Source organism: Neoakkermansia glycaniphila, from assembly GCF_001683795.1.
Taxonomy (GTDB): Bacteria; Verrucomicrobiota; Verrucomicrobiia; order Verrucomicrobiales; family Akkermansiaceae; genus Akkermansia; species Akkermansia glycaniphila.
Genome location: NZ_LIGX01000002.1, coordinates 1 through 57,671, shown reverse-complemented (window position 1 = coordinate 57,671; position 57,671 = coordinate 1). Strand labels below are relative to the sequence as shown.

The window sequence follows — 57,671 nt, the reverse complement described above, 5'->3', positions numbered from 1 at the left end:
TGGCGTTGCCCGTGCGCAACGGGATGGCGTAGTCCACGGCAAGCGGGCCGAAGGGCAGGTTCAGGCGAAGGCCGATACCGTAGTCGCTGGCTACCTTGCCGCCATTGAATTCGAAGGCGTCCTTATGGACGAAACCGATGTCGTAGAAGAAGGCGAGGCGTACTTCTTCGATGACCGGCACGGTGTATTCGAATTGGGCATAGAAGGAGGAGCGGCCGCCCATGGTTTCATCGCCGGTGAGTGCTGGGTCGTTGATGCCGACGTCACGGTAGCGGAAGCCGCGGAGGTCGTTCGGGCCGCCGAGGTAGCAGCGTTCGAAGATCGGCACTTCCTTGCTGCTGTCCGTGGTGTCTACGGTGGCGGCTCCGAGCTTGATGCTGAAGATGGTATCCCACTTGAGGTTCCAGAAGGAAGAGGCTTCCAGTCCCAGGTTGTACGTTTGTACGGTGCTGCCCGGACCGGACCAGCCGCCCAGTACGCGGACGTTGCCGCCCTTGCGCGGGGTGATGACGGCGTCACGCGTGTCGTATTCGTAGGAGAGTTCGATGTGGCTCCGGTTGAAGTCGCCGCAGTTTTCGCGGAAGAAGGTCGGGGCATCCCAGTTGGCATCCAGCATGTAGCGTTCGATTCGGTATTCGAGGCGCAGGGCTGTGTTGTCGGTGAGCGCCTTGCGGAGGAAGAGCGCGGTACCGAAGTTCTGCTGGGTGTAGTAGTCGGAGAGGTAGTCGGAGTTGCTGTAGTAGAGTTCCGTGCCGAAGGAGAGTTTGCGGTCGAGGAACCAGGGATCCACCCATGTGACGGAGGCGGACTGGTATTCCGTACCGAGTTTGCCGCTGACTGTCATGCGCTGGCCGCCGCCGACGAAGGAGCTCCAGTCGTACAGGTCGAAGTTCGATTGCGTGACGGTGGCGTACAGGTAGGCGTTTTCCACGGTAGAGAAGGCGATACCGAACATGAGCGATCCCGTCATCTTTTCCTGCACGAGGATGTCGATGTCGCGGTAGCCGGGTGTGGCGGATGCGGTCTGGGATACGTCGACGATGTTGAAGTAATTGAGGTTTTCCAGCCTCTTGCGGGCCGTTTCGATGTCCACAGAGTTCAGGTTATCGCCGGAGTGGAGCGGAAGTTCGCGAAGGATGACGTAGTTTTTCGTCTTGGTGTTGCCCTTCACGTTGATGCGGCCCACACGGTAGGGTGTGCCTTCCGAGATGTTGTAGGTGATGTTGATGAGCCTGCGGCCCTGTGCATCGACGCCGACTTCGTCGATGTCCGCATTGGGCATGGCGTCGGCATAGCCGCGCGATCCGTAGTATTTGCGAATCATCGTGATGTCGTCCGAGACTTTCTGAAGGGAGTAGATGTCGCCGTCCAGCATGCTGAGGCCGGGAACGAGTTCGTCGGGCTGGAAGACCTTCATCGGACCGAAGGCTACCCGGTTGACCATGTAGCGGGGGCCTTCGTCGATGGTGACTTTCATGTGGAGTCTTTGTTCATTCCCCTTGCCGCTGTCTCCATAGGTGACGGTTTTGATTTTGGCACGGAGGTAGCCGAAGTTCTGATAATGCTTGATCAGGGCGTCGAGGTCGTCTTCGAGCTGTTCGCGGTCAATGCGTCCGGATTTTGTGATCCATGTCAACCAGCCTTTTTCCTTGGTCTTCATGATTTGGCGGAGCTGCGGGGCATCGAAGGCGGTGTTCCCTTCGAAGTCGATGTCGATCATGTTGACCTTTTTGCCTTCCTGAATGCGGAAGATGAGGTCGGCGTAGCCTTCCCGGGGAGTTTTCGCATAGAACCATTCGACTCGCGCGTCGGGGTAGCGGGCTTCCTGATAGGCTTTGAGAATTTTGGCACGGGCCTGCGCGATGTTTTTATCGTTCAAAGCCTGTCCGGCGACAAGATTCGTGTCGCCCGGTTTCTGCGGCGCCTTGCCGATTTCTTCCGAAAGGTCTTCATTGTCGAATTCGCGGTTGCCCTGATAGCCGACGCCGCCCAGCAGTTTGGCTGCCGAGACTTCAAAGATGACATGAAGGCCGTCGGACATCGGTTCGACGGCTACTCGCGAGTCGGAATCCACGAGGCCTCGCGTAACGAGGCGTTTCAAGTCGTCGTCGACGCGTTTGCTGGAGTATTTCATGCCCGGACGCAGGGCGACCACGTCGCGCAGGCGGTTGGCATCCACCGTTTCTTTCTGGTTGATGTAGTGAACGGATACCTTGGCAATTTTTTGACCTTCGTAGGCGCCTTCGCTGAAGGCGAGCTTGTTCAGTTCCTTGATGCCTTCCTGCTCGGTGAGGAGCTTGGTCGAGTCGCTGTCAATGCGCCGTGCGGGTACGTTCGTCGGCTGTGGGGCATTGGGAGTAGCGGCGGGAGTAGCGGTCGGCGAGGGGGAGAGCATGCCATCCAGCAAAGGGTCGTTTCCGGCGCTTTGGGCGAAGACCGGAGAGAGAGCCAGGACGGAACCGGCGGCGCCGGTGATCAAAAACTGTTTACCACGGATAGGCGAAGACATAATGGATTCGGTACTTTAGTGGGAAACCTGCCTGCGAGTCAAGGATGGAATCAGACAGCGAATGAGTTCCTTGAAAAAAGAATGGGGATGGGGATACGGCGGCCATGCATGGGGCTTGACGCGGCAGGTCTGTTGCCATAGGCTGGGAATGTGGCGGATAGGCAATCTCCGCCGGATTGACGATGATGCAGGATCAACAGATAAGCAAAAGCGGCGGTCCACCGGAGTGGCTGCAATGGGCCGTGGAGTTGCAGGCTTTGGCGCAGGCCGGGCTTGCGTATTCGAAGGATGAGTTCGACCGGGAACGGTTCCGGCGGGTGCGGGCGATTGCGGCGGAGATCATGAGTGCGCGGAGCGGGTTGTCTCTGGAGGTGGTCGAGGGCTTGTTCTGCAATGAGGCGGGATACCAGACTCCAAAGCTGGATTGCCGCGCAGCCGTGTTTGATGCCGGGAATCGGATTCTTCTGGTGCAGGAGAAGGCGGACGGTTTGTGGGCGTTGCCCGGAGGCTGGGTCGATGTGAACGAGTCGATACGCTCCAATCTGGTGAAGGAGGTGCAGGAAGAAGCGGGCATGGATGTGGAGCCTTTGCGGCTGATCGCCCTGCATGATCGCAACAGGCACAATCCGCCTCCGTTTGCGTACGGCGTGTGCAAGGTTTTTGCCCTGTGCCGGTTGCTGGGAGGAAAGTTTGCTCCGAATACCGAAAGTTCCGGATGCGGTTTTTTTACTGAAGATCGATTGCCTCCGCTTTCGCTGACCCGCAATACGCAAGAGCAGATAGCCCTGTGTTTCCGGGCGCATGCCGATGCGGGAATGCCCGTCGAGTTCGACTAGGCAGTTATTGTTCGGCGAGGTCGCGGATCCATTCTTCGACGGTTTGGTACCGGTCGATCGGGTTCGGCTTCAGCGCCTTGTCGATGGAGCCAAGCAGGTGGGGATGGTAAAGTCGCAGCAGTTTGTCGTCGCGGTGCAGTTGCTCGGCGGTGTCGTAGAGGGATCTTTGGGAGCAGTTGGGAGGCGGCGAGCCGGTCATGATGTGGTAGAAGCTGGCGCCTAGAGCGTAGATGTCCGTCCACGGACCGAGTTTGCCGTTGGAGACAGTCTGTTCGGTCGGAGAATATCCGTAGGTTTCTACGATGGAGATTTCCTGATCGTCTTCCTGATGGTAGGCGGCGCCGAAGTCGATGAGGATGGGGATGCCGTCCCGGTTGATGAGGATGTTGTCCGGCTTCAGGTCGCGGTGCAGGAGTTTGTGCTTGTGGACGTAGTCGAGAGCATCGAGCGTGCGGATGAGAAGGCTGTAGATTTCTTCCTGAGAGAAGGGGATTTTGTTCTGGTGGCGGAGGCTGGCCAGATGGTCGAGAGAGATGCCCTTGACGACTTCGGAGACGTAATAGGCGGTGTTCAGGCTTTCGAAGAAGGTGTAGACCCGTGCGATGTTGGGGTGATCGAGTGTAGCGAGAATACGGGCTTCGCGCAGGAAGTTGAGCTTGGCTTTTTCGTAGCTTTCCGTTTTTTCGGAGTCGAGGAAGTGGACGTGCATGTCGTCGCTCCGGCGGTGGCAGAAGGATGCCGGAAAGTTTTCCTTGATGACGACGTTGCGTTCGAGGAACGGTTCATTGGCCAGATAGGTGATGCCGAATCCGCCTTGTCCGAGAACTTCTTCGAGGACGTACTGGTTCAGTTTGAAACCGTCCGGAAGCGCACGTTCTGCAATATCGCATTGGATTTCACGTCCGCCGGCTTTGCCGACACACGTCAGCAGTACGTCTTCCAGACGCGTGTTGCTTGTGGTTCGCTCCCCTGACGAGGAAGGTGGATGACTGTCACTCATATGGAATTTGATATGATTGTAGGAAAACGTGTGAAAGAGTCAAGCAGGAACGGTGTTTGTGCAAGGAAATACCGCCTTCCGCACAGAGCGGAAGACGGTATGGTGATGAAATGGAGCCTGTTTTCTTAGCGGCAGTTGCCAAGGTTCATGAGAACCGGCATGATCTGCTGAAGAGCGGCTGCTGCTTCCGGCGTCATTCCGTTGCCGGAGACGCAGTTCGGACGGCCGACATTAGGGCCGAAGCAGGGCTTGTTGCCTTGCTGGGGAGCAACGTTCACATTGATGATGAATACGTTGATCGTGGGGGCCTGCTTGGCGGCGGGAGCTCCGCGGAAGGTCTTCTGCATGTTGCAGAAGGGAGCGGGTGCCATGGCTGCTGCCTGGAAGGGAGCCATTCCGGCTTTTCGGTTATGATGGAAGCCGCCCTTGCGCATGCCCATCATCGGTTTCTGGCCGGATTGCATGTGGTGATGGCGCATCATCTTGCCTTGGCGACAGGCGGCGGAGAGCCATGCGGCCTTGCGGCACTGGCCGTTCTGGTTGTGATGGAAGCCGCCCTTGCGCATGCCCATCATCGGCTTCTGGCCGGATTGCATGTGGTGATGGCGCATCATTTGACCCTGGCGGGAGGGTCCGCAGAGCCATGCGGCCTTGCGGCATTGGCCGTTCTGGTTGTGATGGAAGCCGCCCTTGCGCATGCCCATCATCGGCTTCTGGCCGGATTGCATGTGGTGATGGCGCATCATTTGACCCTGGCGGGAGGGTCCGCAGAGCCATGCGGCCTTGCGGCACTGTCCGTTCTGGTTATGATGGAAGCCGCCTTTGCGCATGCCCGTCATCGGCTTCTGGCCGGATTGCATGTGGTGATGGCGCATCATCTTGCCCTGGCGAGAGGCGGCAGAAAGCCATGCGGCCTTGCGGCACTGTCCGTTCTGGTTGTGATGGAAGCCAGCCTTGCGCATGCCCATCATCGGCTTTTGCTCGGTAGCGATCGTTACCTGAGCGGGACGCATGGAGCAGGATCCCTTCAATTGACCTTGCGGAGCACGCTGTCCACCCATGCGCTGTGCCGGCTGGCACTGCTGGGCAGGTACGACATGGCGCATCGGCATGGTGCGGGGGCCTGCCTGGCGAGGTGCCGGACGTCCCTGAGTGCGAGGCTGCGAGTCATTCAATGCCGCCGAGAGGCGTTGCATGGCTTGGATGGCTTCCGGGCCTTCAAGCTTGATAACGCAGGAACCGTCGGCACCCGGCTGGGCGGACGCCTGCGCCATGTTCAACAGAACCTGCACGGCCTGGTCGATGTTGGCCTGTTGCGGATTCTGCGGGACGCCTTGCTGAGAAAGCGCCGGCATGGCTGCGATTGCAGTGGTCAGGATTTCAGTAAACATGAGTCTGATTGGTTGGTTTTTCAAGGATCGTAGTGTGGGTGTATTCGAACCTTTTCTTGACAAACCCCCACAGCGGAAAATAGTTTCAAAATAATTAAATGTTTTGCGTTTTTCCTGTTTTTCAGGAAGGGAATATGTATTTTACATGAAAAAACACCCCCGGACTATCTATGAGCCCGAGGGTGTTTCCGTATGGATGCAGGGGGAGGAGATCAGTTCTGTTCGGCGGGGGCTTTGTCCCGCTTCTGCTGCCTTGCCGCCTTGGCGTCTTCGACCAGCACGGCGATTTCTTCTTCCGAGAGTTTTCCGTCGCCGTCCTTGTCATATTTGGCGACGACAAGGGATTCGATCAGGATTCCCGCTCCGGGGATCGGCTGTCCTGCTCCCTTGTGGGGAGATTCGCCGCGCGGGCCTCCTTCAGGACGTTCGGAACGCGGTCCTCTCGGGCCACGCTGGCCGTTGGCTCCTTGACCTTGACCCTTGGGGCGGTCTTTCTGCATGGATTCGCGCATGGCCTTGCGTTCGTCGTCGGAGAGTTTTCCGTCGCCGTCCGTGTCGAACTTCTTGATCATGTCTTCACGGTGCTGGCGAAGCTGCTGCTGGCGTTTTTCCTTCATCTTTTCGGTGACTTCGGGATGGTTCTTGCTCCAGTCTTCGCGCATGGCTTTGCGTTCGTCGTCGGAGAGTTTTCCATCGCCGTCCGTGTCGAATTTGGCGAGGATTTCGGCTTTTTTGGCTTCATGCATTTTTTTGGCGTCTTCCTGGACGGCCTTGCGTTCGTCGTCGGAGAGCTTGCCGTCGCCGTCCGTATCGTATTTTTCGAGAAGGAGGCGATGGCCGATGAGCATGGCGCCGGGAGGCAGGTTGCCTTTCGGAGCACGCTGGCCACGATGGCCTTTGGGGCCATGCTGCTTGGCATTGGAGGGAGCCGGCTGATCCTGCGGCTGGTCGGGGGCTTCCTGCGCCATCAGGGGAAGTGCGGCGCAGAGCGCCAGAAGGAACGTTTTTTTCATGTTGTATGATGTATGGGTTTGCGGTTTGGGTGAAGGAGCGTATCCGTTCATAGGAGGAAACCCCGCAGCGCACGAGCGGTTGCATTTTTGTGCGTGTTTTTCTTTCACCCGTCCGGCAGCCCCTGCAGCAAAGGGTATGAGGAGAAGCCGGATCAGGCTTCGGAGAAGTAGCGGCAGGCAAGCTGCCAGCATGCGATGAAGGAGTGGGCGAAGTCTTCCGGCCTGCGTTCGATCCAGTGGTCGATGAGTTCCGGAGCAAGCGGCAGGACAGCTTCGATTTCCGCCGCCGGGAAATGGATTTTTCCCGTGTAGCCGGCAAGGTAAACGGCGATATGCTCCCAGCCGGTTTGTGCGGTGGGGGGCAGGGTGCCGATGCGGATGAGGCGGGCATCTTCGATGCCGAGTTCTTCCTGCAGTTCGCGTTGTGCGGCGGTGTCGTAATCTTCTCCTGCATCGACGTGGCCCGCTGCCGATGAGTCCCAGACGCCGGGGTGGCGGTCTTTCCGGACGGAGCGTTTCTGGATGAGGCAATCCCTGTTTTTGTTGAAGACGATGATGTGGACGGCGCGGTGGATGAGGTTCTCTGCGTGGACTTCCTTGCGAGTGGCCTGTTTCAGGATGTGGTCCTGTTCATCGACGACGTCGAAGATTTCATCGTCTTTCTGGGCGATGGCCGCCAGCGGATTGGTGTCGTAGGCATTGGTGAGGTTGACCCACTGGGAGAGTCCGAGTTCTTCGGGGCGCGCCGTTTCTGCAGCTCCGATGGAGGCGGCTACGTTTTTCCACGGCGGGTTGTCCGGAAGCTGTTTGTGCATTTGCTTGCGCCTTTGGGAGAAGCAGCGGCGCATCAGTTCGTCCATGAGTTTCGCATCGAAGGGGGGCAGTTCTTTCCGGTCGCGCGGGGTGAGCAGCATGACGGTGGAGTCGATTTTGGGGCGGGGATGGAAGGCTTCGGGCGGGACGGTTTTGAGGGCGCGGGGCACCCAGTCTCGCTGGATGCGGAGGGAGAGCAGTCCGTAGGCATCGTCTCCGGGGAGGGCGAGGATGCGGTCGATGAATTCCTTCTGAAGCATGACGACGGCGCGGCTGACGGCGCTGGGCGAGGAGAGGAAGTTCTGAAGGATGGCTCCTCCGGCAGAGTAGGGGAGGTTGCCCATGAATTTGACGGGCTGTTCCGCAAAGAGGCGGCGAGGGTCCCATTCCGCGCCGTCGGCATGGTGGACTTCCACATGGGGATCGTTTTGCCAGCGCGTGCGCTGGTAGTCGGCCAGCCGGGCATCGAATTCGACGAGGACGAGTTTGCGGCAGAGAGGGGCGATGTGTTCCGTGAGTGCTCCGGTGCCGGGTCCGACTTCGACGACGCAGTCTTCGGGGCGGATGTCGAGCTGTTCGACGATCCATCGTGCGATGTTTTCATCGACGAGGAAGTTCTGGCCCAGTGATCTGCTGGGGCGTACGTCGAAGGTGTCGAGTACTTGTCGGATGTCTTTGGATTTCATGAGTCCGGAGATGGGATGCGGCTGGTGGATGAGGTCAGATGCCAAGCTTGGCGGCCCAATCGGTTTCACGGAAGCCGGGCAGGGCGTAGTTTTCGCCGACGAGAAGGGGGCGTTTGACGAGCATGCCGTTGGTGGCGAGAAGGGCGTATTGTTCGTCTTCACTCATGGTCGGCAGTTTGTCTTTCAATTCCATGGATTTGTAGAGGAGACCGCTCGTGTTGAAGAAGCGTTTGAGAGGGAGGCCGCTCATGCTGTGCCAGTGGCGCAGTTCCTGCTCCGTGGGGTTCTGTTCGACGATGTGCCGGGCCTGATAGGCGATGCCGTGGTTGTCGAGCCATGCTTTGGCTTTTTGGCAGGTGGTGCATTTCGGATATTCGACGAACAGGGGGATCATGCCCGGGATTGTATGCGGAAGCATGTGCCGGAGCAAGAGGAGAGTGCGTATGCGGAAGTTTCGTCCGGAGCGGCGTGCGTACAAAAAATCCCGGTCCGTTGTGCCGGGCCGGGAGGTGGTGTGCGAAGCCTGTTGCAGGGGTTATTCTCCGTAGAGGATTTCCCGGAGGGTGTATCCGGCTACGCAGTGGCGCAGGACCATTTGCGGGTGGCGCTGCATTTGGAATCGAGCCGGTTGTGGTTCCGGCGCCTTGGCTTCCGGTGCATCCGTTTTGTTGCCTGCATTCTTGTGCAGGATGTCGTCCGGTTCCTGTGTGGCGGTATTCTGTGCCGGGGTTGTTTTGTTGGCGAGCATGCTTTTTTCGAAGCCTTCGGGAAGCGGTGTGACGGGCGTGGGGCGAGGCGGCGTGTACAGAGTGGTGGTGGAGGAGACCATGCCGACTACTTCGCCGTTGTCGTTGTAGATGCCGCCGCCGCTGGAGCCGAGAGCGTAGTCGCAGGAGGCGACAAGCCAGGCGATGGGTTCGCTGCGCCTGGACTTGTTTTTATCGACGGTGTATTGGTTGTTGGGCGTTGTGCGGAGCGTGTAGCGCTGGACGAAGCCGCCCGTGTACATGTAGTAGTTGCCTTCCGGGTGGCTGATGAGGTGGAGGTTGCTGCCGACGGGAGCATCGGGGCCGACGGCAAGGGGCTTGAGTCCCTTGGCATCAATGCGGAAGATGGCGACATCGCGCAGTTTGTCGCTGGCGAGTACTTCCCTGATGGGATGGACCTGCCCGTTTTTGAGGTGGACGCATGCCCGGCCGTATTCGGGGAGGTTGTTCAGGACATGGTAGTTGGTGACGAGGATGCCGTCTTCGGAGGCGATCCATGCCGTGCCGGACGAGCGCATGTGCCAGTGGGGGCATTTGTTGCATTTGTAGCCGATGCCGACGACGGCTACGGATTCGCCCACTTCGTCATGGTTGGCCGGGCTTTGGCCGGTCGGGCGGGCGAGGTTCAGTTTTTTGCCTTCCACTTGGCGGAGCTGCCGGACGAGTGCGCCTGACGCCGGAACGGTCGAATCGTTGGCGATGGTTTCAATGCCTTTCAGCATTCTGTTGTTGACGGCCTGGTCGTCAACGGCTCCCTGGGGGATGGGCGCGGCATGGACGGCGGCGGCACACGAGATCAGTATGCCCACTATACAATGTTTCATACATGCTATGCTACAGGGCAAAGCATGATGCCGCAAGTCAAAAATGCCGGCGGTATTGTTTTACGGCAAGTCGTTCCCGCTGTTTGTTGGGGTATTCAACAGGGCGCGATTTCGCCGTAGAGGGTGAAGCCGGTGCTTTCGGTGATGCGCACGGGGACGATTTTCCCGATGAGTTCGCTGCCGCCTTCGATGATGACGGGTTTGTTCTGCGGGGTGCGGCCGGAGAGGCGGTCGGCGTTGGTTTTGCTGGGGCCTTCGACGAGGATGAGCTGTTCCGTGCCGACGAGGGCTGCATTTTTTTCGATGGCGATGGCGTTGACTGTGGCGAGGAGGTCCTGATTGCGGGCTTCCTTGACGCTCTGGGGCAGTTGTCCGTCCATGGCCGCCGCCGGGGTGTCCTTTCGCGGGGAGTATTGGAAGATGAAGGCGTTGTCGAAACCGATGCGTTCGACGGCGCGTTTGGTTTCGAGGTAGTCTTCTTCGGTTTCACCGGGGAAGCCGACGATGATATCGGTGGTGATGGCGAGGTCCGGCCGGGCTTCGCGCATGCTTTCGCAGAGAGAGATGTATTTTTCGTTTTTGTACGGGCGGCGCATGAGTTTGAGGATGCGGTCGCTGCCGCTCTGCATGGGGAAGTGGATGTGGCTGCAGAGTTTCGAGAGGTAACGATAGGCGTTGACGAGGTCTTCCCGGAAGCCGATGGGATGGGGGGAGGTGAATCGGATGCGTTCCAGCCCGTCGATGCCGTTGAGTTGTTCCAGCAGGCGGACGAAGGCGGATTTGCCGTCGACTGCGGGTTCGTCCTTGCCGTAGCGGTTGACGATCTGGCCGAGGAGGGTGACTTCCTTGATGCCCTGCCGGACGAGTGATTCCACTTCGTCGATGATGTCCTGCATGGGCCGGCTGCGTTCTGCGCCGCGTGTGGAGGGGACGATGCAGTAGGAGCAACGCATTTCGCACCCCTGCATGATGGAGACGAAGGCGGAGGAATGCCCGGTCTGGGCAAGGTGGTCGCGGATGGCGTTCTGGGAGCCGGTTTCCTCGTCGGTGTCGCAGACGCTGCTGCCCGCGAGGGAGAGGGAAAGGTCGTCCATTCTTCGCTCAAGTCTTTTGCGAAGGATGTCGTCCACATAGCGGAAGATGTGGTGGTATTTCTGCGTGCCGATGACGAGGTCGAGGCGGGGCAGGGCGCGGAAGAGTTCGTCGCCTTTGCTTTGGGCCATGCAGCCCATGAATCCGTAAACGACGTGCGGTTTTGCTTCGGGGCGGCGGGTAAGCAGTCCCATTTTGCCGAGTGCCTTGAGTTCCGCCTTTTCGCGGACGGAGCATGTGTTGATGAGGATGACGTCGGCCTCGTGTTCGCGGTCGGTCATGGTGTAGCCTCCATCGATGAACATGGTGGCGACTTGTTCGGAGTCGCGTTCGTTCATTTGGCATCCGTAGGTTTTAATGAAGACTTTAGGCATGGCGGGACGCGCGTGAGGGTAGCCGAATTCGGCCGGTAAAGCAAGGAATTTCGCGAAATGTACTGGACAAGCGTTTTTTTTGTGGTTCACTGGGTACAGCTTTGTTTCGATCCCGCCATGGATATTGCCGCTTTACAGAATCTGCTCCGTTATGTGTACCGTGATCCCGAATACCTGCGCCAGGCGCTGACTCATCCGAGTGCGGATAATCGGAAGGCGACGAATCTTGCCTATGAGCGTCTGGAGTATCTCGGAGACGCCGTGTTGGAGCTGGTCGTGAGCCGGGAGTTGTTTCAGGCGTTTCCCAAGGCCGATGAGGGGTTGCTGACGCAGCTGAGGGCTCGCGTGGTGAGCCGAGCCCATTTGGGCGAGCTGGCGAAGAATCTCGGTCTGGGGGGGCATCTGATTCTTTCCGAACATGAGGATCGGACGGGGGGGCGGGATAAGAATTCGATTCTTGCCAATACATTCGAGACTGTGATCGGGGCCGTGATGCTCGACGGAGGGTATGATGCCGCCCGCAAGGTTTCCCTGCGCCTGTTGCGCGACAGTATCAAATCTCTGTCGGAGTGCCCGAAGGATGCGAATCCGAAAGGGGAATTGCAGATTATTCTTCAGGCTTTGAACAGCCAGGGTCCCGAGTATATGACCCGCCCCGTGTCGCCGGACGTGGAGTTTCCTTTTTATTCCGAGGTTAGCTGGAACGGTCGCGTACTGGCGTCGGGAGAAGGACCCACCAAGCGCAAGGCCGAGGTGGAAGCGGCGGCGCAGGCGATAGCGTCGAAAGCATGGGAAGGCTGAAGGCTCCGGAAGGTATGGATATGGTTGGGAAGGAGTGTGTTCTTTTTCACCGTATTTGGTTGACAGTAGTTTCTTGTTCGGCTAGCATTCTTACGTTCTCAACGATTATTATGAAAACATTTCTCTCTGCATGCGCGGTTGCATCCGCTGTTTGTGTTCCGGCATTTGCTGCCGCTTCGCCTGATTTCGAGCGTGAGTATGCCATTTTTTCATCCCATTCCTATACGCCTGCCCAAGGCGCTCCCACAGGTCTGATTACCCAGATCGGCGGAGATACGGATACGCGTTCCCAGACGGTCGGCCTCTGGCTGGATCTGAATGCAACTTTTGCCAATAATACCTACAATCTGTTCAGCGCAACGACCGGCGCGGTAGGTAATCTGAGCGGGTTTGCGTTTTCTCTGGTGAAAGCCGATTCCGGTTTTTCCCTGCAGTACCAGTACGGTGTGGGTGCGAATCGCCTTCTGACGGCGAATATCGGCGCCGATTTGCTGACGGGAGGCTCCACCAAGATCGTGCTGGTGACGGAGAAGAGCGCTTCGGCTCGTACGGCTGCGCTTTCCCTGTATGTCAACGATACGCTCGTTTCATGGAGCGGTACGGGATGTGCCGCCGGTAATCAGAATACGGCTCAGGCATACACGAACAGTACGGCTCCGTATATCAATACCAATTTCAACGGATACGGATTATCGTCCATGACCATCGGCGCCAATGGCCTGCCGCTTTCCTTCGCGAAGGTTTATACCAGCGCACTGAGCGAAGCGGATGTGACGGCCATGATTCCCGAACCTGCTACGGCAACTCTGAGCATGTTCGGCCTGGCGGCTCTGGCATTGCGCCGCCGCCGCAAGGACTGATCGTCGCAGGATGAAGTTTCACCACAAAAAAGACGCTTTCGGAAGAAAGCGTCTTTTTTATTGGGGATGAGAGGTTGAGTGGATGTCTATGCCAGCGGGGAGAAGCGCGGATCTCCTTGCGCCGAGATGCCGATGGCTTCGATTTCGACGAGCCAGCCGGGGCGGCATACGGGCGCCTTCAACATGATATGCGGAATGTTTGCAAATTGCGTAGCCGCCAGTTCTGCGGCGACGATTGGAGCATCGGCCGTATCGCGCAAGTAGACGACGGCCTGTTTGAGGTCGTCGAGGGTAGCGCCCTGCCGTTCCATCAGGGCGCGGATGTTGGCGACGGTGCGGACGGTTTGCAGGGCGACGTTTCCCGGATGGACGATGCGGCCCTCGGGGTCGATACTGGCCGTGCCGGAGATGTAGAACGCGGAGCGGTCTCCATAGGTGATCCGGGTGCCTCGTTCGAAGGCGACGCCGTAATGGTGGGTGGCGGAGAGGTTGTCCGGAGCCTGCATGTATGCGATTTGTTCGCGTTGCAGGCCAAGGATGGAGAGCGCATCCATGCCGACGAGGGCGGAAGGTGTTTCCTGTTGCCCCTCAATGCCCGTGCTGGCGATGAAATGCGTGTCCGGCGTCATGCCGTGGCGCGCGAACCATGCGTTGCGGGCTTCAACGAGTCCGGCGTAGTTGTTGTCGATGTCGCGGCAGTAGAGCCATGTACGCACGGTGTCCCGTTCGACGCAGCCGCCCAGATGATCCAAATTCTTTTGTAGGCAGTCGAAGGCGTCAAGCGTCTGACCGTGGCTGCCTTGCCGGTTCGGTTCGGAGGCTGCCGTAGGGAGGATGGTGTAAGGAGAGAAGGCAAAGGCAAGGCCATGTGTTCCTTCGGTGCGCCGGCCTCCGTCGAGATGCCATGCTTCGAGAGCGAGCCGTGCGCCGCTGGCGGGAGGCTGGCCGATGAGGGAGATGCAGGCATCCATGTGCCGAAGCATGGGTCTGATGATGGCCGCCTGGTTGGCGATATCGCTGAGGTGGAGACGCAGAGTCAGGGTGTTTCCGCATCCTTGAGAGATGTCCGCATACCGTGTGAGCAGGGTTTCCGCTTCGGCGGCAAAGGTGCGGTCCGGCTGGGAGGTGAGTGAGAAGTAGTGCTCATCCGCTCCGGCGGATGAATGGTAGGTAGCGTGATTCATCGCGCAGGTTTTCCGTTACAGGGATTTGACGTATTGCAGCAGGAGGTCGAGCTGGTCTTCCGTCAGTTCGGCGTCCTGTCCGTTTTTCGATGTGCGGCTCCGCTGCCGGATGGCTTCGCGCAAGATACCCGTGCTGCCATCGTGGAAGTAGGGCGCCGTGCGCCATACTTCGGAGAGGGAGGGGATGACGACGGGTTTGCCTTTGTCGAGTCCGCTGGTGGTGCCTATGTCCACGGTTTTGCAGGTGGTGAAGTAGGGGTGCGGATGGCATGAGCTGCATCCGGCTTCGCGGAAGATTTTTCTTCCTTCGTCGGTGGGTTTGCGCCGCTGGAGCGCTGCGCTGTGGCATTGGAGGCAAGCATCCTGGCCGCGGGCGATGGCTCGTTCGATGATGGGGGTGTCGTCAGCCGGTTCGCCCATGCAGAAGGGGTTCGGTGTGACGGGCATGTGTTTGAGGTAGGCGTTGACGGCTTTCAGTTCGTCATCGCTGGCAGAGTAGCATTGGAAGCCGATGAAGCCGGATTTGACAGCTGTTTCCGCATCTTTGCGAATGCCGAGGGACATGACCGGAGCCCTGCGGTGGGAGAGGTACATGGAACGGGTGTTTTTGGGGTTGCCGAATCCGTCGTTGGGAAGATCCCAGTTGAGGGCGTCCACGCGTGCATCGGGATGGCAGCTGGCGCAACTCATCCATTTCTGGTAGCAGAGGGAGGCATCGTTGAAGTGCTCTTCGCCTTTTCTTCGCAATGCTTTCGGTGCGATTTGTTCAAGGAAGGCTTCTTCATTGGTGAGTTCGCGGGGAGCCGGAGCGGGGAGGGCATGGGAGGATGTTTCCGGGAATTCGGCGAGCGTGGCGCCGGCGAGGTTATCCGAGAAGTAGCCGGCTGCATAGGCCGTGTCGTTGTCCGCCAGAACGCAACGGGGGCCGTTCAACGGAAGGGGAACGCGCTGGCGGATGTTGTTGAGGAAGCCGAGCTGGTCCACGGCGGCATCCTTGGCCTTGTGTTCCGAGATTTTTTTGACGAGTGCGGGGAAGTCGATGATGCTCAGTTCATGCGTGCCGGCGTGGGTGACGATGAGTTTGCTGCCGTCCGGCGTGAAGGTGACTCCCCACGGGTTGGCGGCTCCTTCGTTGGTATCGTCCAGCAGGATGGTGTGCATGTCCGGCTGGTTTTTGTCGAGATTGGCGATGATGGTGACGGCGTTGGTGTTGACCCATCCGCGGTCGAGCTGGGTCGGCGGCGTGTGGAAGCGGCTGACGATATGGGTGACGGCCATGTATTTGCCGTCCGGGCTGGCGACGATGCCTCGCACTCCCTGCGAGCCGTTGGCCAGGCTGTATTCTCGGTTGAGTCCGTTCGGGACGAAGACAGTGAGGGTGGCGGCGGATTGTGCGCCGTTTGCCGAGCCCGTGGGGAGGTGGTTGGCGATCCAGATGTTTTTGTTGAAGTCTACCGCCATTCCTACGGGCTGGCTGCACCGGGCGATCCGTGTGGGTGTGAAGACGTTGCCCGCGAGCGGGAGCTGGATGACCTGATCCGCAAAGCGCGAAGCGATGTAGAGGGAGTCTCCCACGACGGCGACGGCGACGGGAGTATGGCCCGCCGGGTATTCCAAGAGGGTGTTGCCGCTGTTGAGGTCGATGGCATAGACTGCACCCGCGAGTGCGCCCATGGCGACGTAGGCCGTGTCGCCTTGAACGCACAGGGCATTCGGCTGGCGCGGGAGCAGGATGCTTTGGGTGACCTTGTCCTGTGCCGGATCGAAGATGTCGAGCCTGTTGGCGCCCGTTTCCGCGATCAGGATTTTGTTCTTCCACCAGGCGAGGGCCGAGGGAGAGAGGTAATCCTGAGCGTGGAGCATGGTGGCCATGCAAGCCAGCATCAGTATCAGGATGCGTTTCATTGTGCTGATCGTGGAGATGGATTCGGTTGTTGCCCGGCCAGGCCGGGCGGAGATGTTCAGTCTTCGATGACGACGCGGAAGCCGACGTTGTACACGCTGCGCCACGCCGGGTATCCCCAACGCCACGAGGAGGTGGCGCGTTCGGGGCGGTCCCTCCATGAGCCGCCTCGTACCGTGCGCACGGTGTCGGCATTGCCGGGAGCATTGCGGCCGTCGTCATCCTTGTAGGGGTAGGGTTTGTATTCGGAGCGGGTCCATTCGGCGACGTTTCCGATCATGTCGTAAAGTCCGTAGGCATTCGGTTTGAAGGAGCCGGCGGGAGCGAGCATGATGTGGTTATCATTGTATTTTTCGCTGCGCGGGACGAAGTCGAAGAAGCGGTCCGGGTTGTTGATGGGCTGCGGATCCACGCCGCGAACGGCGAGTTTCTTCAGCGAGACGTCGCCAAGGTTGGCGTAGGGCGAGAAGTCGTCCACGATGCTGCCGAAGTAGAAATCCTGCCCTGCCGTGTTGCCTCGGGCGGCATATTCCCATTGGGCTTCCGTCGGGAGGCTGACTTTTTTACCCGTTTTTTTCGAAAGCCAGCGGCAGAATTCCATGGCTTTTTCATGGGAGATGCGGATGACGGGGTTGCGGCCGTCGGTGTCCATGTCGTAGCCCGGTTTGACCTGATCCTTGTTGTGCATGTCGTACACGCCGTTTTTGTAGGATGGGTCGAACTGGCGGTATTGGTCGAGTGTGATTTCCGTTTCACCCATCCAGTAAGGTTTCGAGATAGTGCACTTCGTGCGGGGGAGTTCCTGCGGGGTTTCGTACCGGGTGGAGCCCATGGTGAATGTTCCGGCAGGGATGCGGCGCAGGTTCATGGCGACTCCGTTGCCGAGGTCGAGTTTCATCTGTTCGGGTTCTCCTGCGAGCTGGGCGGGTTTGTCGGTGACGGGGGCGAGCCTGGGCGTGTTCGGCGCGGCAGTGGAGGCGATGGGCGTTCCGGGTTTGTAGTCCGTGTCGGTGAGGGTGACGTAGTCGCGCTTCGTGGTGGTGAAGAGTTTCATGTAGTCGTACCTCTTTTTCATGAATTCGGCGTTGTGCGGGCGTTCGCCTTCCCATGCGCTGCGGTAGGGGACGTTCAGGTCGATCCATGTGACGAGGCGATCCATGTCTTCCTTGCCGAGTTTGACGCCTTGGTGTCCTTTGCTCAGGAGCTGGATGAGTTCGGAGGTGTCTGCCGTGAATTCGGCGGCGGTCATGTTGCGCCAGTCGCCTTCGGGGCCGTTGCGCCGGACGTAGGGATGCAAGGCCCAGTAGGATTTGCTGAAGGTGCCGATTTCGCTGCCCGTGCCGATTTTGGAGGTGTCTGCGAAGTTCGGGATGGTTCCGGTGCGCGGTGCGGGATAGGTGGTTTGGCCGTTGTGGCAGGAGATGCAGTTGCGGTCCAGCACGGGCTGGACTTCGGTCATGAAGCCGAAGGTGCGTGCCGGGCCGTACCATTGGTCGATCTGCCGGGGGGCCTGCCGGGAGGCTTCCGTGAGGCGTGCGGGAGGAGCTTCGTTCTGGCTTTCGTGGCAGCCGATGCAGCTGAGTTTTTCACCGGGCATGGCGGAGAACCAGCTGCGCATCTGGACGAGTTCCTTGCCTTCGTCGTCGAGCACCTGCAGGGTAAGGGGAAGGTTGGCCGGTACTTCGAAGACGGCGGAACCGTCCTTGTTGATAGGGGTGGTGCCGTACAGGACTTTGACGTCCCAGTTGCTTTCCATGCCCATGACGTAGTGGCCGCCGGTGTTGCGCGGGCTGTATTCGGACATGAAGACGCGGAGAGTCTTGGCCTTGCCTTCCGGTACGCCCTTGATGGCCCGACCCTGGTAGATGTCCGAGATGTAAACTGTGGCCTTGTCCGTGTCGAGCTTGACCTTGTCCGGGATGACGGCAGGTTTTTTCGTGGGCTGCAGCAGGCGCGGTTCCGCATAGATGCAGTACGAGGAGGCGGTGAGGGGGACGATGTTGTCGAATTTGTCGCACAGGACGATGTTCATGGACGGTTCGCCGGGGCGCAGGTTGCACGAGGCGAGGAAGTAGGCGTCGCTGAGCGGGCTCGGTTCGGCGAACATGGGGGTGCTGAGTCCGTTGACGAGCTGGTCCTTGATGATGTTGGGCACTTCTTTGCCGTAGCCGGGTATTTTCTGGACGGCTCCGTCCGTTTCGGTGCGGCCTTTGTTGATGTCGAAGATGACGAGTTCGCCGACGCGTTTTTCACCGTGGTGGCCGGAGACGATGCCGGCGAACATGCCGGGCTTGCCGGGAATGGCCTGGGCATCGAAGAGGCTGTTGGGCCAGTAGGAGTTGGAGCCGTAGTATTCCTTCTGGTCGGTGCCGTCGGGGTTCATGCTCATGAGGATGCGGCTGAAGTAGTGGGCGCTTTCCGTGTATTCCCAGCGGAGGAAGAGGACGCGGCCGTCCGGCAGCATGGTGGGGCACCAGTTGTTGTCCTGGTCGAAGGTGATGCGGCGCGCGTTGTTGTCCTTGCGGTCGAGGATGTGTGCGTTGCCGACCCAGTCCGATCCGGTGACGCAGGGAACGCCCTGGTAGCCGGAGGTGTTCATGAAGATGATGCGTCCGTCGGGCAGGTAGCAGGCGTCGGAGCTGTCGGTGTCTTCCGGCATGAAGGAGGTGACGTTCTGCGTGTTGCCTGTGGCGAGGTCGAGTTCGAAGAGGTCCCATGCGCGGCGTTTTTTGTCCGGGTCCGTCCATGAGGTGAAGAGGATTTTGCCACCGCCGAAATCGAGGTCGGTGTATCCGCACCATGTGTTGCGGGCGTGGAGGATATCGAGTTGGTTCGGCAGGGAATCCGTTCCGGAATTTTTGGTGTGGAGGCGGATGATTTCGCTCCGGTAGTTTTTGCCGTTGCCGGGCATGCTGGTGATGCCCTGCCAGTTGGCCGGACGATCCTGCGTGCGGTTCGTTCGGTCTCCGGAGAGGGCGTAGCGGCGGACGGCCATGATGTTTCCTTCGGACATTTCGGGGTTGTCGTGGACGAGCGCCTGAAGTCGGAAGGTGACGAGTCCGTTCAGCTTGTCCATGTCCTTGGCCTTGGCGGACCGGATGAAGGATGCCGGATCCGGGATTTCCTTGCGGTACCGGGCGAGCGTGGAGAGGTGTTCCTTGCCGCGTGCGTAAGTTTTGGAGTATTTGCGGGAGAGGTAGTCGATGGAGCGTTCCATCGCGTCGTAGTCGTAGTTGGAGGCCGCAAGTTTGAGTTTTTGAAAGCGTACTGCGTTTTGGATGTCGTTGGCGAAAGGAAGAAGGTCGTTCAGGGAGGAGATGTTGCCTGTTTTGTCGCGGGGAAGGCCAAGGATGTCCGCCAGTTTGGCTCCAGCCTGTTCCGGCTTGTCCATGGAGCCTGCCACGGGTGCAAGGAGGACGGCGGCATCTGTCATGCACAGAGCGTCGCCGAACAGGGCTGATTTGCTGTTTTGCGGCTGGGCGGCCAGTGCCTTGGAGGCGGCCTGGTAAAGCGCGGCCTGGGGTTTGCCTCCGTTTTTCTGCATTTCCTGCAGGGCGAGGCCGATCAATCCGACGACGGGATCGGCTTCGCGTATCCGCATGGAGGCAGCGGGGGCGCCGGCTGCTTCTTGGGCATGAAGGCTGGCAAGAGAGATGGCGAGCAAGGACGATATGGCGAGCAGAGATGCCGTGTTCATATGTTAAAGGAATACGAGGTAGGCAGGGAAATTCTATCGGATATTCGGATTTTCGACGGTTTTTTGTGAAGAATGGTGTATTTTTTCCAACAAAATATGGGCGCGCCCTGTGGGAAAGGCGCGCCGGAATGAATATGTGCGTTCTTATTCGGGTGAAGATGCCTGTTCCTGAAGATAGTGTTCCAGATTATCGATGTAGGATTGGATTTTTTTGGCGTCTTTCGATTTCGGATCGACGGCGAGAGCATCCTTGAGGCATTGGAGAGACTTAGGTATGTTTGCTACCATGGCATAGTTGGTGTGCTGGTGGAGCAGCGCTTTTTGCCTGACGGCCGGAAGCAGGTCGGTTCTGTTCAGGAATTGGTCGGTCAGGTCGATGCAGGTTTGCATTTTCTTTTCACGATAGGCCGTTCTGCATTCGTCCAGCAATTTTTCGTATTCGCTCCTTTGTTGTTTGCCGATCCGGGCACGGTCTGCTGTGCCTTTGTAACCGAGGGTGTTTTGGGGATCAAGCCGTTCGATTTCCTGCAGGACGTCCGGATAGAAGGGGTGGAAGGTCGGATCGACGGTTTGCAGGGCTCTGTGGAGCGCCTGAAGTTTTTCCGCATTGCCGGAGGCGTGGGCGGCTTCGTCGAATGCCTTGTTGCGGGCCGTTTTGATGGCCTGCGCCTGGTCGAGGCGTTGGAGGTAGGCTTCGACGTTTTGGGCGCTTCCCGGTATGGCGGCATAGGGGCGGCCTTGTTCATCGAGCAGAAGGACGGTCGGGAAGCTCGTGATGTCGTAGAGGGATCTGATGTCTTCGTTGTAAGCTGCCTGCTGTTCGGGAAGTTTGATTTTACGCGGGAAATCGATCAGTACGCAGATGTAGTTTGTGCGTGCGCGGTCTCGGAAAGCCATGGTCGCCTGAACGGTGTTTTTCAGATGAATGCATCCCGGGCACCAGTCCGTTCCCGTGAATTCGAGGTAGATGTCCTTATGATCCTTTTGAGCCCGGGCGATGGCTTTTTCCAGATTGGTGTGCCATGTCAACGATTCGGCCGTGCTCAACGGAGGGTCGATGCGGACGGCTTTTTGCTGTTCTGGTTCCGCCATGCAGGGCAGAACGGCGAGCAGGAGAGCGGTAGGGAGAAAAGATGCGGCATTCATGCTGAATCCCATTAAAGTATGCCGGATGCGGGAAGTCAATGTGAAAGTGAATGCACGGATGTTCCGGATGGTCTGTCATACGGCCGCCATTTGCCTCTCGACATGAATCGGCGAAGGGGGTACCATGGCGAATAGAGGCCTGCGCCGTTTGATCCAGCTTGTAGGCCTGAACATAAAATAAATACCATCGCACCATGAAACAATCGCATGTATACGGATTGATCGTCTCGGGGTTGATGCTGCCTTCCTTTGCAGCCGCCGGAGATGTGGAAATGACGCCCAGCAAGGTAGCCCTGTTCAAGAACGGCTACGGTTACCTGACGCTGGAAGGGAAGACGGGAGCCGACGCTTCCATGAATCTGGTGAATTTGCCCGTGCCTTCGTTCGGGACGTTCTGGCTGGATGTCGAAGCTCCCGCCCAACTCAAGCGGCTGGTGAGCCGGAAGGCGACGCGGAAGGTGCCGATTGAACAATACACGATGGAAGAGCTGGTCAGGGCAAATACGGGTGCAGCCGTGTGGGTGGTGTGGGCCGGAGGTTCCGAGGACGGTGTGATTGTTGCCTCCGCACCGAAGCAGGGCAAGGAGAATCCCCGCCTGATCGGCAATGTGAATGATGCTTCGGTTCCGGGGATGATGAATGAAGGTATGCTTGTTTATCCTCCCGGTCGCCCGGGCAGTTCTGCATCGAACGTGATTCTGCTGAAGACGCAGGATGGCAGGACGGTTTCCGTACCCTTGGAGAAGGTGCAGCAGATCGAGTTTCTGAGTCCTCCGACGCTTCCGACACGGGACGAAGATGTGCCGACGGTTTCTCTGGAGTTGGCTGCTCCACAAAGCGGCAGGACGATCAGGGCGAACTGTATTGCAGGCGGCGTGTCGTGGGTGCCGGAATACCGGGTCGATCTGGGCGATGCGGGCAAAGCGGTGTTGACGGCACGTGCGACGGTCATCAATGAGTTGATGGATTTCAACGGTGTGGATCTGGATTTGATTACCGGATTCCCCAATCTGAAGTATGCGGGGGTGCCTTCGCCGATTGCCATGAGGCAGAATCTGAATGCGTTTTTCCAATCTCTTTACAATGTTGAGAACGGCTATATGGGCGACCGGGTACCGATGGCCGCCATGCAGCTGGGGAACGGTTTAATGACGGGTGGCCTTCGATCCGGTACCGGAGCCACCAGCTCGGATTCTATCGACCGGTTGCTCGCTTCCGGTACACCAGCCTCCGTGACGCAGGCGGAAGATCTGTTCTTTTATCCTGTCAAGAATTTCACCTGCAAGTATAACGAGACGGTGACGACGACGCTTTTTTCGGGCGAAGTATCGTATTCCCATGTGTACACGTGGGATATTCCGGACCAGAACGTTGCTCGCTCCTACAATCGCAGTAATGCGGGCGATGACGGCGAGCAGGACGTCTGGCATTGCATCCGCCTGAAGAATGGTTTCAAGCTGCCGCTGACGACGGGTATCGTCGAGTTTACGTCGAACGGCTACATTTCCGGTCAGGGAATGATCCAGTTCACGGCTCCGGGGCAGGATGCCACCGTGAAGATCAACAAGAGCCTGGAGATGCTTGTCAAGCAATCGGAGAATGTGCTTGAAACCACTCCCCTGCCGAAATCGAACGACAAGAAGCTGCTGGTGGAGGGTACGCTCCAGATGAAGAACCTGTCGGACAAACCGATGGAAATGGAGATTACAAAGCAGATTATCGGAGAACCCAAGGAAGCATCGGATGGCGGCGAGTTCCGCCAGCGGCCCGACCGTTTCCTCGGAGGTCAGAATACGGCGGGAACCTTTGTCTGGAAGATTCAGGTGCCTCCCGGTGCAACGAAGTCCGTGACGTACCGGTATACGTTCATCGATTGATTTCCGGGCCATGCCCGGCAAGGCGGAAGGCGCATCCCTGCCATGGGATGCGCCTTCTTCCTTGAAGTTGCCATTATACCTGCTTGCCGCGCCATTTCGTCAGCTGCAGGAAGCCGAAGCAGAGGACGAACATGGTGAGGTAGTAAACGTATTCCGTCGTCCAGCACATGGCGAGGCTGGCCTTGCCGTTTACGAGCCAGATGAGGTACCCGGAATAGACGGCGAGGGTAGCCATTTCCATGAAGAAGGCGGCTTTGGCATTCCCTGTGCCGGAGACGCAGTTGTAGACGGTGTGCGAGAGCATCGAGAGGAGGGAGGCGCTCGCCATGATGTAGAGAGGGGCGATGCCCGCTTCGATCAGGTGGCTGCTGTGTTCCTTCATGAACAAGGCGAAGACGGTTTCCGGGAAGAGGAAGATGAGCAGCAGCAACGGGATGAGGACGACGTAGCCGAGTTTGATCGTCTTCCAGCACGTATGCCGGATCTGGTGGCCCGCTCCCGCTCCGATCTGGTTGCTGACCAGTGATTCCACTGTGGCTCCGAATGCGCCGATGACGACGTAGGAGAGCGATGCGACGTTGCGTACGACGTTGCTGATGGCGAGAGCGTCTTCACCCATCTGTTCGATGGAGATGAAGAAGATGAACCAGACGGAGACGGCGAGGAAGTATTGCACCATCGTCCAGACGGACAGGTTCATGATTCTTCGGAGTACGCGGGGTCGGAAGGTGAAGGCATGGGTGAAGCCGTACTTCCTGAGGTTGACCGTTTTCTTCGTGTACATGATGAAGAAGAGCAGGGAGATCAGCTCGGCGATGGAGGTGCCCAGCGCCGCCCCGGCGATGCCCATTTTGGGCAGCCCGAAGTTGCCGAAGATGAGGCCGTAGTTCAGGACGACGTTCGAGAGTACCATGATGAGCGAATTGACGGTGAGGATGCGCGTTTTAGTGATGCCGACGAAGAACGCCCTGAACATCAGAGCCGTGAAGGCGAAGAAGAAGCCGTAGATGCGCCAGTCCAGATAGGCCAGCGTGGCATCGTAGATCGCATCGGAGGTGATGGCGGAGCGCAGGATGGTGGGGGCCAGGCATTTGGAAAGGACGAATAGTGCGGCAGCCAGTGCGAGCATGAAGTAGCAGCTCTGCACGAGTACGGAGCCGATGCGGTACTGGCGGCCTTCGCCGTTGCGCCGGGCGATGATGATTTGCGCGCCGATGCTGAAGCCGAAGGCGATCATCAGGAAGGCCAGAAAGTACACGCCCGCCAGAGCGGAGGCTCCGATTTCGACCTTGCCGACGTGGCCGAGGAAGATGGTATCCGTGATGCCGAGCGCATGCTCCATCAGCAGGCTGAAGAGTAGCGGAAAGGCCATGACGGCTATTTTTTTGTAAGTGATCGTTTCCATGACGAGAATATGTTGTGTGCGGTTGTGCGCAGTGCATGGCTCCGCGCAGGTGGATCGTGCGTGTGTCCGGAGTCGGAGGAGAATCCCGGTGCCACGCGCAGGGTGATGCCTTTGCCCATGAGGTGCCGGAAACGGCGGCAACCCATGCGTATGAACTCGAATCGTCCGCTGTTTCGGTTTCGTGCTTCCCTGCAGCCAATCGGGAAGATTCCGGCGGGAACATCCGCACCATGCATGCGGAAGGCAAGTTCCGCCGGGAAACCGATCGCCGGGCCGGAGGGTGATGCAGCCGCATCACCGGATTGTCCGCAGGCGGTCAGCGGTCGAGGTCAATGCAATTTCATGGCGGAGACACTAGGGAAACGTTTTTCTGTTGTCAAGCCGTTCCTGTTGTGGGGCCGTGTCATACACGGAGGCGCAAAGTGAGTCCTGTCGGCGGACACTCCGGAGGAATGAACGGAAAAACGCTTGCATTGGCAGCGATCGGGCGTAGAATCTCCGCCTCCTTTCCCGCAGCGGTTCGCCGGGTCGGTTTTCCATGTATTCTTCCGTCATCAAAGGCCATGCGGCCATGGCAGCAGCAGCCGTCATGTGGGGCTTCATGCCTCCGGTCTGCAAGCTGGTGGTGCAGGGCGGCGAGGTTTCCGCCCTGTCTCTGGCCGCCATGCGCATCGGCGGTGCATGCGTACTGTTCTGGCTGGTCTCACTGTTGACGAAACGCGAACGCGTGAGGCGCGAGGATTTGAAGTGGCTGTTTCTGGCGGCTTTGTGCGGGGTGGTGTTGAACCAGGGCATGTTTACCTGCGGCATGGGGTTGACCTCTCCCGCCGATGCCGCCATTATGGCGACGACGGCTCCGATCGTGACCATGATCATGTCCGCCATGTATTTGAAGGAGCGTGTGACGGGGAGAAAAGTGGCGGGGATCATGTCCAGCGCATCCGGGGCGCTGCTGCTGGTGCTGGGGAGTGCGCAGGCTTCTTCCTCGGGCAATGTATGGGGGGATCTGCTGTGTCTGGCGTCGCAGGTGAGCGTTTCGTTCTATTTCGTGTTTTTCAAAGGGCTGATTTCCCGGTATTCGCCCGTGACGCTGATGAAGTGGATGTTCCTGTTCGCCGCTTTGTGCAGCCTGCCGCCGATGGCAGGGGAGCTGGCAGCCATTCCGTTCGGTGAACTGGGTTGGGAGTGTCTGGCAGGCATCGGCTATGTGGTGGGGTGTGCGACGTTCGTCTGCTATCTGCTGATGCCGATTGCCCAGCGAGCCTTGCGGCCGACGGCGGTTTGCATGTACAATTATGTGCAGCCCGTGATTGCGACGCTGGCCGGGGTGGCATGGGGGCTGGAGGCGTTCGGATGGTGGAAGGCTGCGGCGGTATCGTTGATTTTTGCCGGGGTATCCCTGGTCGTAAAGGGCAATGCCCGGGGAAGGGTAACTGCATCTTTGCGGGCGGACAAGGCCGGAAGCGTGCGGCGGAGCATGCGCCTTGCGTATGTGCGCCGCCTGCGCGCGCTTCGGCGCATGGCTCGGGGCTTGTGGTCGCGATAGCCATGCCGGGATTGTGGTTGCAAGGAGGTGGACAGTATGCTATAAGGTTTCCAAGTTATGTGGGATTCTTGGAACTGGCAGGAGATGGCGAGCGCATTCGTGATGCTCTTTGCCGTGATCGATATTATCGGCAATATGCCGGTCATCGTCTCGTTGAAGGAAAAGGGCAAGTCCGTGGAAGCGGGCAAGGTGGCACTGTCCGCCTTCGCGCTGATGCTGGGGTTCTTTTATGCGGGGGATATGATTCTGCGCCTGTTTCATGTGGATATTGCGTCGTTCGCCGTGGCCGGGGCTTTCGTACTGTTTTTCGTGGCGCTTGAGATGCTGCTCGATGTGGAGATTTTCAAGGGGCAGGATCATCATCATACGACGCTTGTTCCTGTGGTGTTTCCCCTGCTGGCGGGTGCCGGCTCCTTTACGGCGCTGCTTTCCCTCCGGGCGGAATATGCCGATATCAATATTGTAGCAGCTCTGATTTTGAATATGGTGCTGGTGTATGCCGCCATTCGCGGCACGGGGCTGATCTCCCGCATCATGGGCAAGACAGGCATTTACATGTCCCGCAAGTTCTTCGGCATCATCGTGCTGGCGATTGCGGTGAAGCTCTTCGCCTCGAACATCACCCAGCTTCTGGGGCGTTGATGCGTGCATGAACATGCCATGGGGCGTTCTGCATGGGTGCGTCCGCTTTCTGTGTTCAGGAAGTATCGACCGGATGTTCTTTCGAGAGATTCCTTGAAAAAGATGCGTTAAAATGGCAAAGTGCAGTTACATAAACTCCAACAATTTACAATGGGTTAATGCTATTCCGGTGATGATGTCTTTTTTGGGATACTGCTTCCTTGCAATCGGTGCTGGATATATCTTTTCCAATCAAGCATCAAAAATTGCTATTTACTCCAGCTGTATAACTGATTACTATTATCAAATGAAAGCACAAAAATTTATTGTGTGCATTTTACTGTTGTTTTTCAATATATTGCATGCCGGACAAGTACCAACAGCCGAATGGAAAAGGGAAACCATTTATGCAACGCGCTGCGACGGCCTGAAGTATTCTCTGCCACTCGGAGTTCACGACAGCGCTCATGTCTACGAAATTGAAACGCTGACACCGGCAGGCGAGACTTCATCCACTCAAGTTTTGACGAAAAATTTTCCTGTCTGGTTTTCCTCCGAAGACGAAGTCTTGTCTCATGTACCAGCTGCCGTGCGCCGTATCGTTCAATTGGGGCAGGATTCCGGTTCGAATCAAGAGGCTTTTCGTCAATACAGATCGCTCCTTGATTCTTTCACGTTTTCCAATACTCAATGGCGGATGCGAACACCTGTGATTCTTACGGATGCTGGAATACCTTTTGTCATTGTTCCTCAAAAAATGCCGGAAGAGTCTCTCCATGTACGACACCCGGAATGGGAAAAGCTGTCTCTCGTCGTTTGTGCTCGTCATGCCCATGATGGGCAGCTTCCGTTGGTTGTAAAAATCGAACGCAATCCGCATCAGGAATATATTCTATGCCTCATGTCACTGTCCACCGGACAGCTGCGCGAAGTGTGCCCGCTTGCCCATGCTCCATGTTCGATTAGGTTTTGGAAGGATGGGAATATTCTGTTGCTCTATAAAAGCATTCCGAGAATGCACTTTGCAACGGGATGGAGTGTGATTGCTCCCCAATCTGGGCAAATCATTGCCTCGGATCACTATCTGGAAGGACAAAAACACGCCCCCTTCATCGTCGATTATTGCATTGGCAATCACATTCTTTACGGAATTTCCGATAAAAATACGGTTATCCGGATTTATCCAGAACCATGATGGGTGTGTGAAGCCCAAGCGCCTGTGGTTGGTGAATGGCCTTTTACTGGGGTCATCCGTGTGATCGGGCATCTTCCAGACCAAATGTAAACATTGCTCTTTACTCCGTCTTTCTAATCGAATATCGTTTTTGTATGAAGGTGCTATTTGCCGGTTTTGTCGCAATGTTTTTTGTCGGAATCAGTTTCGCCGCTGAACGTTTGTCACCGGAAGGTGCTGAAGCGATTCCTGCCCATATAGAAAAGATGTGTGCCCAGGCGGAAGATATTGTTATCGTCGCTGTCTATAAATATGTTTACAGAGATCAGAAGGTTGTTTCCTATGCACGCGTCACGGAAAATATGAAGGGAGATATACCGGTCGAATCACTTGTTTATTGGGTATCAAATGCAGCGGGCCAAAAAGATCACATTACGTATGTTGATGCGTATCCTCTTATTCTTTGTCTTGGCGCGAAACAGAAAGAGATGATAGCTCCTCCTTATGCTGCTTCACTTGTTTGCAAGACGTCCCACAAAAAAATGGATCAAGGACACGTCTTGAAATTACCTGATGGATTTGAAAACGCCGCCTTTTATGCGGGAATTTACCGCCTTTCGCCAACTCCGATCGCTTTCCCTAAAACCGAGAGCGATGCAGGGAAAGCGATACAGGAGTTTTACGAGAAAAAAAGGCATGCATCATGTGTGAAGTAAAAAGCATTCATCATATGCATGTCTTGATGATGTTTACGGAAGTTTGGGTGTTGCAGAAGATTCCCAAGCCGGGCGGTTCAATATTCAGATATTGATTGTGTCAAAATCGTTGTGGAAGTCGCTATCCCGGAGTCCGTTTTGCGCTGCTTCCATGCCTACATGCCCGGCATTCGAATAATAGGCACCGTACAGATATATGTTTCCTATTCAAATTCGGAACGAAAAAACGGGCGAGGGATTGTTGGTGTCCCTCGCCCGTTTGCGTCGGCACGGCACCGGGTTGGCGCGGCAGCTGCCGGAAATTCCCAATGGCAAGAGGTTTCCTGAGCTGCCGCGACAGTCGATTCAACTGTGGATTTCCCTGCGGGAGACTTCTTCGTCTTCCCGGGTCATTTCGCCGAGGATACGGCGGTATTCCATCGGGAAGACTTTGACGAAGTTCGGCAGGGCGTTGTCCCAGTCGGAGAGGATGCTGCGGGCCCGTTCGGAGCCGGTGAGGTCGGCGTGGGTTTCGATGAGGGCGCGCAGCCTTGCGATGTCCGCCGGGTGTTCGACGGGGTCGAGGTCGATGGTGTCGAGGTTGCAGCGGAGGTCGAAGAGGTGGTCGGGATCCCAGACGTAGGCGTAGCCGCCGCTCATGCCCGCTCCGAAGTTGACTCCGGTGGGGCCGAGTACGACGACGCAGCCGCCCGTCATGTATTCGCAGCAGTGGTCGCCCGCACCTTCGATGACGGCATCGGCCCCGGAGTTGCGGACGGCGAAGCGTTCGCCGACCTGTCCCCGGATGTACGCCTTGCCGGAGGTGGCTCCGTAGAGGAGGACGTTGCCCGCGATGATGTTTTCACAGGGCGGGTAGGGGGAGTTGTCGAAAGGGTTGACGACGATGGTTCCGCCCGAGAGTCCCTTGCCGAGGTAGTCGTTGGCTTGTCCGGTGAGGACGAGTTTGACGCCGTGGGCGAGGAAGGCTCCGAAGGATTGCCCGGCGGTTCCACGGAGGTTGAGCGTGATGGTGCCTTCCGGAAGTCCGGCGTGGCCGTACTGGCGCGCGATGTAGTAGGAGAGGCGCGTGCCGACGGCGCGGTCGGTGTTGGCTACGGTGAAGGTGGCTTCCATGGGGCGCAGGTGTTTCATGCTGGGGGAGCAGAAGGGCAGGAAGCGTTCGTCGTAGGGGCGGATGTCCGCATGGATGCCGGGCCGGGCATGCACGGGCAGCGGTTCGGGGCGCAGGATGGCGGAGAAGTCGAGGTTCCGCGTTTTCCAGTAGTCCACGGCGTGTTCGATGTGCAGGAGGTCGGTGCGCCCGATGGCTTCGTCGAGAGTTCGAAGGCCGAGCGCGGCGAGGTATTCGCGGGTTTCTCGGGCGACAAAGCGGAGGAAGGTTTCGATGTTTTCCGGCGTGCCCTTGAAGCGTTTGCGGAGTTCGGAATCCTGCGTGGCGATGCCGACAGGGCAGCTGTTTTTATGGCAGACGCGGGCCATGATGCAGCCGAGGGCGATGAGGACGGATGTGGCGAAGCCGTATTCTTCCGCGCCGAGGAGGGCGGCAGTGACGACGTCTCGCCCTGTTTTGAGCTGGCCGTCCGCCTGAAGGCGGATTTTGTCGCGCAGGTTGTTTTTGACGAGGGTTTGGTGGGTTTCGGCGACGCCGAGTTCCCAGGGCATGCCCGCGTGTTTGATGGAGGTGAGGGGGGAGGCTCCCGTGCCGCCGTCATGCCCGGAGACGAGTACCATGTCCGCTCCGCCTTTGGCGACGCCCGCCGCAACGGTGCCGACGCCGACTTCGGAGACGAGTTTGACGGAGACTCGGGCTTCCGGGTTGGCGTTGCGGAGGTCGAAGATGAGTTCCGCGAGGTCTTCGATGGAGTAGATGTCGTGATGGGGCGGCGGAGAGATGAGGGAGACTCCGGGTGTGGCGTGGCGCACGCGGGCGATTTCTGCGTTGACTTTCGGACCGGGGAGCTGGCCGCCCTCTCCGGGTTTGGCTCCCTGTGCTACCTTGATTTGCAGTTCCTTGGCATGGGCGAGGTATTCCGCCGTGACTCCGAAGCGGCCGGAGGCGATCTGCTTGATGCCGGAGCAGCGGGAGTCGCCGTTGGGTTCGGCGATGTAGCGGGCGGGGTCTTCGCCGCCTTCGCCGGAGTTGGAGAGGCCGCCGAGGCGGTTCATGGCGATGGCGATGCTTTCGTGGGCTTCGCGGGAGATGGAGCCGTAGGACATGGCTCCGGTGACGAAGCGGCGGACGATGTTGTCTTCGCTTTCGACTTCGTCGAGGGGGATGGCGTGCGTTTCGTCGAAGCCGAAGAGTCCGCGCAGGGTGCAGAGGGTTTCTTCGGATTCGTTGACCATGGAGGAGAAGACTTTGAATTGGGCGTAGTCGCGGTTGCGGAGCGATTTCTGGAACTGGGCGATGGTGCGCGAGGTCCAGATGTGTTTTTCTCCGCCTTTGGCGTATTTGTAGTTGCCGGAGTTTTCGAGGGTGTGTTCTCCTGCGGTGCGGTCGATTTCCTTTTGACGGTCGAAGCGCATGGCGGCTTCGCGGGCGATGTCGTCCAGGCCGATGCCGCCGATGCGTGTGGCGGTGCCGGGGAAGTAGGTTTGTACGACGTTTCTGCCGAGGCCGATGGCCTCGAAGACCTGGGCGCCCCGGTAGCTGCGGAGGGTGGAGATGCCCATTTTGCTCATGGTTTTGAGCAGCCCCTGGTCGATGGCTTGCAGGTAGTTTTCGAGGGCTTTCGTTTCGGAGAGTTCGTCGCCGAGTGCGCCTTTGCGACCGCAGTGGGTGATTGTTTCGAAGGCGAGCCAGGGGCAGACGGCGGTGGCTCCGTAACCGAGGAGGAGGGCAAAGTGCATGATTTCACGCGCTTCGCCGGTGTCTGCGATGACTCCCGTGGAGGTGCGGAGGCCGAGTTTGGCGAGGTGGGCGTTGACTGTGGCGACGGCGAGCAGCGAGGGGATGGGCGCTTCTGTGGCTTCAAGGTTCCGGTCGCTGAGGATGAGGATGCGGAAGCCCTGATGGACGGCGCGTTCGGCCTGTTTGCCGAGTTCGGCAAGGGCTTCGGCGAGGCCGTGTTCCCTGGTGGGAGAGAAGCCGAGGTTCAGCGTGGCGGAGCGGTAGTCCGGTTCCTTGCATTCCTTGAGGCGTTCGAGGTCGCAGGTGGTGAGGATGGGGCGTTCAAGCCGGATGATGCGGGCCATCTGAGGCGTTTCCTCAAGGATGTTGGCAGGGTTGCCGATGTAGGTGGTGAGGGACATGACGAGTTCTTCGCGGATGGGGTCGATGGGCGGGTTGGTGACCTGTGCGAAGAGCTGTTTGAAGTAGTTGAAGAGGAGCTGCGGCCGCTCGGAGAGGATGGCGAGGGCGGCATCGTTGCCCATGGAGGCGACGGGGTCGTGCCCGGTTTTCGCCATGGGGAGGAGGAGGGTGTCGATTTCGTCCTGCGTGTAGGCGAAGAGCGTTTGCCGGGAGAGGAGGGTGGCGGAGTCGACATCGGGCGCGGTGATGGAGTCGAAGAAGCCGTGGATGCGGATGCGGTTTTCATCGCACCAGCGGCGGTAGGGCTTGCTGCGGGCGATGCGCGTTTTGATTTCGGCATCGTAGGAGATGCGCCCGGTGGCGAAGTCGATCCAGAGCATCTGGCCGGGGCGGAGGCAGCCGCGCTTGACGATGGTGGAGGGTTCGTGATCCACGACTCCGGCTTCGCTGGCGAGGACGAGGAGGCCGTCCTGCGTGAGTTCGTAGCGGGCGGGGCGCAGGCCGTTGCGGTCCACGAGGGCGCCGGCTCCCATCCCATCGGTGAAGCAGACGGCGGCGGGGCCGTCCCACGGTTCCATGATGCCGGAGTGGTAGTCGAAGAAGCCGCGTACGTCTTCGCCCATGAAGTGTTTGCGTCCCCATGCCTGGGGGATGAGCATCATCATGGCGTGCGGGAGGCTGCGTCCGGCGGTGACGAGGAGTTCGAGGGCATTGTCGAGGCTGGCGGAGTCGCTTTGTCCGGGGCGGATGACGGGGAGTATTTTGCGGATGTCGTCGCCGAAGAGGGGAGAGGCGAGGCTGCCTTGCCGGGCGGCCATCTGGTTGAGGTTGCCGCGCAGGGTGTTGACTTCGCCGTTGTGGGCGATGTAGCGGAAGGGGTGGGCCAGCGGCCACGAGGGGAAGGTGTTGGTGGAGTACCGCTGGTGGACGATGGCGACGGCGGAGCGGAAGCGCGGGTCGGTGAGGTCTTCGTAGAATCTTGGAAGCTGCGGGGCTTTCAGCAGTCCTTTGTAGACGACGGTGCGGCTTGAGAGGCTGGAGATGTAGAAACGGTCGCCGAGGCCGGGGATGGCTTTTTCCACGGCATTTTCGATGCTGCGGCGGAGGATGTAGAGGCGGCGTTCGAGTGCGTCGCCTTCAAGGGCGGTTTCGTCCTGTGAGGGGGCGAGGAAGCATTGCTCGATGGCTGGCGCAGTGAGGCGTGCCTGTTCGCCGATGCTGGAGAGTTCGACGGGGACTTTGCGCCACCCGAGGATGAGGAAGCCTTCCGTTTCCGCCGTGGCGGCGACGATGGCGCGGCAGGCGTCGCGTTCCTGTTCCTGCTGCGGAAGGAAGAGGGAGGCGAGGGCGTAGCGTCCGGGGGCCGGCAGGTGGATTTCCGGGCAGGTTTCGGTGAAGAATTCGTGGGGGATTTGCATCAGGATGCCTGCGCCGTCGCCCGTTTCCGGGTCGCTGCCGGCAGCTCCGCGGTGCAGGAGGCGTTCGAGCACGGTGATGCCTTTGAGGACGATGTCGTGCGAGGGGCGGCCTTTCGTGTCTACGACCATGCCGACGCCGCAGGCATCGTGTTCGTATTCAGGGCTGTAAAGGCCGTCAGGCTGGGGATAATAGGTGCTTGTGTTCACTGTGTTCGGGAAAGGTTGTCTGGTGGTTGTCTATCTGTTGGGCGATGAAAAAGCCGTCCGACGCGTTGGCATCGGACGGCTGAATGAGCTTTTCTCAGGCGATGCCTGCCTGATCAGATGAAGAGAAGCTGGTCGTAGTTCGGTACGGGCCACAGGTTGTCGGCCGTTGCCTTTTCAAGGGCGTCGATCACCTTGCGGGCATCTTCGAGAGCCGTTTTGATGTCTTCGCTGGTCTTGGTGCGGGAGGCGCGGAGGTTGTCGAGGAGGCCGGGGAGCTGGTCGTACAGCGCACCTACCTTGTTGGCGGTGGAGACAGCTGCTTCGAGGCCTGCCGAGATGCCGCTGGCCTTGATGGCCGTGATGGTTTCGGCAAGCTGTTTCATCTGTTTGGTGACGGCCGGGAGGTAGAGCGTTTCGATCATGTCGATGGCGGTCTTGGCCTCGATGGCGATTTCCTTCACGTAGATTTCTTCCTGCACTTCGCGGCGGGCGTGGATTTCGGCTTCATTCATCACGCCGTACTTGGTGAAGAGGGCGAGTGTTTTGGCGGAGTCGAGTACCTTGAGGGCTTCCGTGGTGGTGCGAATGTGCGGCAGGCCGCGGCGTTCCGCTTCTTCGATCCAGGCGTCGTTGTATCCGTCTCCGTTGAAGATGACGCGGTCGTGCTTGACGATGATGTCCTGCAGGAGTTTCTGAAGCGTTTTCTGGAACTCGGGCTTTCCGGCGACGGGTTCGAGGATGCTGGCGATGCGGTCGAGGGATTCGGCCACGATGGTGTTCAGTACGGTCATCGGCCAGGCGCAGGTCTGCGAGGAGCCGACGGCGCGGAATTCGAACTTGTTGCCGGTGAAGGCGAAGGGCGAGGTGCGGTTGCGGTCGGAGGTGTCCTTCGGCAGGTCGGGCAGGGTATCGACCCCTACGTTCATGGTTCCGCTGGCCTTGGAGGAGGTGGCTCCACCCTGCTTGATCTGCTGGATGATTTCTTCGAGCTGTTCTCCGAGGAAGATGGAGATGATGGCGGGCGGCGCTTCGTTGGCTCCGAGGCGGTGGTCGTTGCCGTATTTGGAGATGGAGGCGCGGAGCAGGTCGGCGTGCAGGTCGATGGCTTCGATGACGGCGGCGAGGAAGGTCAGGAAGATGGCGTTTTCATGCGGGTTCTTGCCCGGGTTGAAGATGCTGCCGAGGCCGTCCGCACTGAGAGACCAGTTGTTGTGTTTGCCGGAACCGTTGATGCCCGCGAAGGGTTTTTCATGCAGCAGGCAGACGAGGCCGTGCTTGGCTGCTTCCTTGCGGAGGACTTCCATGATGAGCATGTTGTGGTCTACGGCAACGTTGAGCTGTTCGTAGTTCGGTGCGATTTCGAACTGGCCGGGAGCCACTTCGTTGTGGCGCGTTTTGGCCGGGATGCCGAGGCGCCACAGGGCGTGGTCCACTGCGGTCATGTATTCGAGGACGCGGTCCTTGATGCAGCCGAAGTAGTGGTCTTCCATCTGCTGGTGTTTCGGCGGGACATTGCCGAACAGGGTGCGGCCGCACATGATGAGGTCGGGGCGGTTTTTGTACAGTTCCTTGTCTACGAGGAAGTATTCCTGTTCCGCTCCGAGGTTGGAGACGACTTCGAGTTCCGGGCGGCCGAAGCAGGCGAGGACGCGCGATGCCTGCCGGGAGACGGCGCACATGGAGCGCAGAAGCGGTGTTTTCTTGTCGAGGGCTTCTCCGGTGTAGGAGCAGAAGGCGGTCGGGATGCAGAGGGTGGCGCTGTTGGGCGTGCGCTTGATGAAGGCCGGGCTGGTGGGGTCCCATGCGGTGTAGCCGCGGGCTTCGAAGGTGGCGCGGAGGCCGCCGGAGGGGAAGGAGGAGGCATCCGGCTCGCCCTGGACGAGGTTCTTGCCCGTGAATTCGAGGATGAGGTTGCCTTCGGCATCGGGTTCGAGGAAGGCGTCATGCTTTTCCGCTGTAGAACCGTTCAACGGCTGGAACCAGTGTGCATAGTGCGTGGCGCCATGATCCACGGCCCACTGTTTCATGGCCTGGGCGATTTCATTGGCGATGCTGGGGTCGAGCTTGTGGCCCTTGCGCATGGTTTCCATGAACTTCTTGTACACACCTTTCGAGAGGTAGCTACGCATGATCTTGATGCTGAAAACATCGCATGCGTATTGCTCGTCGAGCATCTGCGTGATGGAGTTCGTGACGTGTCTTTTCGATTCTGAGTGGTGCATGGTGGGAATGTGTTGTGTGAGACGCTTGTTTTATAGCAAATGGCGTGCCAACTTTTTTAATTATTTGTTAAAATGTTGATAATGTAGTGGATGAAAAGTTTATCGGAAATGAATGTGAAAGTGATGAGATGACAATTTTGTCATATTTGAAAATTCGTCCGGTTTAGATGTTACATTTTTGTGCGACAAATTTGTCATTCAGGTGGAAGGTTTTTCTGATTGTCCGGTGGACGATGTATATTCAACTCACTGGCGACGGAAGGGTGGAGCCAGCCGGAAGGAAAGGGGCTGGACGAGGTAAGGCTTTGCCGGATGGCGCTGGAAGAGGCCGGGTGGTGGCCGTCGATGAAGAGGGCTTCCACGCCGGGGCGAGGCCGCGGAGCCGTGCCCCGGTGGTGGACGATGAAGGTGACCATGGAGGCGATGTATTGCCAGCGGCCCCATTGCTCAAGTTCTTCCCACTGGTCGGTACCCATGAGCCAGTAGAGGTCGTGGCCGGGATGAAGTTCGCGCCAGCGTTCGATCAGCCGCCAGCTCCAGGAAGGCCGTGGCATGTGGAGGTCGAGCGTGTCGATGCGCGCCCAGGGGCAGTCTTTCAGCGCTTTTTCAAGGCAGTCGATTCTCTGGCTGTCGGAGAGGAAGGGGCTCGTTTCCTTCAGCGGAGACTGGGCGCAGGGAAGGAAGACGATTTCGTCGAGTCCGCAGGTTTCATAAGCCCTCCGTGCGATGGCGATGTGGCCTTCATGTACGGGATCGAAGGATCCTCCGAACAGGCATGTTTTCATCGCGGGAAGGTCATGGCGGTCGCCGGTTGGTGTGTTGCCGGGTGGGTTACATGCCTTCGGTTCCCTTGTAGGGGAGGAAGCCGCCTACGGGTACGCGTACTTGCTTGGTTTCGGGGTTCAAGCGGCGGAAGCGCTTGATGAAAGGTTCGAGCTCCCCGTAGTTTCTCTTGGTTTTGGGGATTCCCTGCTGGCCGCAGTTGACATCGATATTGAAGTGCAGCTCGGCATGAAGATGGGCGGGATAGCGGCCTTCTGCCGTGCCGATGGTGCCGACCTTGTCGCCGCGCCGGACGATCTGTCCGAGTTTGACGCTGATTTCGTCGAGGTGGGCGTAGAGCGTCTGGCAGCAAAGTACCTTGCCGCTTTTCGGTTCGCGGAAGGCATGGCGGACGATGACGACCTTGCCCCATGCGCCGCGGGGATCGTCCGCATAGGTGACGACTCCGGTGCCGATGGTGTAAACGGGGTCGCCGAGGTCGGAATCCCGTCCTCCGGCTCCGTTCCAGTCCTCTCCCAGATGCCGGGGGGAGGCGAGGCGCAGGCCGCGCGATTTATAGTAGCCGTCGCCGTTCGGCTTGCCGACCGGGTAATCGAATCCGTCGCAAAGGGGCACGACGGCGAATTTGCCGTCTTTCGTCTTGGGAGCCATTTCGACGCCCTGCGCCGTCATCACGATCGACGACGTCAGGCAGCACACTGCCAGCCCCATCATGAAACGGGAGAAAAAGTTCACGAGCGCATACTACCAGAATCCTGCGCTTTTTCAACTGTTTTTTCCGTTCGAAGAGAGGTTCTTCCGGTCGGACGGAGACGTGTCCGCTTTTCCGCAAAAAACCGTTCTTTCGTCAAGGTCAGGGAAGGACGTTGACGCGCGACCCGACCGTCAGCTTGTTAAAGAGAATTTTGCAGGCTTCAACGGGGATGCGAACGCAGCCGTGGGAATTCGAATCGCGGTACACGGCGCCTTCATGCAAGCCGACCGGGCCGTTGATGCGCATCCAGTAGGGCATGGAAGCGGGGATGTAGCGTCCGCCCGGTGGGATTTTTGAGGAAGGGGTGGCGTCCGCGTTGACGGTGTCGTCCTTATGGTCCACGACGTAGCCGTAGGAGCTGGAGTGGTGGTCGCGGTCCTTTTCCTGAATGCGGAAGGAGCCGAGCGGGGTTTCGTGGCCGGCCTTGCCGGTGCAGGCGGGGAAATCCAAAGCTATTTCATCGTTGACGTACAGGCGGCCGCGCTGTACGCCCACCAGGATATCGACGCGCGAATTTTTTCCGTTGGCGGCGGCGAGGCGGTCGTCGTTGCTCCACATATCCCGGGTGAAGCGGTAATCCGGGCTGTTGATGAAATTGGTATGTGTAAACGGTCTGGTTGCGTTTTCATTCCGCTTGGCCGCAGTGATGGGGCGGGCCGCATTCTGGCACGAAGGGGCAAGGATGGCAAAAACCGTGCAGGCCAGCAAGACTGCAATATTGCGTTTGTATAATTTCATGACCGTCAAAGGAAAAGTGTGGAATCGCCTGATTTCCGGGCGCATGGTAGCAGGTTTTTTTCGTTTTGACAAGGATATAGAGAAGTCCTTCCTCGGTGTTTTCCGGCGTCGTTGCCGCAGGGCGCAGGCAATGCCTTTTTCGCCTTCCGGTGCGGCGAAAGGACTACACTGTAAAATTGCAGGAAAAATCATTTTTCCATCATTCGGAATTCAACGTAACGGCTGTAATCGGTGTCATAAAAAGCATGACGAACAATCTAACGACGAAATTTATGGAAGCCTTGCAGACAGCGCAGAAATCCGCTGCCGCTGCCGGGCGTCCCCAGATATCTTCTGCGGAATTGATGCTCGCTTTGCTGGAGCAGGAGGGAGGAATTCTCGTTCCGGTGCTTCGCAAAGCCGGAGTCGAACCCCGCGATTTGATCCGGGAAGTGAAGAGTGAACTCGACCGCGCTCCCCGTCAGTCGGGACAGGTCGCTTCTCCGGGCTTGAGCACGGAGCTGGATGGCATTCTGAATGCTGCCGACCGCGAGCGCGAATCCCTGAAAGACGATTATCTCAGCGTCGAACACTTCATTCTGGGGGTGTTCGCTTCCGACAATCCGTTGCGCCGCATTCTCGAACGCGCCGGGTTGACGCGCGACAAGTATCTGGCCGCCCTCAAGGAGGTGCGCGGCAGCCAGCGCGTGACCGATCAGGAACCGGAAGACAAGTACCAGACTCTGGAAAAATACGGTACCGACCTGACAGCCCGTGCCCGTGAAGGCAAGATCGACCCGGTGATCGGCCGTGATACGGAGATCCGCCGCGTGCTCCAGATCCTTTCCCGCCGCACGAAGAACAACCCTGTGCTGATCGGTGAACCCGGCGTGGGCAAGACCGCCATTGCGGAGGGCCTCGCACGGCGCATCGTGAACGGCGACGTGCCGGAAAGCATGAAGGGCAAGCGGCTCATCTCGCTGAATATCGGCTCCATGCTGGCCGGAGCGAAGTACCGGGGCGAGTTTGAAGAGCGCCTGAAGGCCTTTCTGAAGGAAGTGACCGATTCCAATGGGGAGATCATTCTCTTCATCGACGAGCTGCATACCCTCGTGGGGGCTGGTGCCGGAGGCGAAGGAGCCATGGACGCGGCCAACCTGCTGAAGCCTGCGCTAGCACGCGGCGAGCTCCGGACGATCGGTGCAACGACGCTGGACGAGTACCGTAAGTATATCGAGAAGGATGCCGCGTTGGAACGCCGCTTCCAGCCCGTTTACGTCAGCGAGCCGAGCGTGGAAGATACCATCGCCATTCTCCGCGGTCTGAAGGAACGCTACGAAGTGCATCACGGAGTCCGCATTACGGATTCGGCCATCGTAGCCGCCGCCGTGCTTTCCGACCGCTACATTTCCGACCGTTTCCTGCCGGACAAGGCCGTGGACCTCGTGGACGAAGCCGCCGCCCGCCTGAAGATCGAACTCGACTCGATGCCTTCCGACATCGATGCCTTGAACCGCACAGCCATGCAGCTCGAAATGGAGCGGCAGGCTCTCGCGAAGGAAAAGGATGACGACAGTAAGGCACGGTTGGAAAAGATTACCAAGGAATTGGCTGACACGAAGGAAAAGGCCGATTCCATGATTGCCCAGTGGCAGAGCGAAAAGGCCGTGATCGACAAGGTGGGTTCCGCCCAGGAACGCATCGACCAGCTCCGCACCGAGGTCGAGCGCGCCCAGCGGCTCGGCGACCTGCGCCGGGCTTCCGAGATCATGTACGGGGAGATTCCGAAGGCCGAAGAGGAAGCCAAAGAGGCCCAGAAGGAACTGGCGGCCCTCCAGTCTTCCGGCGACGGCCTGTTGAAGGAAGAAGTCACCGAGTCCGACATCGCCAAGGTCGTCTCCACATGGACGGGCATTCCCGCTGCGCGCCTGCAGGAAGGCGAACGTGAAAAGCTGATCCACATGGAAGAACGCCTCGGTGAACGCCTGATCGGCCAGAAGGAAGCCATCCGCGCCGTGTCGGATGCCGTGCGCCGCGCTCGCGCCGGGCTGCAGGATGAAAACAGGCCGCTCGGTTCCTTCATCTTCCTCGGCCCCACGGGTGTCGGCAAAACGGAATTGTGCAAGGCTCTCGCCGAATTCCTCTTCGACGATGAAGCCGCCATGGTGCGCATCGACATGTCGGAATACATGGAGAAACACTCCGTGGCCCGCATGATCGGAGCGCCTCCCGGATACGTCGGCTACGATGAAGGCGGCCAGCTTACGGAAGCCGTTCGCCGCCGCCCGTACAGCGTCGTCCTCTTCGACGAAATAGAAAAGGCGCATCCCGATGTGTTCAACGTCCTGCTGCAGGTGCTGGACGACGGACGCATCACGGACGGGCAGGGCCGCACGGTCGATTTCCGCAACACCGTGCTGATCATGACCTCCAACATCGGCAGCCAGTACATTCTGAACGAGCCGGATCCCGTCAAACGTTCCGAGAAGGCCATGGAGGCTCTGCGTGCCCATTTCCGGCCGGAGTTCCTGAACCGCATCGACGAAACCATCATCTTCGACCAGCTCGGAGCCGACGAGTTGAAGAAGATCGTCGATATCCAGCTCAAGCGCGTGCGCAAGCGCCTCGAAGACAAGGGCCTCAAGCTCGAACTCAGCGATGCCGCTGCAGAACTCATCGCCGAACACGGTTTCGATCCCGTCTATGGCGCGCGACCGCTCAAGCGCGCCATCCAACACGACCTGCTTGACCCGCTCAGCATGCAGCTTCTCGCCGGGAAATTCCCGGATGGCAGCACGATCCATGTGGATGTGCATGACAGCAAGATCGTGTTCAACTGATGGGCGAGGCAGGCTTGCCCCTGATGGCTCTTTTATTGTCCGTACCCGGTCGAAAGGCCGGGTGCGGCATTTTGTTGCATGACACAATCCGAGATTACGGAGTGTTACGGGAAGGAGCTATACTTATACCAGTATGAAAGCTACCTTATCTTTCTTTGCAAGTATTTGTGCTTTGGCATGTTCCGTGCATGCCGAACAGTCGTCTCCCTGGGAAAAAATGCCTGTGTATATCGTCAAGGAGGGGCATTTATATAGTGTGGATGCCCTGTCTCCGGATTTGCCCGGGTATGTCGGCTATTCCATCTACTATGATCAGGCCGGACAGGCCGCTGGCGTTACGGGAGACGATTGGCGGGAAGCATTCGCCAAGGGGTATTACGCTTACCGCAAAACGAACGATTCTTTGAAACCTTTCGAACGTGTGATCCTGCCGTCTCCTCCGGACATCGTGCGACAGGTGCAGGCTTTGCCCCGGTTTACGACGGAGAAGGATTATACCAAGGAACCGCCTCCCCGTTGCCTGATGCTTCCTTCCGATACGTACACAACATATTGGCGCAGGATCGACGAGACGCTTGGCATGGCAAATTCTCTCGGGCGTGTCTTCTTTTTTCCCGGCAAGCCCGGGCAGGAACGGCGCGTGGCATGGAAGGGAGATGAAGCGTTTTCCTTGCACGATGCGACGCCCCTTCCGAATGCTGAAGGCTGGCTGGCCATCCGGTATGCCGGAGCCGAAGGTAAGGAGGCGTTGGCATGGCTCCATCCGGTGACGGGGGAATTCCGACCGTCCGCGGCTCGTCCCAGTGAGGAAAACGAGTATTTGAGTGTGGATCTGGAGCGGTCGTCATGGCTGAATGATGATACCGTCGTTACGCATTTCGGCATGCGGTGGTGCGATCATTTGAATGTCGTCAGTCTTTCTACCGGGGAAAACATGCTGACCAACAGGCTAAACGGCATGGGACACGATGTTCTTTTGTCCGACAATCAGGTGTGGGTCGTCGATGGGCAGGGATTCGCCGCCCAATTGTATCCTGTACCTCTCCGTCGTCCGGAGGCTCCCTTGCAAATTTCGCTTGAGCATGAAGGGAATCACGCGGAAGAGGGGCGTATGGCTGTGATGAATCTGAAGGTGACCGTCAGCAACCGGGGAACAGAACCCATTGCTTTGCCGCAAGGCTGGGGTACTTTCGTGTATCGTTTCTCCGGTGATAACGCTGACTCATGGAAGGGGGCACTCGTGGAACAGGACAAGGCGGAAGATGCTCCGTCCGTGACGCTGAAGCCGGGCGAAACATCAAGTTTTCTCCGGAAATACGAAATCTATGATTACCGCATCTTCCCCCATTCGAAACAGGTGAAGATCATGGTCAGCCTGACCCCGAAGCTTGCGCCCGGCACTCCCGGGGCTGAAGTAACGACCGGTGATCCCATCACGATCCCGACGCCGATACTGTGAGCCTTGCAAAGATCCGATAGAATAGAACGATGATGAAAGAGGAAGAAAACAAGGTAGAAGTCGAAAAACAGGGTTCAAAAGGCTGGAGAGTTCTGAAGAAAGTCGCTTTTTGGATGCTTTTTCTGGGTGTTCCGTTGGTGCTGACTGCTCCTATTTGGATTTGGGGTGTTCTTTATGTAAAAATTATGCTGGATCCTTATGATCTGACTCCTTCGGATGTAGAAGGTATGATAGATGCTCGGTTCAAGAATTTTCAGGAATTCAGAATCGAAATGGGCAATAAGCACAATAAATATAAAAAAGAGTCTATCACACTGGAAGAAGCTAAATCTCTTTTGCAACCATTTGCTTGTAAAATCATTTTATCGGAGTATGCTGATGTAGATATGAAAAAAGCTGTGTGGTGTGATTCCAGTCATTCTGAGCAGTTGGTGGAGTATATTTATCCTGTGAGAACGCGATCGATTTATGATCAAACGTTTTCCATGGGCACAGGCGTGAAACATTATTATTGCCTGCTGGATAAGGATTGCAGGATTCTGGGCTGGGTATTCCCGGAAGAATGATGCTGGTTGCTGCGTGCCCGCTGCGGTTCACGGCTCCAGCTGCTTATTCGGGCAGGCCGGCGATGTGCGGTGCGTTTTTTGACAGAACGCGGGCGACACGGAACAGCGGGAGGCACAGCGCGATTTTCAGCGCGCACTGGACGAAGACGAGCCACGGATAATCGGGCACAGGAGTCGCGATCGGTACAAGTACCAGAAGGGTGGCCACGGCGACAAGCCTGATTTTCAACGGGCGGGGAGCTGCATCATAGTACGGCAGGGCGGCCAGGATGGTGACGGCCAGCATGGTTCCGGAAAGGATGCTGTAGAACAACTGCCCGTCGATGATGCTGTGGTATTGCCCGGTGAAGAGCAGGTAGAGGGTGTCCGCCAGCTGAATGAGCGAAAAGAATGCCGCCATGTAGGCAAAGATGCGGATGATGGCATTGCCGCCTTTCGCCAGCAGCACGAGGCAGCACCATGGAGCCAGAATGCCGCATAAAATCAGCAGCCACATGTAGAATCGCTGGGAGACGAAGTCGAAGAGGAAGCCGCCCCGCAGGCACAGGCTGCTGCCGAAGGTGGAGCCGATGATGAAGAGCAATGCTTCCAGCAGGCTGAAGACGGCGCAATGAATGGCGACGATGGAGACGATCCAGCCGATGCGGGCGACGATTTTCTTGACGATCGGATAGATGAGCCACATGGCGGGCGTTACGGTTCTTGGGACGGGATGGCGGGTGCGCCCGCGATGGGGAAGCGTCGGATGCCGTTCAGGTCGGCGAGCACTTCCGCGTGCCTGTATCCGAGCCGTTGCATCATGGACAGGACGGCATCTCCCTGATCGTGGCCGATTTCGAGCGCGACGATGCCGCCGGGAGCCAGTCGGGCAGGGGCTTCCCGAAGGAAGCGTTCGATGATTTCCGTGCCTTCCGCACCGCCGAACAGGGCCGAGTGGGGGTCGTGCAGCACTTCTGCGGACAGTTCTTCGGCATCGGGGATGTAGGGGAGGTTCGCCACCATGAGGTCGAAGCGTTCCGGCGGCGGAACGGGGGCGTGTTCCGCATCCGCTTCCTGCTGCCAGGCGGAGAAGAGATCGCTGCGGAAGGTGCGTACCTTCGCGCCGAGAGCTGTGGCGTTTTCCAGCGCGAGGCTGAGAGCCTGCGGGGAGATGTCCGCGAGCGTGACGTCGGGGGTGGCGGCGGCGAGTTCGAGGGCCAGCGTGATGCCGATGATGCCGGAGCCGGTGCCCATGTCCAGAATGCGCATGCCGGGGCGGGGGGAGATGCGTTTCAGCAGCAGTTCGACCAGTTCTTCCGTTTCGGGGCGTGGGACGAGGGCGCGCGCATCGGTGATGAAGTCGCGGCGGTAGAACTCCGTCGTGCCGAGCAGGTGCTGCAGCGGTTCGCCGGAGCCGCGCCTTTTCATGAGTTCTCGAAGGGGAACGAGCTTGTCTTCCGGGACGGCGTCTTCATGGTGCAGGTACAGCCAGGTCTTGTCGCATTGCAGTACATGGGCCATGAGCCTCTGCATGGAGTGGCGCGCGTCTTCACAGTCTTTGCCGGAGAGGTAGGCCGTGCCGGCATTCAGCACTTCGAGAACCGTTTTCATCATGCGAGGCCCTCTTCGGCAAGGCGTTCCTGCATCTCCGCATGCTGGAGTACGGCGATCACTTCGTTGATTTGTCCGGCAAGGATGCCGTCCAGATTGTAGGATGTGTACCCGACTCGGTGATCAGTCATCCGGCTTTGCGGGAAGTTGTAGGTGCGGATTTTTTCTTCGCGGCCTCCGGAGCCGATCAGGCTGCGCCGCTGGGAGGAGTACTTTTCATGCTCTTCGCGCTGTTTGGCTTCGAAGAGTTTGGCGCGAAGAATGCGCATGCCTTTTTCGCGGTTTTTCATCTGGCTGCGTTCTTCTTCGCAGCGTACCATCAGGCCGGTAGGAAGGTGGAAGATCTGGACGGCGGATTCCGTGCGGTTGACGTGCTGGCCGCCTGCGCCGCCCGAACGGCAGGTTTCGATGCGAAGGTCGTCGGGGCGGATTTCGATGTCCACTTCTTCGGCTTCGGGGAGGACGGCGACCGTGGCCGTGGAGGTGTGGATGCGGCCCTGCGTCTCCGTGGCGGGGACGCGCTGCACGCGATGCACGCCGCTCTCGTACTTCATGAAGCGGAATACTTCTTCGCCGGATATGCGGCAGACGGCTTCCTTGAACCCGCCGACATCCGACGGGCTGGCTTCCATCAGTTCGAATTTCCAGCCTTTCGCTTCGGAATAGTGCTGGTACATGCCGAGGAGATCCCCGGCGAACAGGGAGGCTTCGTCGCCGCCCGTTCCGGCGCGGATTTCGACGATGGCGTCGCGGTCTTCCGTCGTATCGCGGGGCAGGAGGCTGTATTGCACTTTTTCTTCCAGCCGGGAGATTTCCTGTTCGAGAGGTTCGATTTCCATGCGGGCCATTTCGGCCATTTCCTCGTCGTCGCTTTTGGAGAGTTCCTGATTGTCTTCCAGTTCGCGGCGGCATTTGAGCAGCTGGTCCCAATCCTGCATCAGCTCCTGTACGCGGCGGTGTTCGCGCATCAGTTCCGATGCCCGTTTCTGGTCGTTGAAGAAATCGGGGGCCGCAATCAGGGCCTCCAGTTCGGAGAGTCTTGCGCGGCGTTTTTCGATCAGGGGGCTGTAATCCATGAGAAGGGGGAAAATGTCTGCGGCGAGTGTACAGGGAAACGCGCTTTCCCTCAAGGGAATTTTGAGAAATGCAATTTTTATCTTGCCAATTTGCAGCAAGTGTGATTAAATGCGCGCGCACTTGACCCCGGTAACGGGCAAGTCATTCGTAGTCCTATAGTGTAATGGTAACACACCGGATTTTGATTCCGTTATTCTAGGTTCGAATCCTGGTAGGACTACCAACTTTTTGAAACCCGGCTGTGCGCCGGGTTTTGTTGTTTCTTCCGCCTGCATCCGGCGCGGTATTTTGGGATCGACATCATGGGGCTGCGCGGTATGATGGTAAACGGTATGCCACGGTGAACAGGTGTGCCGAATGCAATGAACCGGATGGAATGATGAAAACGATGATTTTTTTTGCATGTTTGCTTGCCGTATGGTTGGGTCTGGCAGCAGGGGAGGATGTCCGTGTGATCCGGCGCGAGGCGTTCGCCTTGCTTGATCTCGACCGTCCGGGGCTGGAAGATGTGAAGGCCCTCCACGAACAAGGAAAGGATCATGAGGCTGCAAAAGCCTTGCTCGCTTACTACCGGAATCGTGCAGGTGTCAGGATTCCGGGGAAGGTGTCCCTTTCGGAAGAGGAGGAACATTGGGCGAACGATGCGGTGAAGCACATTTTTTATGTGCGCGGCGTGCGTCAGGATTCGCTGTTTTACGGAGAAGAGATCGATTGGACGTATTGGCCGGTCAGGGATAATGAGCTGCGCTGGCAGTTGCATCGCCACAAGTGGTTTACGCCGCTGGGGAAGGCCTACCGCATGTCGGGGGAAGAGATGTATGCCGAGGCGTGGGTGCATCAGTACAGGGACTGGATCAGGAAGAATCCGCTGTTGTCGGATGAAGAAAGGAAGAAGAGGCGGCAGGGCAGCCAAGGTGAGATTGATGAAGTGGAAAATATGCGTTTTGCCTGGCGGTCTCTGGAGGTGAGCCACCGCCTGCAGGATCAGATCATGCAGTTCCGGCTGTTTCTGGATTCGCCTTCTTTCACGCCTGAGTTTCTGACGGAATTTCTGGTGAATTACCACCGGCATGCCGCACATATCATGGGGCATTATTCGCAACGGGGCAACCACCTGCTGTTCGAATCCCAGCGTATGATCGCGGCAGGTTCCTTTTTCCACGAATTCAGGGATGCTGCGGCATGGAGGAAAAGCGGCATCAATATCCTGAACCGAGAGATTACGGCACAGGTTTACGAAGACGGCGGCCAGATGGAGCTTGATCCGGGTTATCATCTCGCATCCATCAATCTTTTTCGGAAGGCCTTGGAGCTTGCCGAGAAGAACGGGTTCCGCGACGAGTTTCCTCTCGGTTATTCGGATGTGATTGAAAAGATGATCATGTTCCACGCCAATATCTCTTTTCCCGATTACTCCAATCCCTGTTTCAGCGATGCCAAGCTGCATGGCAGAAGGGTGATGCTGCGCAATTATCGGGTTTGGAGCGATCTTTTTCCGAAAAATGAGGCCATCAGGTATTTTGCCACTGAAGGCAGGGAAGGTGCGCTTCCGGGTTACTTGTCGAAGGGTTTCCCCGATTCCGGTTTTTTCGTTTTCCGCAATTCCTGGGGGATGGATGCCACGCAGATGGTGGTGAAGGCCGGGCCGAAGGCTTTCTGGCACAATCAGCCGGATAACGGTACGTTCGAGCTGTGGTTCAAGGGCAGGAGGCTGTTCCCGGATTCGGGTTCCTATATGTACGGCGGCGAGGGGGAGATTCAGGAACAGCGGGACTGGCATCGCCAGACGTGCGTGCACAATACCGCGACGCTGGACGACAGGAATCTGGAAAATACGGAATCCGTGACCCGGCTGTGGCAGCCGGATGGGGAGGAGCAGGTGCTTGTGACGGAGAACCGGAGTTACAGGGATTTGAAGCATCGCCGCTCCGTTTTCTTTGTGGATGGCCGCTATTTCGTGATTGTGGATGAACTGGATGGCAAGGCCGTGGGTACGGTGAATCTCCATTACCAGATGCCTGAAGGGGAGATCGTGCACTCAAGCCGGGAGATGGCGTTTTCCACGCAGTTTGAAGACGGCAGCAGGATGATGCTGCAATGTTTCGGCCCGGCAGGAATGAGCGTGAGGCAGGAGGATGGATGGTATTCCGAAAAATCCCGGAACCGCAGAAAGCGGATGAGGATTTCGTTCGATGCAAGGAAGGATGGCGAGGAAGCCGTTCGTTATGTGACGGTCATTTGCCCGGTGGATGCCAAGGGGGATGTTCCCCGTTTCCATGCGGAATTCGGCAATGCGAAATTCGATGAATACGGGTTGAAGGTGAATGTGTCGGTCGATGGAAAGAGCCGTGTTTTGGCCTATGAACTGGATCGGCCTTGAATGGCCGGTTGATGGGGATGCGGCAAGAAAAAGCCCTGCAAGCATGGCCTGCAGGGCTGGGTGAATGAGAAGCGGTATGCTTGCCCCGGATTATGAGGGGTTCACGTTGAAGCTGAATACCTTTCCGTTGAAGGAAGGTGCGAGCGTCTGCAAGGGGAGAACGAAGGTGGAGCGCACGCCCTTGGTGCGGGGACCGAAGTTTTCGTCCGGGTTGCGGAAGCTCTTGAGCGTCATGGTGCCTTCGGACTTGCCGTCGATGAGCAGGCGGGTGTTTTCCGGTTCGCCGATGAGTTCGATCTTGACCTTTTTGCCGACGGGCAGTTTGGTGCCGAAGGAGAATTCAAGCGTATCGTCGCGGCGGAAGCCGATGGTGCCGTCTTTCATCACGGCGAGCAATTCTCCCTCCGGAGCGGAAAGGAGAACCTGTTCCTTGCCTTCGGGGGCGGCAGCCAGTTCAACTTCCATCGTGAGGTGGTAGTTGGGGCCAAGAGCAGGCTGGTTCAGCTGCTGGGGCAGCTTGCCGGGCGTGACGGTGAAGGGTTTGGCATCCTTCCATTTATGCAGCGGGTTGGTCCGGGGGGCATCGCCGATGGCAGCCACGAGCTCGCGGTGCTGTTCGAAGGTGTCGGGAGCTTTGGCCTTGCCCCACATCTTTTGCCCGAGGATGTCCATGGAATCGGAGACGATGCCCCAGATATCGTAAGGAGCATAGCCGGAGTGCTTGATGTCCGTTTCATCGTTCCAGATGGCAAAGGATGCGCCGATGAGCTGGGGATGGCCGGAGGGCAGGGTTTCGTTGCCGATGCGGTTGGGAATCCAGTTGTTGTAGAGTCCCTTGTGGTTCTTGTCCATGCGGTAGTAACCGGCATAGGGTACGACATAGAGCGCGCCGTCATTGGTATTGATGACGTCGTAACCGAGATCGACGGCTTCCTGCGCCTTCATCCAGCCGGTGTTCCAGAGGTTCATCTGTACGCCTTTGCTGACTACGGGCGTTTTGCCGGGCTTGGTGCTGAGGCTGCCCCAGATGCGCGGCGTATGGCCGCGCTTGAGCGCGTGTTTGAGGACGGCGTCGGCAAAGTGGCGGTAGTCTTCCTTGTCGCCGTAGAATTCGTCGGCACCCACATGGATGACATCGCAGCCTTCAAAGACAGGGCGGCCGAATTTGGGATCTTTCAGGAGGTATTCGTCAAACACCTGGCTGACAAGCTTGATCGTTTCCGGGTTGGCGGCGTCCAGCATCTCGCAGCGGCGCTTGTCATGGTTCATCGGTCCCTTGTAGATCAGATCCGGGCGCAGGCGGGTGAAGGAAAGCGCGTGGCCGGGGGTGTCGAATTCCGGGACGATGTTGACGCCGCGGCTTTTGGCATAATTGATCAGGTCGACGAATTCCTTTTTGGTGTAGAAAAGATCCTTGGCCGTCAGGGGAGTGCCGTCCGGCCCCTTCATGTCGGATTCAAGGCGGAAGGCGGTGTAGCTTTCCTTGAACGGGTCGCGGCCCTTGTCCACATACTGTTCGTGGAAGATGTAGTTGTTGTTGATGACCAGATGGAGGTCATTCATCTTGTACCAGGACATGGTGCGGATGACATCCTTGATGTAGCTGAGAGGGTAGGGGGTGCGCGCTACATCGAGCATGAAACCGCGTACCTGATAGCGGGGGAAGTCCACTGCGGTGCCGCAAGGGATGCTGCCATTGTTCTGGCGCAGCATCTGCAGCAGGGTGCGGGTACCCCAGTACTGGCCCGTGGGGGTGGCAGCGGCGATGGTGACGCCTTTCGGCGTGACGTCCAGTGTGTAACCTTCCTCGCCGATGTTGCTTTCTTTGGTGGTGCCGAAGGAGATGTCCGCCTTTTGGCCGGGAGCAACGATCTTCACCTTGCAGCCCAGAATGTCCGCCAGATCGGCGACAAAGGTTTCGGCAAGCTTTTTGTCGGAGCAGGCAATCGTCACGGTATCGCCCGGTTTGTATGCGCCCTGGCCGCCTTTCCATTGGAGAATTTCCGGGATGACGCGGGGTTTGGGGTTGCCCTGGTCGGCTGCCGGGGCTTTCAGCATGATTTCATAGTCCTTGCTGACCGCTTCCTTGCCGTCCTTGGTGACCTTGAAGCTGACATTGACCGGGGTATCTGCAAGCACGGGAGCTATTTTCCCCTTGCTGTCGATAATCTGTTCGTAATCGGCTCCGAGAAGCTGGATTGTCGCGCCGGGTGCATGAGGCATGGGCAATTGCCTGGCGCCCGCTTCGATCTGCGGAATGGTGAGCGAATCCGCAATTTGCCGGGCATCCTGCCCCATCAATGGAGCTGCCGCGCATGCGGCAAGCATCAGAAGGGTTTTCTTTTTCATGATCTTATATCGTTCCGAATAACGGAATGTCTGAATCCGTCCTCAAAATACGTGGAATTCATGCGTTTTATTTCAGAAAAAATGAAAACAATGAGGATTTTTGCATGGCCGTTGTTTTACAAGATTTTGGTTTGCATCGCATGGGGGATCTTGATTTGAAAGTAAAAATGATCATGGGTTGAATTCGAATCCACCTTGGATACAATCAATCATTTTTCATTGGTAGTTGCTTGGTATCATTTCTTTTCTCATGAGTCGCTATTTCGGTATTCTTTTTGTACGTTATGGTTTGACACACAGTTTTCCGTTTGCTATAGTCGTTGTGTTCGGAAATTATATTAAGTCGGATTGAGTGTCCGTCTTGGTGTGTCTGGATCGGGTGATTGTATGGAACGCTTGAAATTCATGCGGTTATCCGTTTCTGATGCGGATTTTCGAACAATGCATTATCAGCTCCTGTTATAATAGTTCTCATTTTAGTCCTCATTTTTCATCCATATGAAATTGCATCTCCCCCTTGCGTTGCGAACAGCGATTCTTTCCTGCCTTGCCGTTACGGTATGTTGTACGACAACGGCTACGGCTTCTTCCCAAGATTTGAATTGGGAATCGTCCTATGTGGTACCGACCGCGTTTTCTGCGGCCGTGTTGCCCATGGCTGCATTCCCCGGACCGGATGGCGTGACGTATGATAATGTGAATTCAGGCACGGCTTCGAGAGGCGATATTACCGTGACAGCCAATTCGGTGATCAATTATACGACCGAAGGCAATACCGGATCCTCCATTACGGCAACGGGGCGTGATATCAAGTTGATGACATTGACGGATCCGAATAATGCGGGATCCTATGCTCGCCGTCAAATGACGCTCAATGGCCCGATTACGGCCAATTCCGTCTGGTTTGCACAAAGTCGTTATTTGATGACTGCCAATCAATTGACGAATGCTGGAACGATTTATGTAGCAGGTGGTCAGTTGTGGATCGATGGTGCCCAGACCCTGAACAACAATTTTCATTTGGGCGACAGTTCCTTGTTTACGGAAGCCAATGAATACGGAGGAGCTGCTTTGCGTATAACAGGTAATACGACGTTCGCTGGTACGGTCAATATTCTGAGTGACGGTTCAAAGATCACGGTGGCGAATGGTAATACATTGACTGTGAATAATGCGATTACGGGTTCGGGTACATGGCAGATCGCTGCTCCCGGGGCCACTGGCACGGTGAAATTGAATGCTACCAACCATGCCGGTTTTACGGGCAATATCCTCGTTTCCGGTAGTGCGGCTTTGACATGGGGTAATGGTAATACGGGAGCGGCAGCAGCAGGGGCAACTTGCGGTTTGGGCAATACGATCGAAATTCAGAATGGTGGTCGCATGAATCTGCATCTTTGGACGGCCGCGCAATCCAACAAGGCGCAGACGGTTGCCATCAGTTCGCATGTCAAAATGTCGGGAACATCCATGCTGCATTTCGAGGACGGTTCCTATACCTTCAATCAGGGTATTGAATTCGCGGCGGGTAGTAATGCCACGTTGAACAGCCAATGGGCCAAGCATTATTATTTGACCAAGCTGGATGGAGCCGGCACGATCATACTTAATCGTGGGGCGGGAGACCTCGCAGGCGTCAACAACTTTTATCTGGATGCTGCCGGTTCGTTTACGGGAACCATCAGGCTGACAACGAACAATACCAATGTGAATGTCAGCCGCCTCGTATTGCAACATAACGAAGCTGCCAGCAATGCGGTGATCGATATGGCTCAGAATACCGCCCTCTGGATCGGTACGACGAATGCGACGATCGCCGGGCTTTCCGGTGTAGGCAATGTGCTGAACGGTACGGCCGGAAATACGCTGACGATCAATAATACGGGAGATTACGTGTATGGCGGCAATATTGCTGCCGATGTGAATATCGTCAAGTCCGGAACCGGTTCGCAGACATTATCCGGAACCAATCCTGATTTCAATGGCAATATCACCGTGAATGGCGGTACCTTGGTTCTGTCCATGAGCGGTACGCATACCCTGGCGAATGTGGCCGTCAATAATCAGGCATCGATTGCATTTGCAAACGGTGCATTCACGGCCACGGCGTCGTCCATGAATATGGCCAATCTCGGTCTGTCTGATTCGACCAGCCTGAACCTGACGGGCAATCAGAATTTCAGTTCGGTCGTTGTCGGCAACGGCATGAACAGGCTTGTTCTGACCGGTGCAACGGAAGCCCGCTTCGGCGATGTATCCGGTACGGGTATTCTGATGGTATCCGTCGATGATCTGAATGTCGCGAAACTGTATGCCGACAGTTTGACCGGTGCGAAACTGTATCTGACCGATGGTACTCGTACGGGTGTTGCTACCCGGCAGGCTTCCGGCGAATTGGCTTTTATGGCGCTGCCCGAATTGACCGGAGCCACGGTCAATGATCCGACTCATGAATATATTCGTGTCGGCGGCAATGTGACCCTTCAAAAGGATCTCGTGATCGGGGGCCTCATTCTGCAGGATGTAGCCGGAGATGCCAACCGATTGACCGTGACCGACACGTTCACCGTGAACGACAATCTGTTGTATTCCGGCTCGACGGCCAATGGCTTTTCCATTGCCGGCGGCAATATGATCGTCGACGGTTCGTTGACGCTGACGGGCGGCACGCTGAAAGTGGCGACCGGCGCCACCTTGACGCTCAATGGCGGTGTGATGCAAAGCGGCGGACAGTTGATGCTGGATGGCGGCACGCTTGCTCTCAATCAGGCTGCTTACGGCACATGGAATGTAACGGGTAACGGCAGTCTGAATGTCAATCAGGATGCCAGCCTCACGACTGCGGGATTGGGTACTATTTTGTATACGGTGAATCAAGGCGGCACAATGACCTTGTCTTCAGTAACCGGAACGACGACGCAAGTGATACTCAATAGCGGAGGCAGACTTGTACTGGCCGGAGGCGTGAATTTGTACACGGGCCCGACTCAGTTGAATGCGGGCGGTACGATCGAATTGCAGGCCAATGCAGCTTTGACGATGCATGGCGCAGCCGTAGCCAGCCGTATCAATATGCTGGGCGCGGGCACGTTGCGCGTATGGGGCGGCAATCAGGGTGTTGTCTCCGGCGATGTGTCGGCGGCAGGAGCCGTCTCGCTGTTTTCTGAATCCGTTGATGCTTCTACTTCCTCGCTGTCCATCGTATCCGATGTATTCAATGCAGCCGGTACCGTGACTGTGAATGCGGGTAACGGCTCTTCAGTCAGGTTTGCCGGTCGTAGCGTAACGATGGGCAGTCTTGCGCTGGCTGGCAGCAATCAGGTGACATTTGCCGATGGAGTCAATGCCAATGTGACAGGCAACTTTGCGTTCAGCAGCGATACGGCGGGAACGGTGCATCTGGTAAACAACGGTTCATTGTCTGTCGCGGGGGCTTTCTATGTTTCCGGCAATATGACCTTGGGTGCAGCCGACGGTTCGGAACGCGGTGTGTTGACGACGGGACGTTTTGCGATGGCCGTTGACAACCGAGCCAGCGCGACAACTGTCAATCGTGGCATTGTGATGAATGTGACGGGCAATACGAATGATGCATCCGCCGGAGTGGCTTCGTTCATGCTGGCCAATTATCCCGGTAATCATTCGATGACGGTTTCCGGCGTCCTGAATGTCCTGAATGCGGGCATTTCTCTGCGCGACGGCAATGGTACGCTCACGATTAATGATGGCGGTATCTTTAATATCAATTCCCTGCAAATTACCAGAAATGCAGGGACACCCGGTTCGGTGGCGACGATCGTCTTGAATGCAGGTGCGATGATGAACGTCGGTACAGGTGGTTTCGGCACGTCATTGACGAATCTGACCTTGAACGGAGGTACGATCGGTATTTTGAATAGTACGACCAACTGGACCGGCGCGAAAGATTTGGCGTTTGCGGGCGGTACGACCGTGACGTTCAATACGGACCGTTATGCCCCATCTGCAACGACTGTGGCAGGAGCCTATACGGGTACCGGCGGCACGATTACCCTCAGCGGGGCATTGAGCGGCGCGGGAACACTCGTCAAAGACGGTGTCGGTACTTTGGTTGCAAGCGGAACGAGTGCTTTAACGGGCAATGTTATTGTGCGCAACGGCACATTGAATGTAACCGGTACGCTGGGTACGCTTTCCAACCTGAATATGCAGGGAGGCCAACTGACAGTCGGTGGAACGACTGACGTGAGCTTTGCTGCCTATACATCCGGTGCAGGACGTTTCGGTATCAACGTTTCGGCGAATACGCCCGGTGTTTTGAACTACACGGGAACAGCTGCCTTGGGTGCCTCCAATACGCTCAATTTCAATTTCGATTTTGCCAATCTGACGAATGCAAAGACGCTGACCGTCTTGAAATCGACCGTGGCAGGCAACACGGCTGCCACTGTATTCAATACCGATCAGATTGTTCGAGGCCAGAATGCAACGCTTGCATGGGATGCGACGGGTACGAATCTTGTTCTGACCGTTACGGGTACCAAAGCGTCCGCCAATCTTGTCTGGAATGGAACGGCGGGACAGGTATGGGACAGTAAAGCCACGGAAGCATGGTTGAACGGAACCGATGCTTCGATGTTCTATGCGATGGATACCGTGGAATTCACTGCCGCTTCCGGTATCAAGAACATCGTGTTGCAAGGCCAGCTCCAAACGGCTGGCATTACGGTAAGCGGTGGCGATTATACCTTCACTTCGGCTACGGGTGGTTCCACACTGAGCGGCAACATTACGGTGAATGCCGGAGCATCGCTGACGGCGGGCACGGCTGGCGTACTCGGATCAGGAGCGATTGCGAACAGCGGTACGCTGTCTATCGGAGAAAATGTGCAGTACGGTACGATGTCGGCAGTGACCGGCAATGGTACTCTGCGTCTCAAGGAAGGTTCGTCGGCTTCAGTGGCATATGCTGATGCACAATCCTATGTCGCAGATCAGAATGCTCGTCTGACACTGACAGGCATGGGTGGCTCTGGCAATGTCAATACCAATTTCAAACTTGCAGGAAACGGCAACATTACCTGTGTGTATACCGGTAATCCGGTTGTCTTGACGACAAACAATGCCTTTACGGGTACCTTGACTCTGTCTACGAACAGCACCAACAACCAGTGGGTCATGAATCAGGCGAATGGATCGCAATTTCTTGCTCCGGTAGATGGCAAATATGGTTCCATCGTTCTGGCTGCGACCACCAAAATGACGCTTGGATCCGCTTACCACGGCAAGGCGAACGGCTTGCTTCTTGGCGGTCTTTCCGGTGATGCTTCCAGCCGCATTGAAGGGCGGTTTAATACAAATCCGTCCACCAGTGAAAATTATAGGTATATTACTTTAAGGCAGGATACGGATACGGTTTTTGCCGGTGTTTTCGAAGCGCAAAATGCACCTCGCGACATAGGCATTATCAAACATGGCTCTGGCAGGTTGACCCTTACCGGTGCAAACGCTTCCCCTGCGGATCTGGATGTTCATGAAGGTATCGTAGCCATCGGTAATGGCGGTACGACGGGGCAGTGGTCGGGCAACATCAATGTGTACAGTACTGATGATGCGACAGGTACCCTGATCTTCAACCGTTCGAACGCTTTGACGTATGGCGGTGCGCTGGGCGGCAACGGTGTGATTGAGATCGAAAACGGCAATATCACCTTGAGCGGTACGGCAACCAACTTCACGGGCGAGATCAAGGCGCAAGGCGGTACGCTTATCGCCGGTAGCACCGGATTTGCCGGTACGGGCACAATCGTGGCCGATGGGGGTACGATCAATCTGGGAACGTTTGCCGTCACAAGCGCGATTCGGATTGATAACAGTGCATCCGTGCTGACGGCCGGTACAGGCGGAACCGCTGCGGGAGGTATCACCATCAGTAACGGCGTGACCCTGAACACTCGCAACTTCTCTCAAACGGGAACAATCTATTACACGAGCGCCGACAACTTCTGGAATATCCGGGGGGATGCTCCGGCAGGTACGGTCGTTGATTTCAATGGAGTGACCGATTTCACCATCGGCGACCACCTCAAGGTGGCTCTGTGGGATGGAGGCGTACTGACGGATGCCATGGTATCTGCAGCGGCTTCCACCACGGATCTGACCTATACGCTGGAGTACATGACAAATGGCGAATTGTGGTTGAAGGTGGGGCTGAATCTCGCCAACGCCTATGTGTGGAGCGGGCAAACGACCGACGCCAATCAGGCAACCGCATGGACGAAACAGGGCATTACCGGACCGCCTACTGTGACCGACAGTATCTATTTTACCGACGACGCCTTCACTGCAGAAGGTACAAACTTGCTGAATGTCGATACGGCAGGCTTAAGCGTGAAGGATATTCTTGTCAGTATCTCCGCGGATAATACCTACAACTTCAATGCTGGCGCCGGTTTCACGACGACTGGGTCATTGGTGAAGAACGGTGCTGGCACTTTGGTTGTAGGAGTGAACAACCACTTTGCGAATGTAGAACTTCGGGATGGTACGACGGAAATCCGGACGGCGGGAGCGCTGGGCACGGGCACCGTCACCATGAGCGATGGGGCGACGCTGAAATACGGGGCGAACGCCTCGGGCTGGGAAGACGACATCCTCTCGGGCAACCTGACGCTGGCCGCGGGCTCCACCGCCGCGCACATCGACATCTCGCAGGCGGCAGGCATCGTCACATGGACCGAGTACCTGGGCACCACCGCCATCACCAAGAGCGGAGCCGGCACCCTCAAACTCAGCCAGACGGCGCTCACGACCGCCGCCATCACCGCCACTGACGGCGTACTGGAACTGGCAGGCGCCACCACCTACAGCGGCAGCATCACCCTCAACGGCACGGCGAGCGCCCTCAACCTCACGGGCACCACCACCTTCGCCAACGGCTTCACGCTGGCGCTGGGCGACAAAACCATGACCCTCACGGGCACGCTCACCGACCGCAATGCGGCCGTCGGCTACGATGCCACCGTCAACGGGGGCACCCTCACCTTCGGAGCTGCCGCCAGCACCTACACGGGCAAACTCACCATGACGGGCAACGCCACGCTCAGCACGGATGGCAACGCCACTCTGGCCGGCACCATTGCACAGGTAGCGGGCAGCACGCTCAACCTCGCGGGCACGGGCACCTTCATCGGCACACTGGGAGCGACGGATGTCGCGCTCGGAGCCGGCACGGGCCTCCAGCTCAACGCGAACGCCACGATGAACAACCTTGTCATGACGGACACCTCCCGCCTGAGCGGAGCGCACACGCTCACCCTCTCTTCGGGCGACCTGAACGGCACGGTGGACAACGCCACCGCCATCGCCATGACGGGCGGCACGAACGGCACGGGCAGCCTGAACCTGAACGGGATCGACATGGGCGCCCTCACCGTCACGGGAGGCAACATCACGGGAGCGACTGGAACGATCGGACAGGTCCACATCAACGTGGCCCGTGCGCTGACGACGAACTTCGGAGGCATGGACGCCGCCAAAATCACATCGCTCCGCACCACGAACGGCGGAGCGCGCATCACGGGCCTGACGGGTACGGCAACGCTGAACACGGCCTTCCTGACCTTCGGCACCGGAACGGCCAGCATCAACGGCGCAGGTGCGGACACCGCGAAAAGCATCGTCACGGGAGCGAACCTCACTGTCAACGGCGCCTTCACCGCCAACCTCTCCGACGAACTCGTGGCAGCGCTGAAAACGGCCATCGGCAACGACTCGGCCACAGTCAGCCTGTTTGCCACGAACGGAACGCTGACGGCGAACATCGGCGACATCGTCTTCGGC

37 protein-coding genes and 1 tRNA gene (1 of these 38 running past the window's edge) are annotated in these 57,671 nt (G+C 57.7%); 16 read left to right on the top strand and 22 right to left on the bottom strand.

The features are described from left to right. Window positions 1-2,395, bottom strand: partial view of an outer membrane protein assembly factor BamA gene (gene bamA, locus AC781_RS01010; RefSeq protein ID WP_425426445.1) — the 5' portion only. Its footprint begins 47 nt before the window's first position; the window shows 2,395 of its 2,442 coding nt (coding positions 1-2,395); it begins with the start codon at window positions 2,393-2,395; the stop codon falls past the left edge of the window. Between the two features lie 296 nt (window positions 2,396-2,691). Here bamA and AC781_RS01005 point away from each other — a divergent pair, with 296 nt between their 5' ends. Further along, complete coding sequence (locus AC781_RS01005; protein WP_067772072.1) at window positions 2,692-3,345, top strand: NUDIX hydrolase N-terminal domain-containing protein; 654 nt, start codon at window positions 2,692-2,694, stop codon at window positions 3,343-3,345. Between the two features lie 4 nt (window positions 3,346-3,349). On the opposite strand, the gene AC781_RS01000 is transcribed toward AC781_RS01005, so the two are convergent. The 7 genes from AC781_RS01000 to miaB all read right to left on the bottom strand — a co-directional run bounded on the left by AC781_RS01000 (window position 3,350) and on the right by miaB (window position 11,305). After that, the gene (locus AC781_RS01000) at window positions 3,350-4,345 is read right to left on the bottom strand and encodes a serine/threonine protein kinase (RefSeq protein ID WP_067772069.1); all 996 of its coding nucleotides are present in this window, start codon (window positions 4,343-4,345) and stop codon (window positions 3,350-3,352) included. Between the two features lie 125 nt (window positions 4,346-4,470). Then, the gene (locus AC781_RS00995) at window positions 4,471-5,700 is read right to left on the bottom strand and encodes a hypothetical protein (RefSeq protein ID WP_141675664.1); all 1,230 of its coding nucleotides are present in this window, start codon (window positions 5,698-5,700) and stop codon (window positions 4,471-4,473) included. 248 nt (window positions 5,701-5,948) lie between these two features. Further along, window positions 5,949-6,749, bottom strand: coding sequence for an EF-hand domain-containing protein (locus AC781_RS00990; protein ID WP_141675663.1), 801 nt, complete (start codon window positions 6,747-6,749; stop codon window positions 5,949-5,951). Between the two features lie 152 nt (window positions 6,750-6,901). Continuing rightward, complete coding sequence (rsmA, locus tag AC781_RS00985) at window positions 6,902-8,248, bottom strand: 16S rRNA (adenine(1518)-N(6)/adenine(1519)-N(6))-dimethyltransferase RsmA (protein WP_067772806.1); 1,347 nt, start codon at window positions 8,246-8,248, stop codon at window positions 6,902-6,904. A 34-nt stretch (window positions 8,249-8,282) separates the two neighbouring features. After that, window positions 8,283-8,642 (bottom strand): arsenate reductase family protein, encoded by a 360-nt coding sequence (locus AC781_RS00980; RefSeq protein WP_067772803.1) that lies wholly within the window; start codon window positions 8,640-8,642, stop codon window positions 8,283-8,285. Between the two features lie 141 nt (window positions 8,643-8,783). Further along, window positions 8,784-9,839 (bottom strand): S1 family peptidase, encoded by a 1,056-nt coding sequence (locus AC781_RS00975; RefSeq protein WP_083076340.1) that lies wholly within the window; start codon window positions 9,837-9,839, stop codon window positions 8,784-8,786. A gap of 95 nt (window positions 9,840-9,934) precedes the next feature. Next, entirely contained in the window at window positions 9,935-11,305 is a 1,371-nt protein-coding gene (gene miaB, locus AC781_RS00970; RefSeq protein ID WP_067772056.1) for a tRNA (N6-isopentenyl adenosine(37)-C2)-methylthiotransferase MiaB, read from the bottom strand. A 117-nt stretch (window positions 11,306-11,422) separates the two neighbouring features. Here miaB and rnc point away from each other — a divergent pair, with 117 nt between their 5' ends. Continuing rightward, window positions 11,423-12,106, top strand: a complete 684-nt coding sequence (rnc, locus tag AC781_RS00965) for a ribonuclease III (protein WP_067772800.1) — start codon at window positions 11,423-11,425, stop codon at window positions 12,104-12,106. Window positions 12,107-12,216: 110 nt separating this feature from the next. Next, complete coding sequence (locus tag AC781_RS00960; protein WP_067772054.1) at window positions 12,217-12,966, top strand: PEP-CTERM sorting domain-containing protein; 750 nt, start codon at window positions 12,217-12,219, stop codon at window positions 12,964-12,966. 86 nt (window positions 12,967-13,052) lie between these two features. On the opposite strand, the gene AC781_RS00955 is transcribed toward AC781_RS00960, so the two are convergent. The 4 genes from AC781_RS00955 to AC781_RS00940 all read right to left on the bottom strand — a co-directional run bounded on the left by AC781_RS00955 (window position 13,053) and on the right by AC781_RS00940 (window position 20,896). Further along, window positions 13,053-14,150, bottom strand: a complete 1,098-nt coding sequence (locus AC781_RS00955) for a Rid family hydrolase (protein WP_067772050.1) — start codon at window positions 14,148-14,150, stop codon at window positions 13,053-13,055. Between the two features lie 15 nt (window positions 14,151-14,165). Further along, window positions 14,166-16,055 carry a YncE family protein gene (locus AC781_RS00950; RefSeq protein ID WP_067772047.1) on the bottom strand — a complete coding sequence of 630 codons (1,890 nt, stop codon included), beginning with the start codon at window positions 16,053-16,055 and terminating at the stop codon, window positions 14,166-14,168. Between the two features lie 56 nt (window positions 16,056-16,111). After that, window positions 16,112-19,750 (bottom strand): SUMF1/EgtB/PvdO family nonheme iron enzyme, encoded by a 3,639-nt coding sequence (locus AC781_RS00945; RefSeq protein WP_067772044.1) that lies wholly within the window; start codon window positions 19,748-19,750, stop codon window positions 16,112-16,114. 144 nt (window positions 19,751-19,894) lie between these two features. After that, window positions 19,895-20,896: a thioredoxin family protein gene (locus AC781_RS00940; RefSeq protein WP_172801728.1), complete on the bottom strand. Its 1,002-nt coding sequence runs from the start codon at window positions 20,894-20,896 to the stop codon at window positions 19,895-19,897. A 194-nt stretch (window positions 20,897-21,090) separates the two neighbouring features. On the opposite strand from AC781_RS00940, the gene AC781_RS00935 reads away from it, so the two are divergent. Then, the gene (locus tag AC781_RS00935) at window positions 21,091-22,773 is read left to right on the top strand and encodes a DUF4139 domain-containing protein (RefSeq protein ID WP_067772038.1); all 1,683 of its coding nucleotides are present in this window, start codon (window positions 21,091-21,093) and stop codon (window positions 22,771-22,773) included. Window positions 22,774-22,846: 73 nt separating this feature from the next. Here AC781_RS00935 and AC781_RS00930 read toward each other — a convergent pair whose 3' ends face one another. Then, complete coding sequence (locus tag AC781_RS00930) at window positions 22,847-24,178, bottom strand: MATE family efflux transporter (protein ID WP_067772034.1); 1,332 nt, start codon at window positions 24,176-24,178, stop codon at window positions 22,847-22,849. A 35-nt stretch (window positions 24,179-24,213) separates the two neighbouring features. On the opposite strand from AC781_RS00930, the gene AC781_RS00925 reads away from it, so the two are divergent. The 5 genes from AC781_RS00925 (at window position 24,214) to AC781_RS00905 (ending at window position 28,235) form a co-directional block, all read left to right on the top strand. Beyond that, a complete protein-coding gene (locus tag AC781_RS00925) occupies window positions 24,214-24,462 on the top strand; it encodes a hypothetical protein (RefSeq protein WP_067772030.1) in 249 nt (82 codons plus the stop codon). Window positions 24,463-24,716: 254 nt separating this feature from the next. Continuing rightward, the gene (locus AC781_RS00920; protein WP_067772027.1) at window positions 24,717-25,724 is read left to right on the top strand and encodes a DMT family transporter; all 1,008 of its coding nucleotides are present in this window, start codon (window positions 24,717-24,719) and stop codon (window positions 25,722-25,724) included. 57 nt (window positions 25,725-25,781) lie between these two features. Beyond that, window positions 25,782-26,366 (top strand): MarC family protein, encoded by a 585-nt coding sequence (locus AC781_RS00915; protein ID WP_067772025.1) that lies wholly within the window; start codon window positions 25,782-25,784, stop codon window positions 26,364-26,366. A 112-nt stretch (window positions 26,367-26,478) separates the two neighbouring features. Next, on the top strand, window positions 26,479-27,540 hold the full coding sequence (locus tag AC781_RS13545) for a hypothetical protein (RefSeq protein WP_141675660.1): 1,062 nt from the start codon (window positions 26,479-26,481) through the stop codon (window positions 27,538-27,540). 134 nt (window positions 27,541-27,674) lie between these two features. Then, complete coding sequence (locus AC781_RS00905; protein WP_067772018.1) at window positions 27,675-28,235, top strand: hypothetical protein; 561 nt, start codon at window positions 27,675-27,677, stop codon at window positions 28,233-28,235. A gap of 345 nt (window positions 28,236-28,580) precedes the next feature. Here AC781_RS00905 and gltB read toward each other — a convergent pair whose 3' ends face one another. The 5 genes from gltB to AC781_RS00880 all read right to left on the bottom strand — a co-directional run bounded on the left by gltB (window position 28,581) and on the right by AC781_RS00880 (window position 37,610). Continuing rightward, on the bottom strand, window positions 28,581-33,113 hold the full coding sequence (gltB, locus tag AC781_RS00900) for a glutamate synthase large subunit (protein ID WP_067772017.1): 4,533 nt from the start codon (window positions 33,111-33,113) through the stop codon (window positions 28,581-28,583). A gap of 113 nt (window positions 33,114-33,226) precedes the next feature. Next, window positions 33,227-35,335, bottom strand: coding sequence for a glutamine synthetase III family protein (locus tag AC781_RS00895; protein ID WP_067772015.1), 2,109 nt, complete (start codon window positions 35,333-35,335; stop codon window positions 33,227-33,229). Window positions 35,336-35,529: 194 nt separating this feature from the next. After that, window positions 35,530-36,120 (bottom strand): nicotinate (nicotinamide) nucleotide adenylyltransferase, encoded by a 591-nt coding sequence (gene nadD, locus AC781_RS00890; RefSeq protein WP_067772013.1) that lies wholly within the window; start codon window positions 36,118-36,120, stop codon window positions 35,530-35,532. 46 nt (window positions 36,121-36,166) lie between these two features. Beyond that, window positions 36,167-36,853 (bottom strand): M23 family metallopeptidase, encoded by a 687-nt coding sequence (locus AC781_RS00885; protein WP_083076335.1) that lies wholly within the window; start codon window positions 36,851-36,853, stop codon window positions 36,167-36,169. A 118-nt stretch (window positions 36,854-36,971) separates the two neighbouring features. Then, window positions 36,972-37,610, bottom strand: coding sequence for a L,D-transpeptidase (locus AC781_RS00880; protein ID WP_067772010.1), 639 nt, complete (start codon window positions 37,608-37,610; stop codon window positions 36,972-36,974). Window positions 37,611-37,855: 245 nt separating this feature from the next. Here AC781_RS00880 and clpB point away from each other — a divergent pair, with 245 nt between their 5' ends. The 3 genes from clpB (at window position 37,856) to AC781_RS00865 (ending at window position 42,454) form a co-directional block, all read left to right on the top strand. After that, on the top strand, window positions 37,856-40,429 hold the full coding sequence (gene clpB / locus AC781_RS00875) for an ATP-dependent chaperone ClpB (RefSeq protein ID WP_067772007.1): 2,574 nt from the start codon (window positions 37,856-37,858) through the stop codon (window positions 40,427-40,429). 133 nt (window positions 40,430-40,562) lie between these two features. After that, complete coding sequence (locus AC781_RS00870) at window positions 40,563-41,888, top strand: hypothetical protein (protein ID WP_141675659.1); 1,326 nt, start codon at window positions 40,563-40,565, stop codon at window positions 41,886-41,888. A gap of 29 nt (window positions 41,889-41,917) precedes the next feature. Then, complete coding sequence (locus tag AC781_RS00865) at window positions 41,918-42,454, top strand: hypothetical protein (RefSeq protein WP_067772004.1); 537 nt, start codon at window positions 41,918-41,920, stop codon at window positions 42,452-42,454. A gap of 43 nt (window positions 42,455-42,497) precedes the next feature. Here the strand turns inward: AC781_RS00865 and AC781_RS00860 are convergent, their stop codons facing one another. The 3 genes from AC781_RS00860 to prfA are packed head-to-tail and all read right to left on the bottom strand — an operon-like array spanning window position 42,498 to window position 45,120. After that, entirely contained in the window at window positions 42,498-43,139 is a 642-nt protein-coding gene (locus AC781_RS00860) for a hypothetical protein (protein WP_067772002.1), read from the bottom strand. 8 nt (window positions 43,140-43,147) lie between these two features. Further along, on the bottom strand, window positions 43,148-44,047 hold the full coding sequence (prmC, locus tag AC781_RS00855) for a peptide chain release factor N(5)-glutamine methyltransferase (RefSeq protein ID WP_083076331.1): 900 nt from the start codon (window positions 44,045-44,047) through the stop codon (window positions 43,148-43,150). Beyond that, the gene (prfA, locus tag AC781_RS00850; RefSeq protein WP_067772791.1) at window positions 44,044-45,120 is read right to left on the bottom strand and encodes a peptide chain release factor 1; all 1,077 of its coding nucleotides are present in this window, start codon (window positions 45,118-45,120) and stop codon (window positions 44,044-44,046) included. The genes prmC and prfA overlap by 4 nt, the downstream gene beginning before the upstream one ends. Window positions 45,121-45,270: 150 nt before the next feature. Between prfA and AC781_RS00845 the strand changes: the two genes are divergently transcribed. Both AC781_RS00845 and AC781_RS00840 read left to right on the top strand, forming a co-directional pair. Then, a tRNA-Gln gene (locus tag AC781_RS00845) sits at window positions 45,271-45,344 on the top strand. Window positions 45,345-45,500: 156 nt separating this feature from the next. Further along, window positions 45,501-47,501: a heparinase II/III family protein gene (locus AC781_RS00840; RefSeq protein ID WP_067772788.1), complete on the top strand. Its 2,001-nt coding sequence runs from the start codon at window positions 45,501-45,503 to the stop codon at window positions 47,499-47,501. Window positions 47,502-47,591: 90 nt separating this feature from the next. On the opposite strand, the gene AC781_RS00835 is transcribed toward AC781_RS00840, so the two are convergent. Beyond that, window positions 47,592-49,850 carry a beta-hexosaminidase gene (locus tag AC781_RS00835; protein WP_067771998.1) on the bottom strand — a complete coding sequence of 753 codons (2,259 nt, stop codon included), beginning with the start codon at window positions 49,848-49,850 and terminating at the stop codon, window positions 47,592-47,594. A 26-nt stretch (window positions 49,851-49,876) separates the two neighbouring features. Between AC781_RS00835 and AC781_RS13870 the strand changes: the two genes are divergently transcribed. Together AC781_RS13870 and AC781_RS00830 are read left to right on the top strand one after the other, a co-directional pair. Further along, window positions 49,877-50,032 (top strand): hypothetical protein, encoded by a 156-nt coding sequence (locus AC781_RS13870; protein ID WP_156850299.1) that lies wholly within the window; start codon window positions 49,877-49,879, stop codon window positions 50,030-50,032. A gap of 472 nt (window positions 50,033-50,504) precedes the next feature. Continuing rightward, the coding region (locus AC781_RS00830) for a beta strand repeat-containing protein (RefSeq protein WP_176712471.1) at window positions 50,505-57,671 on the top strand (7,167 nt) is incomplete at its 3' end.

Bases quoted from the DNA above. Each gene is read 5' to 3' on its own strand.
- AC781_RS01005 (WP_067772072.1), top strand. From the start codon at position 2,692: ATGATGCAGGATCAACAGATAAGCAAAAGCGGCGGTCCACCGGAGTGG.
- AC781_RS01000 (WP_067772069.1), bottom strand. From the start codon at position 4,345: ATGAGTGACAGTCATCCACCTTCCTCGTCAGGGGAGCGAACCACAAGC.
- AC781_RS00995 (WP_141675664.1), bottom strand. From the start codon at position 5,700: ATGCCGGCGCTTTCTCAGCAAGGCGTCCCGCAGAATCCGCAACAGGCC.
- AC781_RS00990 (WP_141675663.1), bottom strand. From the start codon at position 6,749: ATGAAAAAAACGTTCCTTCTGGCGCTCTGCGCCGCACTTCCCCTGATG.
- rsmA (WP_067772806.1), bottom strand. From the start codon at position 8,248: ATGAAATCCAAAGACATCCGACAAGTACTCGACACCTTCGACGTACGC.
- AC781_RS00980 (WP_067772803.1), bottom strand. From the start codon at position 8,642: ATGATCCCCCTGTTCGTCGAATATCCGAAATGCACCACCTGCCAAAAA.
- AC781_RS00975 (WP_083076340.1), bottom strand. From the start codon at position 9,839: ATGAAACATTGTATAGTGGGCATACTGATCTCGTGTGCCGCCGCCGTC.
- miaB (WP_067772056.1), bottom strand. From the start codon at position 11,305: ATGCCTAAAGTCTTCATTAAAACCTACGGATGCCAAATGAACGAACGC.
- rnc (WP_067772800.1), top strand. From the start codon at position 11,423: ATGGATATTGCCGCTTTACAGAATCTGCTCCGTTATGTGTACCGTGAT.
- AC781_RS00960 (WP_067772054.1), top strand. From the start codon at position 12,217: ATGAAAACATTTCTCTCTGCATGCGCGGTTGCATCCGCTGTTTGTGTT.
- AC781_RS00955 (WP_067772050.1), bottom strand. From the start codon at position 14,150: ATGAATCACGCTACCTACCATTCATCCGCCGGAGCGGATGAGCACTAC.
- AC781_RS00950 (WP_067772047.1), bottom strand. From the start codon at position 16,055: ATGAAACGCATCCTGATACTGATGCTGGCTTGCATGGCCACCATGCTC.
- AC781_RS00945 (WP_067772044.1), bottom strand. From the start codon at position 19,750: ATGAACACGGCATCTCTGCTCGCCATATCGTCCTTGCTCGCCATCTCT.
- AC781_RS00940 (WP_172801728.1), bottom strand. From the start codon at position 20,896: ATGAATGCCGCATCTTTTCTCCCTACCGCTCTCCTGCTCGCCGTTCTG.
- AC781_RS00935 (WP_067772038.1), top strand. From the start codon at position 21,091: ATGAAACAATCGCATGTATACGGATTGATCGTCTCGGGGTTGATGCTG.
- AC781_RS00930 (WP_067772034.1), bottom strand. From the start codon at position 24,178: ATGGAAACGATCACTTACAAAAAAATAGCCGTCATGGCCTTTCCGCTA.
- AC781_RS00925 (WP_067772030.1), top strand. From the start codon at position 24,214: ATGGCTCCGCGCAGGTGGATCGTGCGTGTGTCCGGAGTCGGAGGAGAA.
- AC781_RS00920 (WP_067772027.1), top strand. From the start codon at position 24,717: ATGTATTCTTCCGTCATCAAAGGCCATGCGGCCATGGCAGCAGCAGCC.
- AC781_RS00915 (WP_067772025.1), top strand. From the start codon at position 25,782: ATGTGGGATTCTTGGAACTGGCAGGAGATGGCGAGCGCATTCGTGATG.
- AC781_RS13545 (WP_141675660.1), top strand. From the start codon at position 26,479: ATGGCAAAGTGCAGTTACATAAACTCCAACAATTTACAATGGGTTAAT.
- AC781_RS00905 (WP_067772018.1), top strand. From the start codon at position 27,675: ATGAAGGTGCTATTTGCCGGTTTTGTCGCAATGTTTTTTGTCGGAATC.
- AC781_RS00895 (WP_067772015.1), bottom strand. From the start codon at position 35,335: ATGCACCACTCAGAATCGAAAAGACACGTCACGAACTCCATCACGCAG.
- nadD (WP_067772013.1), bottom strand. From the start codon at position 36,120: ATGAAAACATGCCTGTTCGGAGGATCCTTCGATCCCGTACATGAAGGC.
- AC781_RS00880 (WP_067772010.1), bottom strand. From the start codon at position 37,610: ATGAAATTATACAAACGCAATATTGCAGTCTTGCTGGCCTGCACGGTT.
- clpB (WP_067772007.1), top strand. From the start codon at position 37,856: ATGACGAACAATCTAACGACGAAATTTATGGAAGCCTTGCAGACAGCG.
- AC781_RS00870 (WP_141675659.1), top strand. From the start codon at position 40,563: ATGAAAGCTACCTTATCTTTCTTTGCAAGTATTTGTGCTTTGGCATGT.
- AC781_RS00865 (WP_067772004.1), top strand. From the start codon at position 41,918: ATGATGAAAGAGGAAGAAAACAAGGTAGAAGTCGAAAAACAGGGTTCA.
- AC781_RS00860 (WP_067772002.1), bottom strand. From the start codon at position 43,139: ATGTGGCTCATCTATCCGATCGTCAAGAAAATCGTCGCCCGCATCGGC.
- prmC (WP_083076331.1), bottom strand. From the start codon at position 44,047: ATGATGAAAACGGTTCTCGAAGTGCTGAATGCCGGCACGGCCTACCTC.
- prfA (WP_067772791.1), bottom strand. From the start codon at position 45,120: ATGGATTACAGCCCCCTGATCGAAAAACGCCGCGCAAGACTCTCCGAA.
- AC781_RS00840 (WP_067772788.1), top strand. From the start codon at position 45,501: ATGAAAACGATGATTTTTTTTGCATGTTTGCTTGCCGTATGGTTGGGT.
- AC781_RS00835 (WP_067771998.1), bottom strand. From the start codon at position 49,850: ATGAAAAAGAAAACCCTTCTGATGCTTGCCGCATGCGCGGCAGCTCCA.
- AC781_RS13870 (WP_156850299.1), top strand. From the start codon at position 49,877: ATGTCTGAATCCGTCCTCAAAATACGTGGAATTCATGCGTTTTATTTC.